The organism is Enterococcus sp. E5-37 (assembly GCF_035726925.1).
Classification (GTDB): domain Bacteria; phylum Bacillota; class Bacilli; order Lactobacillales; family Enterococcaceae; genus Enterococcus_B; species Enterococcus_B faecium.
The window spans coordinates 1-57,671 of sequence record NZ_JAPMLG010000013.1; the positions used below are offsets into that span (position 1 = coordinate 1).

At 36.2% G+C, this 57,671-nt stretch carries 57 protein-coding genes and 7 pseudogenes; 54 read left to right on the forward strand and 10 right to left on the reverse strand.

Going from position 1 to position 57,671, the window contains the following annotated elements:
* Positions 1-248: 248 nt before the first annotated feature.
* Genes OS138_RS10470 through OS138_RS10485 form a run of 4 tightly spaced genes read left to right on the forward strand, consistent with a single transcriptional unit; the run spans position 249 to position 5,832 of the window.
* A complete protein-coding gene (locus OS138_RS10470; RefSeq protein WP_077850395.1) occupies positions 249-452 on the forward strand; it encodes a helix-turn-helix domain-containing protein in 204 nt (67 codons plus the stop codon).
* Between the two features lie 28 nt (positions 453-480).
* Positions 481-3,657: an HsdR family type I site-specific deoxyribonuclease gene (locus OS138_RS10475; RefSeq protein WP_077850396.1), complete on the forward strand. Its 3,177-nt coding sequence runs from the start codon at positions 481-483 to the stop codon at positions 3,655-3,657.
* 17 nt (positions 3,658-3,674) lie between these two features.
* Positions 3,675-5,297: an HsdM family class I SAM-dependent methyltransferase gene (locus OS138_RS10480; protein WP_077850397.1), complete on the forward strand. Its 1,623-nt coding sequence runs from the start codon at positions 3,675-3,677 to the stop codon at positions 5,295-5,297.
* Positions 5,290-5,832, forward strand: coding sequence for a restriction endonuclease subunit S (locus OS138_RS10485; protein WP_213360105.1), 543 nt, complete (start codon positions 5,290-5,292; stop codon positions 5,830-5,832). Before OS138_RS10480 ends, OS138_RS10485 begins: the two co-directional genes overlap by 8 nt.
* Here OS138_RS10485 and OS138_RS10490 read toward each other — a convergent pair.
* A complete protein-coding gene (locus OS138_RS10490) occupies positions 5,829-6,392 on the reverse strand; it encodes a restriction endonuclease subunit S (protein WP_077850401.1) in 564 nt (187 codons plus the stop codon). The two genes, OS138_RS10485 and OS138_RS10490, sit on opposite strands and share 4 nt — an antisense overlap.
* 104 nt (positions 6,393-6,496) lie before the next feature.
* Here OS138_RS10490 and xerA point away from each other — a divergent pair, with 104 nt between their 5' ends.
* Positions 6,497-7,486 carry a site-specific tyrosine recombinase/integron integrase gene (xerA, locus tag OS138_RS10495; RefSeq protein ID WP_077850399.1) on the forward strand — a complete coding sequence of 330 codons (990 nt, stop codon included), beginning with the start codon at positions 6,497-6,499 and terminating at the stop codon, positions 7,484-7,486.
* 12 nt (positions 7,487-7,498) lie between these two features.
* Positions 7,499-8,683, forward strand: a complete 1,185-nt coding sequence (locus OS138_RS10500; RefSeq protein ID WP_213360101.1) for a restriction endonuclease subunit S — start codon at positions 7,499-7,501, stop codon at positions 8,681-8,683.
* Positions 8,684-9,065: 382 nt separating this feature from the next.
* Here the strand turns inward: OS138_RS10500 and OS138_RS10505 are convergent, their stop codons facing one another.
* The 4 genes and pseudogenes from OS138_RS10505 to OS138_RS10520 form a co-directional block, all read right to left on the reverse strand.
* Positions 9,066-9,350 carry a YjcQ family protein gene (locus OS138_RS10505; protein ID WP_002303603.1) on the reverse strand — a complete coding sequence of 95 codons (285 nt, stop codon included), beginning with the start codon at positions 9,348-9,350 and terminating at the stop codon, positions 9,066-9,068.
* 20 nt (positions 9,351-9,370) lie between these two features.
* Complete coding sequence (locus OS138_RS10510; RefSeq protein WP_325070107.1) at positions 9,371-10,330, reverse strand: DUF4357 domain-containing protein; 960 nt, start codon at positions 10,328-10,330, stop codon at positions 9,371-9,373.
* Between the two features lie 66 nt (positions 10,331-10,396).
* The gene (locus OS138_RS10515; protein ID WP_325070108.1) at positions 10,397-10,741 is read right to left on the reverse strand and encodes a hypothetical protein; all 345 of its coding nucleotides are present in this window, start codon (positions 10,739-10,741) and stop codon (positions 10,397-10,399) included.
* 12 nt (positions 10,742-10,753) lie between these two features.
* A pseudogene (locus OS138_RS10520) lies at positions 10,754-10,849 on the reverse strand (hypothetical protein); the annotation flags it as partial.
* A 110-nt stretch (positions 10,850-10,959) separates the two neighbouring features.
* Here OS138_RS10520 and OS138_RS10525 point away from each other — a divergent pair.
* The gene (locus tag OS138_RS10525) at positions 10,960-11,877 is read left to right on the forward strand and encodes an IS982-like element ISEfm1 family transposase (protein ID WP_235692276.1); all 918 of its coding nucleotides are present in this window, start codon (positions 10,960-10,962) and stop codon (positions 11,875-11,877) included.
* A 623-nt stretch (positions 11,878-12,500) separates the two neighbouring features.
* Here the strand turns inward: OS138_RS10525 and OS138_RS10530 are convergent.
* The 4 genes and pseudogenes from OS138_RS10530 to OS138_RS10545 form a co-directional block, all read right to left on the reverse strand.
* Positions 12,501-12,818, reverse strand: coding sequence for a type II toxin-antitoxin system RelE/ParE family toxin (locus OS138_RS10530; protein ID WP_002290394.1), 318 nt, complete (start codon positions 12,816-12,818; stop codon positions 12,501-12,503).
* Entirely contained in the window at positions 12,819-13,073 is a 255-nt protein-coding gene (locus OS138_RS10535; protein ID WP_002290397.1) for an AbrB/MazE/SpoVT family DNA-binding domain-containing protein, read from the reverse strand. It abuts the gene before it with no gap.
* Between the two features lie 259 nt (positions 13,074-13,332).
* Positions 13,333-13,557: pseudogene (locus OS138_RS10540) on the reverse strand (type II toxin-antitoxin system RelE/ParE family toxin).
* Between the two features lie 553 nt (positions 13,558-14,110).
* A pseudogene (locus OS138_RS10545) lies at positions 14,111-14,197 on the reverse strand (single-stranded DNA-binding protein); the annotation flags it as partial.
* Positions 14,198-15,362: 1,165 nt separating this feature from the next.
* Between OS138_RS10545 and OS138_RS10550 the strand changes: the two are divergent.
* From OS138_RS10550 to OS138_RS10740, 39 genes and pseudogenes are all read left to right on the forward strand, one after another.
* Positions 15,363-16,403, forward strand: coding sequence for a replication initiator protein A (locus OS138_RS10550; RefSeq protein ID WP_002303636.1), 1,041 nt, complete (start codon positions 15,363-15,365; stop codon positions 16,401-16,403).
* 823 nt (positions 16,404-17,226) lie between these two features.
* Positions 17,227-17,559 (forward strand): type IV conjugative transfer system protein TraE, encoded by a 333-nt coding sequence (gene traE, locus OS138_RS10555; protein ID WP_002323647.1) that lies wholly within the window; start codon positions 17,227-17,229, stop codon positions 17,557-17,559.
* 618 nt (positions 17,560-18,177) lie between these two features.
* Positions 18,178-18,519 carry a DUF5406 family protein gene (locus OS138_RS10560; protein WP_002295674.1) on the forward strand — a complete coding sequence of 114 codons (342 nt, stop codon included), beginning with the start codon at positions 18,178-18,180 and terminating at the stop codon, positions 18,517-18,519.
* Positions 18,520-18,632: 113 nt separating this feature from the next.
* Positions 18,633-18,872: a hypothetical protein gene (locus OS138_RS10565; RefSeq protein WP_002295673.1), complete on the forward strand. Its 240-nt coding sequence runs from the start codon at positions 18,633-18,635 to the stop codon at positions 18,870-18,872.
* A 66-nt stretch (positions 18,873-18,938) separates the two neighbouring features.
* Positions 18,939-19,148: a hypothetical protein gene (locus OS138_RS10570; RefSeq protein WP_002295672.1), complete on the forward strand. Its 210-nt coding sequence runs from the start codon at positions 18,939-18,941 to the stop codon at positions 19,146-19,148.
* A gap of 59 nt (positions 19,149-19,207) precedes the next feature.
* Positions 19,208-19,879 carry a class A sortase gene (locus OS138_RS10575; RefSeq protein ID WP_325070109.1) on the forward strand — a complete coding sequence of 224 codons (672 nt, stop codon included), beginning with the start codon at positions 19,208-19,210 and terminating at the stop codon, positions 19,877-19,879.
* A 52-nt stretch (positions 19,880-19,931) separates the two neighbouring features.
* Positions 19,932-21,908 (forward strand): pilin N-terminal domain-containing protein, encoded by a 1,977-nt coding sequence (locus OS138_RS10580; RefSeq protein WP_221685673.1) that lies wholly within the window; start codon positions 19,932-19,934, stop codon positions 21,906-21,908.
* A 14-nt stretch (positions 21,909-21,922) separates the two neighbouring features.
* Positions 21,923-22,675 (forward strand): class C sortase, encoded by a 753-nt coding sequence (locus OS138_RS10585; RefSeq protein ID WP_002293487.1) that lies wholly within the window; start codon positions 21,923-21,925, stop codon positions 22,673-22,675.
* 15 nt (positions 22,676-22,690) lie between these two features.
* A complete protein-coding gene (locus tag OS138_RS10590) occupies positions 22,691-23,452 on the forward strand; it encodes a pilin N-terminal domain-containing protein (RefSeq protein ID WP_002295669.1) in 762 nt (253 codons plus the stop codon).
* Between the two features lie 12 nt (positions 23,453-23,464).
* The gene (locus OS138_RS10595) at positions 23,465-23,725 is read left to right on the forward strand and encodes a hypothetical protein (protein ID WP_002293489.1); all 261 of its coding nucleotides are present in this window, start codon (positions 23,465-23,467) and stop codon (positions 23,723-23,725) included.
* The gene (locus OS138_RS10600) at positions 23,722-25,812 is read left to right on the forward strand and encodes an isopeptide-forming domain-containing fimbrial protein (protein ID WP_002326170.1); all 2,091 of its coding nucleotides are present in this window, start codon (positions 23,722-23,724) and stop codon (positions 25,810-25,812) included. The genes OS138_RS10595 and OS138_RS10600 overlap by 4 nt, the downstream gene beginning before the upstream one ends.
* Before the next feature lie 26 nt (positions 25,813-25,838).
* On the forward strand, positions 25,839-26,303 hold the full coding sequence (locus tag OS138_RS10605; protein ID WP_025477618.1) for a hypothetical protein: 465 nt from the start codon (positions 25,839-25,841) through the stop codon (positions 26,301-26,303).
* On the forward strand, positions 26,300-26,542 hold the full coding sequence (locus OS138_RS10610; protein WP_002305229.1) for a DUF5415 family protein: 243 nt from the start codon (positions 26,300-26,302) through the stop codon (positions 26,540-26,542). Before OS138_RS10605 ends, OS138_RS10610 begins: the two co-directional genes overlap by 4 nt.
* A 17-nt stretch (positions 26,543-26,559) precedes the next feature.
* The gene (locus OS138_RS10615; protein WP_002295662.1) at positions 26,560-26,862 is read left to right on the forward strand and encodes a hypothetical protein; all 303 of its coding nucleotides are present in this window, start codon (positions 26,560-26,562) and stop codon (positions 26,860-26,862) included.
* A 69-nt stretch (positions 26,863-26,931) separates the two neighbouring features.
* Positions 26,932-28,986, forward strand: a complete 2,055-nt coding sequence (locus tag OS138_RS10620) for a hypothetical protein (RefSeq protein ID WP_325070110.1) — start codon at positions 26,932-26,934, stop codon at positions 28,984-28,986.
* Positions 28,986-31,598, forward strand: coding sequence for a VirD4-like conjugal transfer protein, CD1115 family (locus tag OS138_RS10625; RefSeq protein WP_077850353.1), 2,613 nt, complete (start codon positions 28,986-28,988; stop codon positions 31,596-31,598). Before OS138_RS10620 ends, OS138_RS10625 begins: the two co-directional genes overlap by 1 nt.
* Complete coding sequence (locus tag OS138_RS10630) at positions 31,595-33,991, forward strand: pLS20_p028 family conjugation system transmembrane protein (protein WP_325070111.1); 2,397 nt, start codon at positions 31,595-31,597, stop codon at positions 33,989-33,991. The genes OS138_RS10625 and OS138_RS10630 overlap by 4 nt, the downstream gene beginning before the upstream one ends.
* A gap of 51 nt (positions 33,992-34,042) precedes the next feature.
* Complete coding sequence (locus OS138_RS10635) at positions 34,043-34,375, forward strand: hypothetical protein (RefSeq protein WP_002295656.1); 333 nt, start codon at positions 34,043-34,045, stop codon at positions 34,373-34,375.
* Positions 34,376-34,969 (forward strand): hypothetical protein, encoded by a 594-nt coding sequence (locus OS138_RS10640; RefSeq protein ID WP_002293504.1) that lies wholly within the window; start codon positions 34,376-34,378, stop codon positions 34,967-34,969. It begins immediately after the preceding gene.
* Positions 34,970-35,131: 162 nt separating this feature from the next.
* Complete coding sequence (locus tag OS138_RS10645) at positions 35,132-37,156, forward strand: VirB4 family type IV secretion system protein (RefSeq protein ID WP_325070112.1); 2,025 nt, start codon at positions 35,132-35,134, stop codon at positions 37,154-37,156.
* On the forward strand, positions 37,156-38,361 hold the full coding sequence (locus OS138_RS10650; RefSeq protein WP_002293508.1) for a glucosaminidase domain-containing protein: 1,206 nt from the start codon (positions 37,156-37,158) through the stop codon (positions 38,359-38,361). Before OS138_RS10645 ends, OS138_RS10650 begins: the two co-directional genes overlap by 1 nt.
* Positions 38,362-38,376: 15 nt before the next feature.
* Positions 38,377-39,021: a hypothetical protein gene (locus OS138_RS10655; RefSeq protein ID WP_002339834.1), complete on the forward strand. Its 645-nt coding sequence runs from the start codon at positions 38,377-38,379 to the stop codon at positions 39,019-39,021.
* Positions 39,022-39,031: 10 nt separating this feature from the next.
* A complete protein-coding gene (locus tag OS138_RS10660) occupies positions 39,032-39,838 on the forward strand; it encodes a hypothetical protein (protein ID WP_002293510.1) in 807 nt (268 codons plus the stop codon).
* Positions 39,839-39,860: 22 nt separating this feature from the next.
* A complete protein-coding gene (locus OS138_RS10665; RefSeq protein WP_002316063.1) occupies positions 39,861-40,091 on the forward strand; it encodes a hypothetical protein in 231 nt (76 codons plus the stop codon).
* 19 nt (positions 40,092-40,110) lie between these two features.
* Positions 40,111-41,176: pseudogene (locus tag OS138_RS10670) on the forward strand (hypothetical protein).
* Positions 41,177-41,181: 5 nt separating this feature from the next.
* Positions 41,182-41,358, forward strand: a complete 177-nt coding sequence (locus OS138_RS10675) for a hypothetical protein (RefSeq protein ID WP_225851790.1) — start codon at positions 41,182-41,184, stop codon at positions 41,356-41,358.
* Between the two features lie 291 nt (positions 41,359-41,649).
* Complete coding sequence (locus tag OS138_RS10680) at positions 41,650-41,946, forward strand: hypothetical protein (protein WP_002293513.1); 297 nt, start codon at positions 41,650-41,652, stop codon at positions 41,944-41,946.
* A 1-nt stretch (position 41,947) separates the two neighbouring features.
* Positions 41,948-42,370, forward strand: coding sequence for a hypothetical protein (locus tag OS138_RS10685; RefSeq protein ID WP_010726517.1), 423 nt, complete (start codon positions 41,948-41,950; stop codon positions 42,368-42,370).
* 18 nt (positions 42,371-42,388) lie between these two features.
* Complete coding sequence (gene mobP2, locus OS138_RS10690) at positions 42,389-43,981, forward strand: MobP2 family relaxase (protein ID WP_033611853.1); 1,593 nt, start codon at positions 42,389-42,391, stop codon at positions 43,979-43,981.
* Between the two features lie 11 nt (positions 43,982-43,992).
* Complete coding sequence (locus OS138_RS10695; protein ID WP_002310991.1) at positions 43,993-44,328, forward strand: hypothetical protein; 336 nt, start codon at positions 43,993-43,995, stop codon at positions 44,326-44,328.
* 140 nt (positions 44,329-44,468) lie between these two features.
* Complete coding sequence (locus OS138_RS10700; protein ID WP_010726515.1) at positions 44,469-44,663, forward strand: hypothetical protein; 195 nt, start codon at positions 44,469-44,471, stop codon at positions 44,661-44,663.
* Positions 44,664-44,675: 12 nt separating this feature from the next.
* Positions 44,676-47,047 (forward strand): annotated as a pseudogene (locus OS138_RS10705) (ArdC-like ssDNA-binding domain-containing protein).
* 60 nt (positions 47,048-47,107) lie between these two features.
* Positions 47,108-48,577 carry a toprim domain-containing protein gene (locus OS138_RS10710; protein ID WP_010726513.1) on the forward strand — a complete coding sequence of 490 codons (1,470 nt, stop codon included), beginning with the start codon at positions 47,108-47,110 and terminating at the stop codon, positions 48,575-48,577.
* A gap of 10 nt (positions 48,578-48,587) precedes the next feature.
* Positions 48,588-50,792 (forward strand): type IA DNA topoisomerase, encoded by a 2,205-nt coding sequence (gene topB / locus OS138_RS10715; RefSeq protein WP_010726512.1) that lies wholly within the window; start codon positions 48,588-48,590, stop codon positions 50,790-50,792.
* Positions 50,793-50,807: 15 nt separating this feature from the next.
* Complete coding sequence (locus OS138_RS10720) at positions 50,808-50,957, forward strand: hypothetical protein (protein ID WP_002359413.1); 150 nt, start codon at positions 50,808-50,810, stop codon at positions 50,955-50,957.
* Positions 50,958-51,036: 79 nt separating this feature from the next.
* On the forward strand, positions 51,037-51,633 hold the full coding sequence (locus tag OS138_RS10725; protein ID WP_002293530.1) for a type IV toxin-antitoxin system AbiEi family antitoxin domain-containing protein: 597 nt from the start codon (positions 51,037-51,039) through the stop codon (positions 51,631-51,633).
* Between the two features lie 12 nt (positions 51,634-51,645).
* Positions 51,646-52,545, forward strand: coding sequence for a nucleotidyl transferase AbiEii/AbiGii toxin family protein (locus OS138_RS10730; protein ID WP_010726511.1), 900 nt, complete (start codon positions 51,646-51,648; stop codon positions 52,543-52,545).
* Between the two features lie 2 nt (positions 52,546-52,547).
* Entirely contained in the window at positions 52,548-53,033 is a 486-nt protein-coding gene (gene ssb / locus OS138_RS10735; RefSeq protein ID WP_010726510.1) for a single-stranded DNA-binding protein, read from the forward strand.
* 21 nt (positions 53,034-53,054) lie between these two features.
* The gene (locus OS138_RS10740) at positions 53,055-53,312 is read left to right on the forward strand and encodes a hypothetical protein (RefSeq protein WP_010726509.1); all 258 of its coding nucleotides are present in this window, start codon (positions 53,055-53,057) and stop codon (positions 53,310-53,312) included.
* 158 nt (positions 53,313-53,470) lie between these two features.
* Here the strand turns inward: OS138_RS10740 and OS138_RS10745 are convergent, their stop codons facing one another.
* Complete coding sequence (locus OS138_RS10745) at positions 53,471-53,593, reverse strand: putative holin-like toxin (RefSeq protein ID WP_002295624.1); 123 nt, start codon at positions 53,591-53,593, stop codon at positions 53,471-53,473.
* Positions 53,594-53,746: 153 nt separating this feature from the next.
* Here OS138_RS10745 and OS138_RS10750 point away from each other — a divergent pair, with 153 nt between their 5' ends.
* From OS138_RS10750 to OS138_RS10785, 8 genes and pseudogenes are all read left to right on the forward strand, one after another.
* Positions 53,747-54,007, forward strand: coding sequence for a hypothetical protein (locus OS138_RS10750; protein ID WP_010726508.1), 261 nt, complete (start codon positions 53,747-53,749; stop codon positions 54,005-54,007).
* Positions 54,008-54,455: 448 nt separating this feature from the next.
* A complete protein-coding gene (locus tag OS138_RS10755; protein WP_002296239.1) occupies positions 54,456-54,662 on the forward strand; it encodes a hypothetical protein in 207 nt (68 codons plus the stop codon).
* The gene (locus OS138_RS10760) at positions 54,662-54,913 is read left to right on the forward strand and encodes a hypothetical protein (RefSeq protein ID WP_002320549.1); all 252 of its coding nucleotides are present in this window, start codon (positions 54,662-54,664) and stop codon (positions 54,911-54,913) included. The genes OS138_RS10755 and OS138_RS10760 overlap by 1 nt, the downstream gene beginning before the upstream one ends.
* A 15-nt stretch (positions 54,914-54,928) precedes the next feature.
* A complete protein-coding gene (locus OS138_RS10765) occupies positions 54,929-55,366 on the forward strand; it encodes a hypothetical protein (RefSeq protein WP_002320550.1) in 438 nt (145 codons plus the stop codon).
* A pseudogene (locus tag OS138_RS10770) lies at positions 55,359-56,066 on the forward strand (hypothetical protein). The gene OS138_RS10765 and the pseudogene OS138_RS10770 overlap by 8 nt, the downstream one beginning before the upstream one ends.
* Before the next feature lie 164 nt (positions 56,067-56,230).
* The gene (locus OS138_RS10775) at positions 56,231-56,431 is read left to right on the forward strand and encodes a hypothetical protein (protein WP_002352830.1); all 201 of its coding nucleotides are present in this window, start codon (positions 56,231-56,233) and stop codon (positions 56,429-56,431) included.
* 15 nt (positions 56,432-56,446) lie between these two features.
* Positions 56,447-56,626 (forward strand): annotated as a pseudogene (locus OS138_RS10780) (hypothetical protein).
* 58 nt (positions 56,627-56,684) lie between these two features.
* The gene (locus tag OS138_RS10785; RefSeq protein ID WP_005874952.1) at positions 56,685-57,365 is read left to right on the forward strand and encodes a hypothetical protein; all 681 of its coding nucleotides are present in this window, start codon (positions 56,685-56,687) and stop codon (positions 57,363-57,365) included.
* The last annotated feature ends 306 nt before the right edge of the window (positions 57,366-57,671 follow it).

A 57,671-nucleotide genomic window follows, 5' to 3' on the forward strand; every position in this document is an offset into this window, starting at 1 on the left:
TTTAACTGTTAGCTCCTGCCGAAGATCGTCACATCCGAGGAGGCTCATTGTCAAGGACAATCGGAATAGCATACGGAAAGAAGTTCTGCACCTTATAAAATTTGTCAAAAAAACTGTTGCCATTCCAAGGAACGTGGAGCTAAAGTGGTCGAGTTTACACACGATAAATACCAAAGTCGCTTCTCTGAAAGCCGTTATGGCTTCTTGCATGGAGTCTATGAGAGTTAAATTACAGGAGGTAACGCATCATGAAATTTAGCTATAATCCACTTTGGAAGCTATTAATTGATCGAGGAATAAAAAAGTCAGAACTACGAGATATGACAGGAATCAGTTCTGCTTCTATCGCCAAGTTAAATAAAGGCGAAAACATCACTACTGGCATTTTGCTTCGAATCTGCGAGGCATTGAAATGTGATATCACTGACATAATGGAATTAGTTGAAAAATAACTACTAGAAAAGAAAAGGAGGTCTTTCCATGGGGGAAAGAAATACCTTTAACGAAGCAACGCGGGTCCAAATGCCTGCAATGGTGCACTTAACAAGGCTTGGATATAAATACTTCGGTAAAATCTCTGAAGAAACCGCAGGAATCGTTTACGACCCAGATACAAACATTCTGCTGGATGTATTTCAAAAACAGTTCGAAAAACTTAATCCAGAACTTGGAGGAGAATATGAGCAAGTTCTTCGTGATATTCGTCTTGAGTTAGATAATGATGACTTGGGTCGGAGCTTTTACGAACGATTAACTCGTGTTTCGCCAACTAAACTAATTGACTTTGACGATCCAGCTAAGAACGAGTTCCACTTCACAGCTGAATTTACTTGCAAAAGAGACCAAGATGAATTCCGACCAGATATCACCCTATTTGTGAATGGGCTACCATTAACCTTTGTCGAGGTTAAAAAACCAAATAATCGTGGTGGTATGGTTGCTGAGAGTGAACGGATTAATAAGCAACGTTTCCCTAACAGGAAATTCCGTCGCTTCATCAATATCACTCAACTAATGCTCTTCTCAAACAATATGGAGTACGACACCCTTAACGGAGTTGTTCCAGTTCAAGGAGCTTTCTATTGTACTGCCTCAAAAACAAAGGCTCCATTTAACTGTTTTAGAGAAGAAAACCCAACGAATAAGGATATCGCACCTTATAATCAAGAGTTCCCGTATCGCCCTATTGACACAGTTGTTGAAAAGAAAATTCTTAGTGATTTCAATGTTCAAGTTATTCATACAAAGCCGGAATACCAAAAGAACCTTGATTTCAACTCACCAACAAACCGTATTCTGACATCCATGTGTAGTCCAGAACGTTTGCTCTACATCATCAAATACGGCATTGCCTACGTTAAGATGGAGCGTGAAGTTGATGGAACGATTGAAATAACTGACCAAAAGCACATTATGCGTTATCAGCAAATGTTTGCTTCTATGGCTGTTTGCGACAAGCTTGATGACGACATTAAGTCAGGAGTCATCTGGCACACACAAGGTAGTGGCAAAACAGCACTTTCGTTTTACCTAAACAAAGTACTGTCGAATTACTTTGCAAGACAAAATAAGGTAGCAAAATTCTACTTTATTGTTGACCGTCTAGATCTGCTAGAACAGGCATCTCAAGAATTTGAAGCACGTGGCCTACAAGTCAAAACTGCCTCTTCTCGTGCTGAACTGATGGAGCAGTTTAGGACGAATCAAGCACTTGAAGGCAGTAGCGGCAAGCCAGAAATCACAGTTGTAAATATTCAACGATTTGCCGAGGATAAAGAGCGAATTGATATTCCGCGCTATGCAACAAACCTGCAACGGGTATTTATTGTCGATGAAGCTCACCGTGGCTATAATCCAAAAGGTAGTTTCTTAGCAAATTTGTTTGATGCAGATAAAAACTCAATAAAAATTGCCCTTACTGGGACACCATTGCTGAAGAAAGAGCGTGCTTCTTGGAAAGTATTTGGTGAGTATATCCATACTTACTATTACGACAAATCAATTCAAGACGGATACACTCTCAAAATCATGCGGGAAGATATTGAAACTTCATACAAAGAGAAGCTCTCAGATATCTATGACAAACTAGACTCACTGGTGGAAAAGAAGCATATCAAGAAAAGTGATATCATCGAGCATCCTAGCTATGTAAAAGAATTAACACGCTATGTCATCAGCGACTTAAATAAATTCAGAATCCTTCATGGAGACCCAACACTTGGTGGTATGGTCATTTGTGAAACCAGTGAACAAGCTCGACAAATTGCTGCTTGTTTTGATGAGGTACAGGTTGAAATTAACACTACTTCTTCTACTCAGAGCAAATTGAAATATGGCTTGATTCTTCATGACAGCGAGGATAAAGAAACACGGAAAGAAATCGTCAAAAACTTCAAGAAGAATATGACGGTAGATATTCTGATTGTGTTTAATATGCTATTAACCGGGTTCGATGCTCCACGCTTGAAACGCCTGTACTTTGGTCGTAAATTACGAGATCATAACCTCTTGCAAGCTATCACGCGCGTGAACCGTCCTTATAAAGACAACCGATATGGTTATGTGATTGACTTTGCGGATATCAAGAAAAACTTTGCAGAGACCAACGAGGCGTACTTGCAGGAATTGAATCGATTTAATGATCCTGATGAAACTGGTATCGATAATATTCCAGATACTTTTAGTCAGGTTATCGAGGATCAAGAAGCTCTTATCAACCAGATGCGTGAAGTACGGCAAGTTCTCTTCAACTACACAACTGATAATCCTGAAGAGTTTAGTTCTGAAATTTCTACCATTGATGATAAAAAAGAGTTGCTCGAATTGAAAAAAGTTCTTGAATCTGCAAGGGATTGCTTCAATATTGTAAGGACTTTTGGTGATGATGATTTAAAAGAAACGTTCTCTCATCTTCACATTGAAGAACTGCCAGCCATGCTTTCTGAAGTTCAACATCACATTAACTTGATTAATCAAAAGGAAGCCTTTGACCAAGGTGACTCAACAAAGATGATGATCAATGATGCGATGAAAGATATTCAGTTTGACTTCCACGTGGTTGATACTGAAGAAATGAAAATTATCTCTGGAGGTCAAGACTTGCAAGATAAATGGAGTCGAGTCATCAGTGCCTTCACGGAGAATGTGGATCCCGAAGACCCCGAATACATTACACTTCGTGAGGCATTCATGTTAAGATTCAAGGAACACGGCTTTGTGATTGATAGCCTTGCTCAATTTGACGAGCAGTCAAAAGCGCTGGATGGAATTTTGACAAAACTACAAGAGCTTCAGAAGAAAAACACTGTTCTTTTGAAAAAATACAACGGTGATGCCAAATTCGCTAGGGTTCATAAACGTATCCGTGAAGAAAACGAGCAACGTAAAATTGCTCGAAAGAAACCAATCGTCTCCAACTATGATGAGTCAATCATGACAACGCTTCTTTTCATCAAGAAAGACATCGACCAACAAGTCTATGACAGAAACGATATTTTGAAAAAAGATGCCTACTTTGAACGCACAGTGATGACTGAAATCAAAAAGGGACTAGATGCACAAAATCTCGAAAATAATCGAGATGACCGCCTGTTTATCCAAATGCGGTTAACCAAACAATACATGAATCAGTACAGGGAAACCTACCCTGCTTATTAGATTCTTCGGAGGGTCACATGAATATCAAAGAACACACAACTCAGCTTATTGATGAGCTGAAGGCGACATGCCAAACCTATGGTATGGGAAACGATGGGAATGAATACAAAATCATCACCCAAGTTTTCCTATACAAATACCTTAATGATAAATTTGGGTACGAAATCAAAAAAATCAGCCCTGCACTTGCAGAAGCTGAAAAATGGGAAGTAACTTATGGCGAGATGTCAGAAGATGACCGCTTGGATCTCTTTGACGAGCTATCTCCTGATATTCCACGCTTAGAACCACAACACCTTGTGTCGAATTTGTGGAATCAACAACAAAAAGGAGATTTTGACCTAATCTTTGATGCGACAATGATTGATATCGCAGAAAAGAATATCGACATCTTCTCCACTCAGACTACTCAAAACACTAAGATCCCATTGTTTGAGAATCTAACTGTTTATGTAACGGATACAGCTGAACGTGCGCCATTTGCGCGTGCCTTAGTTGATAAACTCGTCAATTTTTCTTTTGAGGGAGTTTTTTCACAAAACTATGACTTCTTCGCAGCAATTTTTGAATACCTGATTAAGGATTACAACACGGCTGGTGGTGGTAAGTATGCCGAGTACTACACTCCACATACCATTGCAACTATCATGGCTCGTCTACTTGTAGGCGACAATCCAGATTTGCACAACATTGAGTGTTATGACCCTTCTGCAGGAACGGGAACACTCTTAATGGCTCTTAGCCACCAAATAGGGGAGCACAAGTCCACAATTTTTGCACAAGATATCTCACAACGATCAAACAAGATGCTGAAATTAAACCTTATCTTAAATGGTTTAGTCGCCTCACTTGATCACGCCATTCAAGGCGACACCCTCGTTGCACCATATCATAAATCGGATGACGGTAAAGAATTACGCCAGTTTGATTTCGTTGTTTCAAATCCTCCATTCAAGATGGACTTTTCTGATACACGAGAAAAGTTGGCAGCCATGCCTGCTCGTTTCTGGGCTGGTGTACCAAAAGTGCCCGCAAAGAAAAAAAACAGTATGGCAATTTACACGTTGTTCATCCAACACGTAATTAACTCACTAAAATCATCTGGTAAGGGTGCTATCGTAGTTCCAACAGGATTCATCACTGCAAAAAGCAGCGTTGAAGGAAAGATTCTTAAGCATATCGTTGATGAGAAAATAATCCATGGTGTCATTAGCATGCCTTCAAATGTATTTGCTAATACGGGTACAAATGTGTCCGTCCTCTTCTTCGACAAGTCACACACTAGTGATAAGGTAATTTTGATTGATGCCTCAAAACTTGGGGAGGAATATCAGGAAGGCAACCTCAAAAAGCGCCGCCTACGTGATGAAGAAATTGACCAAATCGTGACTGCCTTCAGAGATGAGGAAGAGATTGATGACTTCTCTGTAGCAGTAACTTACGATGAAATCAAAGAAAAGAAATATTCTCTTTCAGCCGGACAATACTTTGATGTGAAAATTGAATATGTCGAACTCACTCAAGATGAGTTTAACGCCCAGATGAATGAGTACACTGAAAACCTGAAATCGCTTTTTGCAGAAGGGAATCAATTGCAAACTGACATAATTGAGCAATTGGCAAAGGTGAAGTATGAATAAAGTGAAATTAAAAGATATTGCAGATATACAAGCAGGTCCCTTTGGAACACAACTTCACAAATCAGAGTATGTTGAGAGTGGCATTTTCATGATTAACGCAAAAAATATCGGGAATGGCATCATCATTGAAGAAGCTGCTGATTACGTTCCTGATTCGGTAGTTGATAGGCTTCCAAGATATCTAATTAAAGAGGGCGATATCCTTTTCGGACGAGCTGGATCTATTGAGCGTCACACCTATGTAGAAAAAGAATTCGATGGTACTTTTCAAGGTACAAACTGCATTAGAATTCGTTGCCATGACAGAACTATCGCTAAATATGTTTCATATTATCTATGGTTAAAAAATGTTAAAGCCTCAATCGAAAACAACACTGGTGGCTCTGTTCAAGCTTACATCAGCTCCGATTTGCTAAAAGATATCACTATTGTGCTACCTGATGAGGGCAACATCAAAAAAATCACAAGTATTCTTGATAAACTTGACCAAAAGATAAAAAATAATAATGCAATAAACGATAATTTAGCGGCTTAGATTGAAATGATTGCTTGACCATTCATTAGCATAGGAAGAAGCCAGTCTCTTAAATCTGCTAGATTTTGATTTTCTCTCGTGTTCATGGAAATTTTCACTAGCATTTGGGATACCTGAGAATTGAAAGTTGCGAGCTCATCGGTTGATGGCATGTAGATTTTCCTATCTTTGATAAGTGGTTTCTGTAGATGCTTTAACCCAGTGCCTTGGAAGAATTTTTGATCCAGTTCTGGTTTTATAGAATCAAGTAGCAAGTATAAATAATCGGTAAGATCATTCTTTGCGGAAATGCACCACGTATCTGTTGAGTATGCTGCTTTGCCAACGTAGTACTTAACGTCAGCGTTCCCACCAGTATTTAAATAAATATTCTTCCCTTCAACTAGATATTCAGGCCATTCATAGATTGCTGCTCCACTTGTAAAAAATGGATAATTACCTTGAGAATCTTTTGCTTCGCCAACCTGTATACTAGATTTCTTGTTCTCTAGAAGAACATCAGAGATTTTGGTATTCTCTTTCTTTCCGAAGAAGGAATGTAAATAAATTGCCCTAGACATGGCAAATAAATTATCGTTTATACCTCATTCTCATCAACGGCGGGAATTATTACTATAAGGACTGCCGTTGAAAGTCGTTCTCTAATCGAAAAGGAGATACGACAATGAAAAATAAACTAATCAATGAAGTCTTGAAAATGATGACAGATAGCCTAACTTCTTCTCAACTTAACAAGTTAGAAAACGTATTGAAGCAAGCATTGGCCTCTCTAGACGTTATTGAATATGGGCAACATCAAGAACAACCAGTTTCCAACAAGGATTTCCTGGAACTCTTCCTGTCGGCAAAGAAAATTGAAGGTTGTTCTGACAAATCACTAAAATACTACCGTTCCACAATTGAAGCCATGAGGACCTCTTTCTCAAAATCTGAAGCGGATATCACTACTGATGATTTACGTTACTACCTGACTAGCTATCAAACTACTCATGGTTCAAGCCAAGTCACCATTGATAACATCAGGAGAATATTATCTAGCTTCTTCTCCTGGTTGGAAGATGAAGATTATATCTTAAAAAGCCCTGTAAGACGGATTCACAAAATTAAGTCTAGCTCAACAATTAAAGAAACCTATACCGATGAGTCTTTAGAAATAATGCGTGACAGCGTTGATAATCCACGTGATCTAGCTTTGATTGATATCTTAGCCTCAACTGGTATGCGTGTAGGTGAACTTGTACTTCTCAATATCTCCGACATCAATTTCTCCGAGCGGGAATGTGTCGTCCTTGGGAAAGGAAACAAAGAGCGTATCGTTTACTTCGATGCTAGAACCAAAATTCATCTGCAAAACTACCTTGATAGCCGAGATGATGATAACAGCGCTCTATTTGTCTCTTTACGGAATCCTCACAGCCGATTGAGCATCAATGGTATAGAGATACGGCTTCGAAAGCTAGGCGAGCAGTTGGGTATTTCAAAAGTCCACCCACACAAATTTAGGCGAACTCTTGCAACAATGGCCATCGATAAAGGAATGCCAATTGAGCAATTACAAAACTTACTTGGCCATCAAAGAATAGATACTACCTTGCAATATGCAATGGTTAAACAGAGCAATGTGAAAATTGCGCACAGAAAATATATAGGATAAGGATGTGATCGAATGAATAGTTCAACAGAACTTGGAAACATTATTACTCTACAAAGAGGGTATGACTTGCCCAATAGAGACCGTATCAGTGGACCTTATCCAATAATTAGCTCTTCTGGAATCTCGGGTACTCACAACGAATATAAAGTATCGGGCGAGAATGTGATAACAGGTCGATATGGAACCATCGGAGAAGTCTACTATTACTCGGGAAAATGCTGGCCACTGAATACCTCACTCTTTGTAAAAGATTTTCATGGAAATAATACAAGGTATTCATATTATCTTCTAAAACATGCCTTGAAGATGCTTAAAATTGATGGGAAAGATAAAAGTACGGTGCCCGGTGTTGATCGAAATGTACTTCATCAATTAAAAGTTCCATTTATTCCATCGGTGTCATGTCAAAAAGAAATAGTTCATATCCTTGAACTATTAGATAAAAAAATTGAAAATAATATGCAAATAAACGATAATTTAGCAAAGCAACTCAACGTGCTATATCAATACTGGTTCATGCAATTTCAATTCCCTGATAAGGACGGGAAACCCTACTTGTCAAATCAAGGTGAAATGCAATACAATTCACGTTTGAAAAAGAATATCCCCATTAGATGGAAGGTTCAGTCCATCGCAAAGAACGATTTATCATCAATCATTAAACCAGGCGTTGAACACTTTACTTCAAAGACCTATTACCCAACCTCAGAAGTAAATGGGACAACTATTGGTAATGGTGCAATGATTGATTTTGAAACTCGAGAAAGTCGTGCCAACATGCAACCAACTGAGTATTCAGTATGGTTTGCAAAGATGAAAAACAGTGTTAAACATCTGTTCTTGAATCCCGAGCTAAAGCCAATTATTGATTCATCAATACTCTCAACAGGATTTTCTGGACTCCAATGCGATGAGAAATCCTTTGAATATATCTCGTCAGTAATTTCATCTGAATACTTTGAAACAATCAAGGATACATTGGCACACGGAGCAACCCAAGAAGCTGTAAATAATGATGATTTGGCTAATATATTTTTTGTGATTCCAGACAACACGACACTTGAAAAATATCATGTGGTCGCTGAAAAGTTGTTTTCTCAGATTAGTAATAACATCATTGAGAGCAAGGAGCTTACAAATTTAAGAGACTGGTTATTACCTATGTTGATGAACGGCCAAGTCTCAGTAAATAGTTAAGCCGCTAAATTATCGTTTACTCCACTCCCCCTCTATGTATTGCATAGGGGGGTAAAATCTCAGAGGAGGGGGTAAAATTTTCTACCCCGGGGGTAATTTTTCAAAACCGATTTTTCTAAATTCCGAACAAAATCCTCCACAAAACAAAAAAGCCCAGCCATCGCTAGTCCCACAAATGCCGTTATATCAGGCTTTACACCCATAGTTTCAATGTATCAATCTGGTGGTGCAAATATCTATTTAGACGTTGTCGGTGATACAATGTCATTTTTCCCGTGTACTATGTCATTTATCTCTATACTTTGTCATTTTTCTTTTTGGGCAATCAAAAAAGGCAACAAACCAATTATGATTTGCTACCTTCTCCGTTTAAAAACTTATCTTAGCCCCAAAATGGAATCCAATTTTTAACTTCTTTTGCCAATGCATACGCCTTAGCAAGACCTGAGTTTTCAACTAAATATTTTTCCCCTTCCAGAGAAACACTCCCCCAGATATGAACAGTGTTATCCGCCCAAACCATGGATTCTAGTAAGCCATTGCGCGAAAGAAATTTAGTTTGTTCTAAAATATCTTCTTCTGGAACTTGCCCTTTAAGCTCAATAAAAGGATTCTTTTTTTCATCACGCAATTTAAGAATTGCATATCTTAGTTTGTTCTTATCCAACCTAACACCACCTCTATGCTCTATTTCTTATTTCTTAGCGAATCATTAATACTTATTCCGTTATCATCTTTCCAGTAGTCCCAACCATTCCGGCTACCCCCTAATAGCAGAGCTGCTGCATTCGAAACAGATGAGGCAGTGTAATCTTGAACAAATTGTAGTCCCCCAATTGTTTCTTCAATGATTCCATTATCCAACAGCTCTTGGCGAGTTTCATCTAGCGAATCAGATGCAATATCTTTAATCTTAGAATAAATTTCTGAACCTGAATGTATAATCACGGTCTCGTCTTCGTTCAAATACCCAGTTGCTTTTATTCCTTGCGCCTCTAAGAAAATTTCCCTATTCCCATCGTGTTCATAGTCGCCCGACGATCTCAAATAGGGATACATAGTAATCAGTTCATTGATTAGAGCTTCACTTCTGGCAGAAATATCCGATGATGTCCACTCAGTCAATTCGTACAAATCTTTATTCATACGAATATGAAGGGTATCTTCAAAGATTTTCTTTTTGGTCTCAAAGTCTTTATTTCCCGCGGCCGAATTATCAGGATTTGTAACGAGTGTTAAATTACCAATGGTATTTACTAATCCTGTGTATTCTTCCCCCGATGTACCAGCCTTCTCTTCCCAATATGAAGTACTAGTCTGTGGCATGATGTGTTCAATGGACAAGTTACTCATATCAAGTGTTGCTGAATTTTCTCGATTCTCTATTTTTTCAAGTAACCAACGGGCCAATCTCATCGCATAAGCATTGGCATTCAATAGATTAGATTTCAATGCCCTGTCAGATGGAAGTGCCATATTATTTGATTGATTTCTAGTAACAAGAACATAAATTACAATATCAACGATATTTTCATATCCATTAGCTTTAGCGTACTTCCTAACACTTTTCAAATATGAAGGAAATGCTTTTGACACTCTGCTTGTATCATCCCCATTAAAATATCTCCTAAGCTGATAATCATTCACTACCTTAATCGCATCAATATATTGGTCTTCAGTGATAAATTGGTCATGATAGTACCATTCAGATAATCACAAAACAAAAGGTGCAGGCATCATACTTTCCATACTTTGGAAATCGCTCAATACTTCTGAGTATTTTCCTTCAGGTTTGTTATAGTAAAGTCTCGCAAAATAACCAGCATATCGCACTAATTTTTGGAGCAATTCGGCATCACTTGATACATCGCGCTCTTTATGCCAATAGTCTTTGAATGCTTGATAAAGAATATGCTTTGCTGAATACTCCCCAGTTATTGCAGCAAGGTAGTATCTGAAAAAGTCTTCCATTCCTTTAGAATTATCAAAGACTTCTTCCAACCTACGCCAATATTTAGTATAAAGCGTAGTCTGCTCTTCATTAGATTTATCCATCATGATGAAGTTTCGAATCAAATCCGAGGCAGTCAATCTTTCACCGGTAGAATTGATACTTTCAAAAATTTGCTGTGCATTATCACGGTCATCTAATTTAATATAAACAATACGCGTGGTGCTAGTTAATTTTTTCCTAGAGGAAAATGTCTAAACATGTTGGTAAATCAACAAAAAACGCATATAGTAGTCTCAAAACTCCCAAGAAATGAGGACTACATATGCGTTCATCAAAATATACTGAACATTATACAGATACTTTTATAACATTCAAGGAAATTATGAGAACTGTTTCTAACATATACCACAATTGTGTACCAGATAAGATTAAAAACCGAAGAAATACTGATCAACTGAAGCAACGCGATACAGTGATTATTGCTTGTGTTATATGGGGCATAATTAATGGCTATACTAGCCAAAGAGCCACGTATAGAGCGGTTTGTTCCGTCTTATTTCTTAATGGTGACTTTCCTAGTAGGAGTCGATTCACTCGCTTAAGTTCAAACTTAGCTTACACTATCAAGATTATTCGATACTTTTTCATCAAGAAGCTCACCAAAGGTGAACTAGTCGGAATTATAGATAGTTTTCCTAGTCCATTATGTAAACCAGTTAGAAATAGACAAGCAAAACTATTGAATCAAATAGCCAAAGTTGGCTATAACTCAACAAAAAAATCTTATTTTTATGGTCTTAAAATTCATATGATCGTTACTAAGACTGGCTTTCCGATTACTTACTCAATCACGAATCCAGGTGTCCATGACGTGAAAGTGTTAGAGACTTTATCGGAAGAAGCGAATCTTCCCAATATCCTAGGGGACAAAGGATATATTAGCCATAAAATCCATGAAAAGCTTGCCCTTAAGGGCATTACTATATCCGTTCCGCCACGTAAAAACATGGATAAATCAGAAAAACTAGACCACAGCTTACTTGGAAAACAAAGAAAAACAGTTGAGACTGTTTTTTCTTCCTTAGAAAAATTAGGTTGTCAAAATTTCAACTCACGTTCTGTTAAAGGGCTAGAGAGTAGATTTGAAAGCATATTACTGGCTTACAGTGTTCTATTAAGTCGAGCACAACGACGTTTTGAAGGAACTTTGAGATATTCTTTAGATATTAAAATTAACTAGCACCACGGGTTAATATATTTTTTACCAGCAAACCATACATATCTTTTTTCATTAAGTATGTTCACTATCTCTCCTCCATTAATTATATTTAGCATCAAATAGTTATTGTACCTATATTTTATCCCATTCCTTTTAAAACAAGAATACGTACAAAGTAAAATGTTGTAAATAGTCTAGCAGGGAAGTATATTTTCATGTACCAACATAATATTTAAGAAGTTTCCCATAGATATATTGGACTTCCTCTTTTAAAACACAAAAATAAATACTACCTTATTTAGGTAGTATTTATTAAAAGTTACGTCAATTTTGATTAAAAATATACTACTTGAACCTCTCATGAGTAAAGTCACGAAATTTTTGGGAATAGAGCGTACTTGATATCTTATTTTTTCACTAATAGCAGTGTCTCTTATTCACCAAGCGATCCCCGTAGTTCCTACGGTTCTTAATTTTTCTCTAGACTAATGATTGTATCTTTAGACCTTCGGCCATAACATGGAGCAAAATAAAAAGGTACTAAGTCTTATATATCAATCTTCGAGTAACCGACGGTTAACAACCATATCGAGCGGCATTAATCACCCACCTGTAGAGGATGAGCGACTTTTTCCTAATTATTGTTAAAAGCCTAGTTTCATTTGTTTAGATTGGAAAATACGTCCTACAAGTATCTCTTTTTTTTCATGGTCGATCCGATAAAATAAGGCATAGCTTTTGCCGATCACGATCCGATATGTTGGGATATCCATTCCATAGATTTCGGAAACTTCCTCATGCATAGTTGGAAAATTTTTGGTTAGTTCTAAAGCCTTCTGGATCGCACCTACAAATCTTTTTATGCTGGCTGGAGAAAGAGCAAGCTCATTTTCCCATTCTTCTATTATCGTTTCAAGGCTGGTCTGAAAACTTTTAGAATAAACTAGCGTGTACTCTTTCATCTATTCACTCCAGCCGTATTTTCCGAAAGCTTTTACCATTTCAATTTCTGAAACTGTTAAACCTTTCTCAAAGTCTTGGAAACTTTCTTCAATCAATTTGCGATCGTGTTCTTTTGCTATTTGAGTAGTATCTAATATGAATAAGTTGCCTTCTTGTTTGGCTTGGATAGTGTCTCCGCTTTTTAATCCAAGAGAGCTTGGAAGGATCACTCCCACGCTATTGCCGATCTTTCTAACCTTTAGTTCTTTTCCCATGTTATCACACTCCTTTTAGTTTTTGATGAATAAATTATAACATGTTATAACAACAATTGCCAACGGTGTTTCTTAAGGGATTCCACTCCATATTATTATTGGACAAAATAAGCCACTTAGAACGCTGAAAACATATACAAACGATATCAAAATACGAGTGAACTACTCACCATACACTTCCGTTAACATCCATTTAAGTAGGTATTTTTATTATATATAGATTTAACATATGTCGGTCGGTTGATTGATATAGCTAAAGTTATAACTCAACCGAAGCCGATTCATCTACACGAATAAAGTTGCGAGTGTTCTCGGCTAATTCATAAAAATTGTTATGTGTTCCATATAGCAATACTGGAATAACTTTATTTTCTTGAATCTCATAAGCAACTCTATACACGGTGACCGCATACTTAAATCCATTAGACCAATTACCTGATAAACCTCCAGTTTTTTGCTCTTACTTAAATGGATCAATGGCAATTTCATCACAAACCTATAGAGGATGAGTGACTTCTGCCTAATTACGTTAAAAAATATTGAAAGTAACTCTATGTAGCAAAAAATATCTAGAATTTCATTTCCTCAAAACTGATCGATATTGTATCTAAAAATATATACTACCTAAAATAGGTAGTATATATTAAAATATGTGCTTTTGTTAGAAAAATCAATACATAAATTATCATATCTGTATATGTCATTTAGGTATTTCAGTTATGTTATAATAGTTTTGCTGTCTGCTACCCCGGCCTAATCTGGCAAGGGGAGGAGGAGATATAATGAAATACCTTTTTGATTTTGTTTTTGCAATCAAGCCACTTGCAGATGTAGTGTGCAGTTACCTCTGCAAATGGCTTGATTGCAAAATTGCCAAAAAAGACAGTAAGCCTACCCGTTAATTCTATAATATAGAAACGTAAAAAAAACCCCATCAGCCTGCACGCTGATGGGGTTTGGTGATATAATGAAATACCTCTTTGTTACTCATAATTATACCATAATTAGTCACGAATGCAACCAATAGAAAAAACTACTTAGAACGGTAGATCATCGCTAATAACAATGCATTGTCCACCAAATGGATTTTGTGAAGCATTAAATACATTGTTATTAATTGTCGCTGCTTTTAACTAGGCCTCTCCCCTTCTATTATAAAAGAAGATATATATCATTTCTTAATTACCTACTACCTTAAACCAAAATTTAAGTACTACCTAATTTAAGTAGTACTTAAACAATCTAAAAAATAGTTATCCCAATTGTTATGCTTTTATAATACGATTATTTGTAACAAAATGAATATTATATAATTAAACACTACCATATTTAGGTAGTGTTTAATTATTAGCAAAACAAAAAATATTTATTCTATTCTCTTAACTTCAACTAAGTTATGCTGCACACCTTTATATAAATCATATGCAACTCATTAGCTAGACAAACTACAAGCATGTAGTTTTATCTGTTAATTATGTACTACCTAAATAAAGTAGTTTATAATTAGCAAGTATATATATTTAAAAATTTAAGATTAATTTTTTTATGACTTGTACAAATTTATCTGATATTCTCTTATTAAGAACTACCTAATTTGGGTAGTTCTTATTTTTTACATTTTAAGTAGTATTTAATTGCAATTTGGTAGTATTTTTTTATTATCTTATTCTTAGAACGGTAGTACTTAATATAAATATAGGTAGTATCTAATTTAAGTATTAATGGTAGTATCTAAATTAACAGGTAGTATGTAACTACTTTAAAGTAATTTTTTTCAGATTAACACAGTAGTATCTTATTAAATAAGTTAATTTTAATGGTAGTACATAATTGTTATATATATCTGACATTGGTAGTACTTATTGTATTTTTTAGTAGTATATAATCTATTGTTTTCTAGCCTAAAGCCTTGTCTTATAAGAATAATATAATATATACTACTGAAATAAGGTAGTATATATTACTAGTAATGGTAGTATGTTTTATATGCATAAGGTAGTTCTTAATTTATTTTTTGTTTTGACACTGGTAGTACTTAATTATCTTTAATTTTAAAACTAAATTTTATTCATACGTTTTTCTGGTAGTATTTAATTATAAATAATATTTATTTAAAGTAGTTCTTAATGACTTTAAAGGTAGTACATAATTCATTTTATTTCTGATTTTAGGTAGTATTTAATTAAAAAACAGTTTTAATGCGTTTGCATTTTTTATTTATCTTTGCTATTTTCGAAAAGAGTAGGTAATTTTACATAAATAAAACAACGTGAAAGTAGAGGATCTACAATGACTGATTTTAAATTTTTTAAGGCTGATAGAGTTTACAACGAATTATTTTATCAATTTCCAAAAGTCTTTATTGTTTCTGACGAATACAAAAAAATGAAAGATTCAACTAAGATTGCCTATATGCTTTTAAAAGCAAGATTAGAGATCGCAATCAGCAAACGGCAAATCGATGAAGAAGGTAATGTTTATTTTACTTATACGACAAATGAACTATGTAGAGTATTAAACTGCCAAAAACAAAAAGCGATAGCAATCAAAAAAGAGTTGGAATCCTTTGGTTTATTATTACAAAAGCAGATGGGATTTAACAAACAGTTAGGGAAAAATAATCCTAATAGACTATATCTAGCAGAATTAAAAGTCTCAGAAAATGATATCTACTTACTCGAAAAATTTGATAGAGAGAATAGGGAAAACGTTGATAAATCAGAGGGTATGAAAATCATACCCACCCTCGACGAAAAATCAGACGCTGAATCCCTTGGGGCTCAAGAGGGTATGAAAATCATACCGTGCCAAAACGTTGATAAATCAGAGGGTATGAAAATCATACCAGAACTTAATAATAATATATTAGACACTAATAGACACAATATAGACACTGAAAAAGACCGCCTACAAGATCAATTGTTGTTAGACAATTTTGAGACAATTATGACAAACGACAGCATTGCTACGTTTGTCCCTGAACGAGTATTAAATTTGATAAAAACATTTTCTTCAAGTTACAGTGAAGCTCAAAAAACCGTCCAGACTATTCATAATGCAAAGAAAAAAGCTGAAATAGAAAGTGGTATTTCGATAGTTTTTGAAGAACTCGATAGTTATTATGTCAATGCAGAACAAGAATTATACACGACACTGTTAAAAGCCTATCAAAAATTAAAAACCGAAAAAGTCGAAAATATCCAGAACCTGATTTTTGTCTATGTAAAAAATTGGTTTATCGAAAAACCAATAGCTGCTAAAGTATCAAGTGAAAAACGTTTGAATTATGAAAGCTCCCCAAGCACTATTACGAAAGACTGGTTAGAGTGAAACTTTACTGACAAAGTGATTGTTGCTTCATGGAGTAACATTAAAATTAAAAATTTTTTATTATTCTAATTATATTACGAATATTACAAAATAATAGCTATTTTAATAGAATTTATAAGTTAAAATATTATGATAAAAATCACAAACGTAGCCTTTTACGTCATAAGTGTTAAAAGAAATAATTAATTTCAAATATAGAAAAGGGAACGTATGTTTGCATACTCCTTTTTTTTGAGTTATAATAATACGCGAAGAGAGATAATTTCATTATTTAAACAAGCTAAAAATCTTGATATTACTTCTTTTCAGGCAATACGAATATTATTCGCTTACATTTTTTGTATAAATTTAATTGTCTGCTATGCTTGTGATGAATTGATTTTCGTTCTGCACTTTTGGATGATAAATTTGGACAATTGAAAATACAAAAAAAAGAAAGGCGGTATGAACTCGGAAGGCTGGTAACCTTCGTCAGCGTTCATACACGGCATTAAGATTTGGCCCTTAATGCGTTAACCTTTCAGTGTTACGGTATTACCCGCAATGGATTTAGTATAACAGATATTCAAAAGTGATACCACTTTTTTTGGCTGTGTTAAGGTTAAAAATACGTGATATTACGATGAATCTATGCCTAAGCATAATGTTATAAAAATGTCCGTGTGGCTCTTTGCCGTATGACGAACGCTGAAATTAGAGGGAACGCATGTTTGGATGCGTTCCCTCTTTTTTGTTTGTCATGAACGAAAATCAATTCTCTATTTTTGAAAAATAACAAGAAAAACTTGTTAAAAATATTTAAAGAAATTGGGTGGTTTATTTTATGTCATATACAGGAATTTTGAGTCTCAAAGATATTTGTCACTACGGTAAACGGTGTACCGCTACAGAGAAAATCACGAAGAAACTATCAACTGGCCAAAGTAAAACCGTTGTGCAGTGTAAGAAATATATAATCCAGAAAGACAAAGTCTCAGAGGAAATGATTTATTACATTGGGAAACAAAAGCAAATAATTTTAAAAGATCCTATCCCCTTAAAAGAGCTATATCCAACAATCAAACATGTTTATGACCAAAACGGTGTACTGATTGGTCGAAGAAAAAATGGAGTCTTGCGTTGTACCGCAAAAGGGATGGGGCGTTTGATCGGCTGAATTGATCATTCTCATAACTTGTATTTTATCGTTTTTCGCTTGCTTGAAAATATTGTCGAGACTTCTAAAGGAACTTAGAGTCACTAGAAAAATAAGGAGTAGACTTGATCTATCAACAATTCCCTTCGGGGAGTGACGGGGTAGGTTTTAACGATTGGTAACGTAAAAAATTGGTCAATCGAGTAAATGCGCTTGTTTGGATAGTGGTGAAATGAATTTGTGTAAATAATAAGCGCAGAGTAAACAAGAGGGAATTTAGAAGTTAGACAAGTTAGAATAGCGTCTAGATTAATCATGAGCAGCTACTAAGGGATCTAGACTTTGACGCAAACTCATGGAATAAGGAGTAGGTCTTCTCGTAATGGGGAGGACGCACAAGAAATTGTGTCGTGTGCTGCAGTACATGTAGATACTTGCGAGGACGTTGATTATTGGATCAATCGAGCATTTACCGCTGTCTACTAGGGTTTCTCGTTTCGGACGCCATAAACGAGTCGAAATTTTTTATGTATTTTTAAGTAAACGAAAAACGATAAAATATGAACAAGTCCTGAATAAAGTGAAAAAATTGATATAAAACATAGAGAAAATGAAATTTACGTAATGGAGGAATGACAAATGAAAAATTATGATCCGAATATACGATTGGGCACACATACTATTAAGGTTTCTTTCCAACGTTGGGATTACAAAGGATTTGTGACGTTTAGAAGGGGCGGAAATTGTAAAGGATTAGATGTTTTAGCATTAGACGAGGATGATTTATACGATCAAACATTGACTGATAATCCAATTGGATTCGGCTTGCTACCTGAAGATGATGAAGGTAATGAATGGTTTAAAATGACGCTTATGAATGATAATGGAGACGAATTATCTGTTGAAGATACTTGGTCATATTTGAGTGATTATATTGTCAGCTTTGAAATCATTGAATTTGTAGCGGATAAAGAAGAATAAAAACTGGAGGAATAAATTTTACAGATAAAGGCTTAGAAGGAGTCACGACGATTAATAAAAAGGTAGTATTACCTTAGGCATTGAGTAAGGAATTTATTTAGGAGGAATAGTAGATGGCGCGACCAGTTTTAGAGGCGATGGATATGGATACTTTGACAAAAGGAAGGTATGTACAGCTGTTAGCTCGTGGTTATTCACCTAAAGAAGTATTCAAAGCCTTATCTAAAGGAACAGATATGGAAAAAGAAAGATTGCGAAAAGAATTCGATTATTGGAGAACCCATAATGGAATCAAGGATTTGAAACCAGCACGGCCAGTAATTAAACGAAAGAAAAAGATAACCCAAGACTGAAGTGTAGAGCGTATGTGATCATAGGCTTTTTTATTTTTGCAAAAAACAAGGAAGGTAGGAAAACTCATGAATTATGAAGAAATCGAAAACAGAAAAAAAGTGTCGAAAGAAATGGAAGAAAAGTTACTAAAAACGATGAAGCAAAAACACCTTAAAAGATTATCTGTCGCGCAATATATCAATGATATGCAGTTAACAGGAAAAGAGAAAGCTTGTTTGTTAGGTTCAATGAAAAACTTTGAACAGTTGAGACGAACTTATAGAATTCATTTTTAAAACTTTTTCTATGGAAATGAGAAAAAGTTTTTTTGTTTTGTCTGAAAGGAGGCAGATGGATGAAAAAATGGTTATTTGTTTTTTTAGGAGTCACTTTAATCGTCTTTTGCAGTGTGTTTGGCTATGTTAGCTACCAAAAACATGAAGGAGAGGTGTTTAAGCAAAATATAGAAAAAAAGATGCCCGTAGATCAAATCAATGCACATGCAAAGAGTTATAAGGAGGATGCAACGAACGTCAATAATGATATGTCTTTGGGGCAAATGTTGTCCATACAAAAAGAAGCAATCGAAATGGGCGTCAATAAACAAGTATTTGCACAAATTCAGATTCCTGCACTTGGTTTAGCATTGCCAATTTTTAAAGGGGCAAATCAATACACTTTGAGTCTTGGAGCGGCTACTTATTTTTATGAAGATGCCGAAATGGGCAAAGGAAACTATGTCCTAGCAGGTCATAACATGGAAATGCCAGGTGTTTTATTTTCTGATATTCAGAAGTTGTCATTAGGGGAGGTGATGGACTTAGTTAGTAACGATGGCGTCTATCGTTACAAGGTAACGCGTAAATTTATCGTACCTGAGTACTTTAAATTAATCGATGGCGTTCCTGAAGAGAACTCTTTCTTGTCTTTGCCAAAGAAAGGAGAGAAACCCTTATTAACGTTGTTTACTTGTGTCTATACGTCACAAGGAAAAGAAAGATACGTGGTACAGGGAGAGCTACAATAACAAGGTTTTAATCAACGCGAGTCGTTGAAATATGAAATGAGGAGAGTAAAAAATGGCAATAAATCGGTATGTAAAAAAAGCTGGAATGCTTATTGGAATGTTAGGAATCATTGCAGGCTGCTTTCAGGGATATCGAGCATATGCAGAAGATATCACGCAAAAAACGCCACCAGAGAAGGTCAATATCACGGTTCATAAATTAATGTACGATCAAGGAACGCAATTGAATGTTGATATTGACGGGATCAAAAACGATGGTTATACGCACGATCAATATCCTACAGGTGTAACGAAATACAACAAGGCAGATTATGGTGATGTTGAGTTTACGTTAGGAAATATTACGGATCAAGTATTACCGACTGAAGATTCTGATCTAACCAACGCGAAAGTGGACGAAATCGTTAAAGATGTAGAAGACAAGGGATCTAACAGTGAGTACGTCAAGAATGCAACAAACAAAATTACTTCAGCTGTAGATGAAAATGGTGAGATTACTTTTGCTGATCAACCAGCCTATGTCAATTCCAAAGGGAATGTATATGTGGTTTATGAAAGTAAATCCGCTGCTGGATTAGTCACACAAAAAGCAAAACCAATGGTTGTGATTGCGCCAATGACTGATAATACAGGTTCAGGTTTTTTAAAAGACATTCACTTATATCCTAAAAATATTGTTTCTAAGTTGAGTTTTGAATTAACGAAATTTGGTGACGATGGCACAGCTCAAAGCAAACAAACACCTTTAAAAGGGGCAAAATTTGAGTTATACAAGGGCGAACCTGGAAAAGGAACAAAATTAGGAGATCTTGTATCGGATGATCAAGGAAAGCTGACTGCTACTGATTTGACGTTAGGAAAATACTATTTTGTGGAAGTTCCTTCAGAAGTTGTAGTGGGATCAGATAAAGAACCAACAGCAGATCAATATTTATTAGGCGCAGACGCTCGCAACGATGCGCACAATAAATTAACCTTTAAAATTACGAATGATGGCGTGACAAGTGACTTAAAAGCTTCATACGTAAACTATAAAGCACCAGTGATCGATAAAACAGTAACAAATGGAACAGGACAAGAACATTCTTTCCAAATTGGTGACGCAGTAAATTATCAAGGAACGATTCATATCCCAACAGACATTGCAGGCGGAGCAGACGGTATCACAGTAAACGGAGTGAAAAGCGAAACTTCTCCTTACAGTGTATTTAAATGGGGGGATACAGCAGGACAAGGACTTTCTTATGTCGCTGCTAAAGCAAATATCAAAGTAACAAATAAAGATGGATCTGTGGTATTAAAAGAAAATACAGATTATAAAATCCAAAATTCAGAAAATGGCTTTGTGATCGATTTTATCGTGAATAATGGCCAAGTAAGTGATACTGTAGCAAGTTTACACGGACAAGATCTTCAAATGACTTATAACATGTATGTAAATGACAGCGCAGCTGTTGCCAATCCATTAACAAATAGCGTGGATTTCGTTTATAACAACAATCCATTTAATCAGGAAGAACACCACGAAAAAACGAAAGCTGACGTTGTGACTTATGGTGCAAAATTCTTAAAAGTCGATAGCGGACTATTTGGAACAGGAATCAAAGCAACACCGCTTGAAGGCGCAGAATTTGCTGCTAAAAACGCAGAAGGAAAATATTATGGTGGATTAGTTGATACGGATAAAGACGGTGTCAAAGAAGCAGTATGGGTAGACGATGTAGCAAATGCAGCGATCCTAAAATCAGATAAAGAAGGTCACTTTGAAATCACTGGTTTAACTGAAGGTGAATATTCACTGGAAGAAACAAAAGCGCCTGAAAACTATCAAAAATTAACGAAAGAGATCTCTTTCAAAGTAGACAAAGATTCATACAAAGAAGAAAACCGAATCACGATCAAAAACAATCAAAAAGCTTCCGTACCAATGACCGGTAGCAACGGTTTTCAAACGTATGCATTAATCTCTTGCTTGTTGCTAGGAGCAGGGGCACTTTCTGCAGTTGTTTACTTTAAGAAGAAAGCCTAGAAGGATCAAAACCAATGATTATCAGGAAGCCTAAGAAAAAGCGAATCATGGGTAAATGGATCATTGCTTTCTGGTTACTTTCAGCTGTAGGTGTCTTACTTTTGATGCCTGCTGAAGCGAGCGTGGCGAAATACCAACAAAATCAGCAGATTGCCGCAATCGATCGAACAGGAACGGCAGCAGAAACGGATTCTTCTTTGGATGTTGCTAAGATTGAGTTAGGCGATCCTGTTGGTATTCTTACAATTCCAAGTATTTCTTTAAAACTACCAATTTATGACGGAACGTCCGACAAAATTTTAGAAAATGGTGTAGGTATTACGGAAGGAACTGGTGATATTACAGGAGGAAACGGTAAAAATCCTTTAATCGCAGGTCATAGTGGACTTTATAAAGATAATCTTTTTGATGATTTACCTTCAGTAAAAAAGGGAGAAAAGTTTTATATCAAAGTTGATGGTGAGCAGCACGCTTATCAAATCGATCGGATTGAGGAAGTGCAAAAAGACGAACTACAAAGAAACTTTGTCACTTACTTAGAACCAAATCCCAATGAAGATCGAGTAACGCTAATGACATGTACGCCTAAGGGGATCAACACACACCGTTTTCTAGTGTATGGGAAGCGAGTAACCTTTACAAAATCAGAATTAAAAGATGAAGAAAATAAGAAACAAAAATTATCTTGGAAATGGCTTTTAGGAAGTACTGTTTTTCTTTCAGTCATGATCATTGGTTCGCTATTTGTTTATAAAAAGAAAAAATAAAGGAGGGTGACCAACATGAGAAATAGAAAATGGCTATTTGTTTGTGCAGCCGCTCTTTTTTCTTTCACTGCCTACACACAGTTGACGTTTGCAGACAGACAAGAAAGCACGGATAGCACAGAACAAACAATCCAAACGTCAGATAGCAGCACGATTCAAAGCAGCGATGAAACCGTCGATTCGTCAACAGTTGATTCTTCAGAAGAACCGAAAATTGCTGAAGACGATCAAATAGTCAAACAGACCATTCACGTTCAAAAAATTATTTCTTCCGAACAATTAGACAACCAGGGGCAAAAACTTGAAAAACAAGAAGGAGTAAATGGCGCGAAGTTTTCTGTTTATGATGTATCGGACATTTTACAAAAGATGGATGTTAAGGATCTCACTACTGACCAAATTGAATCCCAATTAAAAGATCGAGTGAAAAAACTATTCAGTGATCAATTGAAGCTAGTTTCTAATGGAGAAACAAAGACAATTGATCAACAAACAGGTGTCTTTGAATTCTCGATAGAAGTACAGGCAAATCAGAAACAAGCTTATTATATTGTCAATGAATCAAGTCCTGAAAACATTTCTAATAGCGAGGATATTTTGCTATTAACACCTGTTTCTGATAAAAACGGTGAATTCTTAAAGGATGTGTGGATTTATCCTAAATCAGAAGCTTCGCAACCTAAAGAAGAAGTAAAAAAAATCGTTTCTACTGGTGTAAAGAAAAACTTCTTTGAGAATTGTTGGGATTTTGTTACTCACTTGTTTTCTAGAGATTAAGGAAGAAATAAGATGAAACTGATCAAATTATTATTATTCAATCTTTCTTGTTTAACCGCAGTCTTTTTGTACTGCGGTTTATTATTTTCTCAATTATCTATTTTGCCAAGCTACCAACTATACCTAATGAGGATTTTAAACATACCAGCTGCTTCCATGCCGCTAGATATTATGGAAAAGCTCATTAGGAATCCATTATTTACTACGATCAATTTGATCGTTATTGTCGGAATTTCACTAGTCATTTATAAAAAAGAGGGGATGAAGGGATGAATTTTAAACACTCGTGGACAAGACGGTTAAAATATGTTTTTCCCATAATGATGATGTTAGGTACATTGTTTGGGTTAAAAACAGCCAATGTCTTTGCTGAAAAAGTTATTGTCGATCCGTCAAATCCAATCCAGAACGTAAAGAATAATTTTATTATTCCAAAAGATGTTCCTAATGCAAAAACAAATATTACTGTAAACGGAGCGTCAAAAGTTTACAAATATCATGTTGATGCCAACAAAGGTGGTTTTACAGACGACTACGTAGGATTAGTGGAGGGAAACAAAAATATACGCTATCCTTCTTTCCAAAAGGAATACGGTGAAACAAACCTTGTTTTAGAAGGCGTAACAACCAACACCAAAGTCAATATTGACTATGGAAAAATCGGTACGTATAACGGGGAAAAAGTCAATATCAAGCTAGTTCTATCTAATATTCACTTATACTCGGATACGTTGCCGTGGAATCTACTAGATAACAACTATACAAAAACTCATTTTCGAGACGATGGCTATAAAAATACGAATGGTGCAATGAGTAAATCTAAAAAAAGAACAGTACTTTGGATCTCAGACAATCTTTTCTCAGGAATTGTTTACCATTCAACACAAATGAATGTGCAGCTAGTAGCCACATATGAGGACGGTAGCCCCGTTCAATTTTCAGGAGATACATTTATCAGTTTTAACTCTTTGAACCCTGCAGGAGGAAAAAGCACGGATCTTAAAGGAGAATATGCCCACTATGACAAAATGAATACGACAGATTGGTATGTCAGAAAAGATACGGTTCTTTCAGAATTTAAATCTTTCTACAACAATCTGAACGTGGTAGGTGGCCACCCAGGAGGAAGCTCTAAGCTGACACAAGCGGATAATGATTTCAATAATTTGCATGATAAATTAGGAGATCCGAAGTTTGGTCAAGGTACTGTGTCCTTTAAAATATCTGAAGCAAATCCGACGTTTGTGATTGGTTCTTCTAATGTTCAAACCTGGTTTACTTTATCTTCTGCGACAATCTTTAGTGTTGTTCCTGATCAACCTGAAAAAACAGGGGTTGATAAAAATGGAAATAACGTGAACGATAAAATGTTGCAAGTAGGAGACACGATTCAATATCGAATCAAACAGAAGGTGAATCGATTAGGAGTGGATTTACTAGCGGTTTACGATCGATTTGAGTTAATCGATAATTTACCAAAAGAAGTAAATTACGTCGATGCACACGTTGAAAGTGGTACAAATAAAAAATTCGATGTATCTGGTGAAGTGACCTATGACAAAACAAAACACCAGGTAAAATATGCAGCGAAAGCTGATACATTAAAAAATCGAATGAAGTATAACGGCGAAACTTACGAATTAGTGATCAATGTAAAAGTCAATGAATTGGCCAATCAAAATAGTGTAGCCAAAAATCAGGGAACGTCGATCATTAATAAAGTAGAAAAGGATACAAATATCATTACCGTTTATTTCCCTAAAATTCCAGTGAAAGAAGTACAACAAAATGGAAAAGATGTAAACGGACGAAATGACGGTAAGAAGGGTACGCCGACAGCTCCTTTAAACGCAGGATCTGAAGTACAATATCTAGTCACACAAAAATGGCACACAAAAGGCGTAGACGCTGTGTCAGATCACTACAAACAATTTAGTATTCAAGATCCAATTGAAGCTCGTTTGACATATAAAGAAGGTTCTGCGCAAGTAATAGATAAGAGTACAGGAAAAGATATTACTTCTGAAGGCACACTAACCTATGATAGCAATTCAAGAACGCTGAAGTGGGAAGCTTCCGCTGACTTCTTAAGTAACAATCTTTTAGATGGACGAGAAATTCAGCTGATATTTACAGCTAAAACTCCATTACAATCAGAAAAAAATATTGATAACCAAGCCGTAGTAGCAGTAGATAATGTTTCTAATAAAACAAATGTTGTGACAATTGGGGTTGATCCTAACTTGCCACAGGTCATTGTTCCTAAAACAGGTTCTACACATTTAGTAACGATTTCAGCGGTCAGCTTACTATTACTTGTGTTAGCAACTTTTAGTTATGCGGTTCTGAGATACATTTAAAATAAAAAAACGAAAGAATGAATAAAATGAAAAAGTTAATAATAGTAGTTACTTCCTTGATTGCCATGATTGTTATTTTAGTCGGATGTAGTAATGAAAAAAATAAACAAACTAATCAAGATAATGGCGTATTGAAATCAGGAACTATGTGGAAAGAAGAAGTAGGTGGTCTTGTTTATAATTTGAAAATTATAGACGAGACTACCTGGGAATACTCTGAGAGTGTATGGCATCCAGATCCTGTACAAATAACAGTCAAGAGGCAAAAAGACTATAAAGGTTTAGAAAGATACAAAATAGTAGATTCAGCTGGTGTTAGGGAATTTATAAACAAATCTGATTCTTTATTTATTGTTGTTCCCTATGAGAAGAATGGCGTAAAAAAAATAATTTTTCTTGAATCTAGCAAGGATGAAAAGCGAACGAAAGAGAAATTGATTCACGATGGATCACAATCCAATAAATATAAGTTACAAAAGACTAGCGAGTGATTGCTAGTCTTTTTATTTGTCCTGAAGGAGGAATCACAGTGGCAAAAGCTAAAACGCCATTTGAAAAAGCCGCGTCTAAAATCTTAGAACGCCGCGGTGTATCTGAAACACAGTGGAAACAAGAAGTCCTTGAAAAAGCACAATTTGACCTATTACGGGGAAAAGACAAGGACTTAGAAGGATATATCTATCAACGTGAACGTGAAAAGCTTGTTTTCGATGAAATTATTAAACACTAAAAGGAGCGAACAATTTTATGTTTGAATCAATTACAATGAATTTTTTAACACAACCGAAAGTAGTAGCTGCGGTTGATATTTTTAGAGCATTACAAACTGCCGCAACTAGTTTAAAAAACAATCTGATGATTTTTGCTGCTGCTGCGGCCGTTGCTTCCATTGTTATTGGGGGTCTTTTCTTCCTATTTGGACGAAGAGGAGCTGAAAATGGGAAGATGCACGTAGGCTATGTATTGATGGGGGTAGGAGTTATTTTAGCAGCAGCTTCTATTGTGGTTTCGTTATTTGGATTGTTTGGACAAACACCTCAAGGATTATAAGAAAGTAAAAAAGTAGGAGTAAGAAGTAGTCGATACTTTTTACTCCTTTTTTATGAAAGGAGAATACTCATGTACTTTACGATTGCAGGCAATACCAAAACAGATAAAGAGTTAATAAAAAAAGCAACGAAGGAAGTAGGAAAGCGTACTTCTTTTTTACCGAAAACAATTAAATATTCTGTCATTGAAACGGAAGAACAGCTACATGTGTTAGGGAAAGTACTGGAACACGAAAGTCGATCTTCTGTTAAGTTGACTCTCACGTTACATGACACAGAAGGAAAAATAGAGAAAACTGGTACAGAATACGTTTTTGGCCCACTGGATTATCAAATTTCAGAAGGTTTCTATCCTACATTGATGGATTTAATCCGCCTTGATGTGTTTAAAGAAACGGATGAAACTATGAGTGTGGAAGAGTCTTATCGAAACGAAAAACTTTTACAAGTTTTAGAAGAAGAGTTAGAGAGCGACCAAAGAAAAGTGAATCAAGGGAGTGAAGTCGAAGTAAATGAAGAAGTACCATGGGAACGACCAATATTTCCAAAGAAGGAGTCAAAAGAAAAAGAGACAGTCTATGTTGACGAACAAGCTGATATTCCGACTCAGAAATCGATATTTGAGGAAGAGAACGATGTGATGGGTCAATTGGAGGTAGATCCCTTTGAAGAAACAATGGAGGATGAAGAGACGGCCGAAGTAGAAGTTGATCCAGTTGAAGCTAATGAAGAGTCAACATGGACTGAAGGGGATTCTCAGGAATATATTGAACCACTTATCAGTGAAGAAGTAGAAAAAAACGAAATAGAGATACAAAAGGCAACTGTATTTGATTATATTTTGGATCAATATCCGCCAGAGCATGAATGGACGAAAGAAAAAAACAAATTATTTTTAAATGAGCTTTATTCGAAATATCAATTACCCCAAACCTATCAAGCATTTTTAGAGAGTAAAGAAGAATTAATCTCACAGGGTAAAGGCACACTTTTAGAACAGTTAGAGTCTGTCCAATCAACAAATTGGCATGAGCTTGCACAAGAAGATTTATTAGCCACCTTTGAAGAACGTCAACAAGAAACAGATCAAGAAATTAATGAGTATGCGACGGAACAGTCGTCTAATTGGGAGAAAGCAAAAGAGGAACTAAATAAAGAAGAACAGCGAGTGATTGAAGAAGAAGTACAAAAAATTAAAGAGCGATACGAAAAGAAACGCGACAATGCGTATTCCTTGTGTGTAGAAAAGATCAATAATTTTACTCAGACGAATCAAGAAGCGTTATCGAAAGAAAAAGAAAACTTGTTAAAAGAACGTATTAAAGAACGAAAAGAAGAATTTTACCTAGGTTTGCGTACAGATAAGCTAAAGATTAGCAAAGAATTAAATGAACAACTGAATAAGCTATATCAAACAACGACTAAAGTTCTTATGGAAAAACACGAACAGATCCAGCAAGAATTACAAGTACAAATTCCAAAATGGAAAAAAGAGTATGAAATTCAACAACAAGAATTGAAAGAACAAGAAGAAAAACAACGGCAAAAAGAAAAAGAGCATGAACAATTAGAAATAAGAAAACGGGAACAGGATCTTGCGGAACAAAAAATGGCGATAGAAAAACAACGGTTAGAGCAAGAAAAGGAAAAAGAAGCAGCTGCTCGTAAGGAACGTCAAGAACAAATGGATACATTGCGTCAAGCACAGTTGAATTATCTAGCACAACCTCAACCAGTAGCTGCTGTTCAAACGCCAGTGAACAACCAAGCAAATTTAACTCCTTCACCACAGCGTTCCTTTGACGGATGGATGGTGGGATGTATTGCAAGTTTAAGCTTGCTTCTAGGTGGAGGGACAGTATTTGCTTTTAATCATATCAATCAATCTTCACAGGCTGATTCTGTAGCCACAACGGCGTCAATCAAGGAAGAAGCCCAGGAACAAGCAAGAAAAGAGTATGAACAACAATTAGAAGAATTGTTGAATCGTACCAATCAGTCAACAACAGAGTCAAATATGGAAAACAGTAAAGAGAGTGATTCTAGTAAGACCAAAGAAGGATCAATCGATTCAACTGTACAATCAAACACTTCCGAAAGTTCAGAATCAAATGAGGTGAAATAATGCGGATTCGAGAAACAACGAAACGAAAAGACAAGCCTTTTAATTTAGAAAAAAAGAAATATCTATCACATTTTTATAGCTATGCACCAGCAGGTGAAAGATTACCAGGTAAGCATGATAAGCGAGTCAAACAAAAACTAATGTATAGCGGTTTAGTCTATCTCCCTTTAGATTATTTAGTGACAAGAATACCTGAAGCTTTCAGTCGATTTGAAATCATTCAGGGAAGCTTACAAGGAGTGAATCTGTTTCAATTACAGGAAATGCCACAGGTCTTTCATTTTGATTCAGCTGGTTTTTGGAATCCTTTGACCCCAGCAACGAGTTTAGGTACACGCTTAGTTGTTTCTACGATTTGTGTTGTTCCAGCTGTACTTATGGGTTTGAAAATGGACATGTGGTTTCGTCCGCTAGCGGATGGACAAAAAGGGGATAATCGGTTAATGACACTAAAAGAGATTCAACAAATCTATCCTCAAATACCAGACGCGAAAGGTTCTTTCCCTGGATATGGTGGAATTCCTATCACTCACTATAAAAAATATTGGTATATCCAAACAGATACCGTTAATACTTGTATTGTTGGTACTTCTCGATCAGGGAAAGGACAGATTGAAGTATTAGCAACTATTGATAATTTGTCTCGTGCAGAAAAACAAAGTTCAATGGTTGTCAATGATTCTAAAAATGAGTTGTATGTAGCCAGCAAAGACGAATTAGAAGCCAGAGGCTATGATGTTTATGCTTATAATCTAACTGAACCGTTACAGTCAATGAGTGATAATCCTTTGGCTTTAATTGTGAAATATTGGCAACGAGGAGACGTGGATACCGCTACGCAACTAGCAAATACATTTACAAATACGATTTATTATGATGCCAATGCTTCAGATAACAAATACTTTAACGAAAACGCGCAGAAAGCTGTCAATGCGCTTATTTTTGCGTTGTTAGAACAAGCCGATCAAACAGGGGATTACTCCAAATTAACACCCAATAATCTTGTTGAGCTTCTTTCTGAAATTGGCGGTTTTAATTATCAAGATCCTACTAATGAATTTAAGCAACTCAATGCTTTAGATGAATTTATGAATCAGTTACCACCTGGAAATCTAGCGAAAAAACAATATGGGGCAACAAAAATTGGTTCTGATAAAGCAAAAGGCAATATTCTATCAACAGCGATCACAGGATTGAATCCATTTACCCTAACAAAAATTGCGAAAATGACTTCTCAATCAACCATTGATTATAAATCGGTTGGTTTTCCCAAATATTTGGATTTGAAATTACATGAAAGTCTTTTAAATCAACGAATCGTAGTGGAATTTTATCATCAAGGAAAGAAATTTCATGAAGAACGAGTAAAAGTTGGTTATAGAGGTTTTTGTGAAATCAACTTTGACTGTCATTTAGAGCAAGGGGATCAAGTTCGTTTAAAGTATGATCACCAAAGAAAAGAATATGTTGCTTGGTATGAATTTTCTCAAAGAGAATTGAGGGACGAAGAGGGTAATATCGTTTATCGAAAAAAAAGGGGAGAAACCCATTTGCCAGAATGGGAAAAAGAAGCGGTTCTCACACTAGATGAAAGTAAAAGTAACTTACTAGTAGAGTCTATTCGGATGCACTATACCGACAAGCCAATGGCTATTTTTATGCTTACACCTGATTATGATCCATCTAACCACATCGTAGTTAGTATCTTTCTGAGCCAGTTATATAAAGAGTTATCCACGCAATGTGTTAAGACCAAAGGTGATAAATGTCACCGAAGAATTCATTTCATTTTAGATGAATTTGGGAATATGCCAGCGATGGATAACATGGAAGGAATCATGACAGTTACGGCAGGTCGTAATATGTTATGGGATCTATTTATTCAATCATATAAACAACTACGTGCGAAGTATGGGGAAGATAATGCAGATATTATCAAAGAAAACTGTCAAACACATGTATATATTATGTCTACAGACGATAACACCATTGAAGAATTCTCTAAAAAAGTAGGAAATAAAACGGTTGAACAAGAAAATAGTACTGTCAATTCTTTAGGTATGAATACACATATCAATCGTAATGTTGATTCAGATCGTATCTTAACTCCTGAAAGAATTTCTACTTTTTTAGAAGGAGAAACGATTGTACTTGCGCCATTGAAACGGCGAGATCTAAAAGGGAATAAGATAAGGCCGTATCCAATTTTTAATTCTGAAAAATCCAATAGTCCTTATGCTTATCAATATCTTGAAGATTTCGATACCTTAGGTCGAACCATTCATGATATTGATATTTATTGTACTCACGCAGATCTCGATTTGAAGGCTTTACAGATTGATTATGATTATTTCTTACCAGATGAAGATGCTAGAGATCTCTATCATGGACTGCATGAACAATTGGGAGAAAAAATCGAAGAAAATCTGTTTTATAAAATTGTTCAATCTCTTGAAAATGAGACGGTCAAAAAATTGTTAATTCAATTTTACGAAGAACAAGCAACGGATCGTCTTCAAGAATATGTTGAAAAGTTGATCAAGAATCAAGAAATTTCAGAAATGATTGGAAAACGGTTGTTATTGGAAGCTGAAAAGGCGGTGAAAGAATGATCATTGGAGGAATTTTTTCCGGCATAGCCGACTGGTGGTCAGGCTTATTTGGAGAAGGCAATGCCGATCCCAAAACTGTAACAAAAATCTTACAAGATTATGGGAATTATCTGCAATATCAAGATGTGTTCAGTTGGATTTGTAATACTTTTTTATGGGGATTGGTCAAAGGGTTATATAACCTCAATACTTTACTAGAAAAAACCATTTATCAAAGCTTTGATTTAAAAGACTTATTGAACGTCGCTGGGGTAAATGAACTGTTTCAAAGTTTGATTAGTAAGGTATTGGCTCTTTTTTGTGTCGTCACATTAATTTATTTAGGCTTGAAATTTTTTATGAGTAAACACCCACCAAAAGTCAAAAATATCTTGGTTAATTTATTTATGGCCATAATCTTGATTTTTGGTGGGAGTTCTTTAATCGATGAAGGGTTAAATATCAGTAAAAGCTTTTACGGAGACGTGACTGCAGCAAACAAAGCAGATAAAACGGGATCACCTGCTTTTCAAATTATTCAAAATAATGTGATCGATGTCAGTACGTTACTAGCAACTGACCCGAATAAAGTAGAATCCCTACCAACAGATAAAAGAAATGCTCTCACGGCGAAGAATTTTAAAACGGCGAATATCAATGGGATTATTACTCCTGATCAAGCCGCTGAGATGGCGGATAACGATAAAAGTGGATTGTCAGATTTACAAAAGGATCGGTTAAGAGCGTTACAATACCGACTGGAACTGGATGATAATGGAAAAGAAATCCCTGTTCAAATCAGTGATGAAGGCTTAGCAAAGTATGTATACACTTCAGGTTATCGCCGATACATTAGTAGTCCAGGTATTATTTTAGCTGGTGAATCTTCTTTATCGGTAGCCTATTTATTTATCCTATTTACGATCGTTACTTGCATTATTGAGCTGGTATTTAAAAAATTCTATTTAGTGATTGCCGCGTCAACGGACTTTGAGACAGGCCAACGGATGAAAAGTGCGATAGAAGATATTTCTCAATCCTTCTTGTTATTGGCGTTTACGATTTTAGAATTACGAATCTATACATTAATGCTTTCAGGTATCGGTGATTTGCATGCGGCAGGAAAGATCAATGGATTCTTGTATGTTGTTGCTTTAATTGTGCTAACCATTGCGCTATTCAAAGGCTCTCAATCGGTTACGAAGATTTTCGGTGTTGATACGAGTCTGAAAAACGGCAGCAATTCTCTTCTTAGCATGTTTGCCTTAGGAAATATTGCGAAAAATGTGGGTAGCGGAGCTAAAAACCTTGCAAGTGCTGGTAAGAGTGGTTTAAGCAATTTAAATGATATTCGTAAAAATGGATTTGGCAATCGAAAAGATGTTACCCCTGATAACGGGGAAGAACAATCAGACGATAAAGCTACAACTGTACCTAATAGTAAGAAAACAGTTTCCGAAATGTTCGGGAAAGCGAAAAATGGTGTTTCTAAAGCCGCAGAAGGTCTTGGTTACGTCAATGAACGTGGGTTAAAAGGAACAGCTGAAGATCTTACAGAAAAAGCCAAAGACACCTTAGAAGAGAAATTAGACGGCACGAGAGCTAAAGAATTGGCTGAAGCTGTGAAGAATCCATCCGAAGCACTAGAAAAACAAAAAGAAAAAGCTTCAGAAGTCAAAGAAGGACTAAAAGATGCGTATGGTGAAGGACAAGTCAATGCAGCAGTGAAGGCAAATACAACAAGTGAAAAAGAAAATCAAGAAGGTGCAGCGATTCCTTCAGCCAAAGATCACCAAGATGAGTTACATTCTAACGAAAATTCGATCGGAGAAAAAGATTCAGAAGAAGGACAACATGGACAGTTACCAAAAACCGATCCAGAACAATATCGTTATAAATCTAACATTAATTCTGAAAATGAAAAGCGCATTTCAGATTTACCAAAACGAAATCAAGAAGTACAAACGGATGAGGATTCCATCGATTTGCCAAATGATAATGGAATCGAAGTTGGAACTGAAAAATCAATGAAAATTGGTTTGCCTAAGACACAAAATTTACCAATGAAAGATAGTCGTTTGAATCAATTCAAGGAGAATGATCAAAGCTTTGTTCACCAATCAACTGCAGGTACTGTTCAAATGAAACCAAGTCGTTTGCCTGAAAATGGAAATCTGACAACTGTTTCTTACAATTTATCTGAAAGTGGTGAGACAGGGAATGTGTCCGTTCAAAATGTTGTGACAAGAGAAGCTGCACCAGAACCTATTCAAAAAGTTCACACAGGTTACAAACCAGCAAATGTGGCATTTACTGCACCAACAAAAATAAATGTAACAAGAGAAACTAAAAACAGGAACAATGAATTGAAAGAACAACTATTGCGGGATATCAAACAGGATATCAAACCATAAAAGGCCTACAAGTTAGGCCTTTTTTCTATGTATGAAAAGGAGAAATCATTTATGGATAAATATATTAACATGAAAAATCCTCCAAGATTTAGTGGGGAATGGAAGTTTTTCGCCTTTTTCTTTTTAGATCTATTAACGCTTGGTGGTTGCTTTTTTTGGGCGAAAATAGTCAATAATCTTGTCCACTTACCGCTCTTTTTTGCACTCTTGAATTATGGCTTATGGATTGCGATAGCTCTAGTGATTGTTTGGCGACCCTATAATAACCCAGGTCAACGCCAGATTTTTGCGATTATCGAATCTATTTTTTTTACGGACAAGAACCATTACCATGCCCTAGATCCTAACCGAAATTATCATGGTACGTATAAGGAGGATGAATAAATGCGAGTCAAAGGACAAAATTCAGTTGATAAGAAATCCATTTTGCAGTTTGGAAAACAAGAAGAACGATCTATCTTGGATTTATTTCCTTATAAATCCTGTACAGAAGAGGGAGTCTTAGTTACTAAAGAAGATCATTTTCAACGTTATTATCGTGTAGTTTCTACAGATGTGGAAGGATTAAACGAACAAGAGAAACTAGAACGAATGAATCAGTTGACCACCGTCATGCGTACGTATGTGCCAACAATTAAGTTAGTTAGTTTGACCACAGAAACGGATCTAACGGAACAAATCGTACAAAAGCGGCAATTATTAGATAAGAATCGTATGGAACAATCCTTAGGAAGAAATCTACAGCGATTAAGAAAATATGAAAAGAAATTAGTAGAGGAAATCCAGGAATTGAAACGAGCAGAACAAGAACGTCCTGACTTAAGCTTCTTTTTCGTCATTGAAGGAAAGACAAACAAGGATTTACAAACCAGAAACCGTCAGTTAATGCGATCTAGTGGCATTTTAGGGTTAAAACCACTCTACAAAAAAGAATTGATCAAGATTCTTTATCGAATGAACAATATGAATGATGAGTAGGAATGGAGAAGAGAGAATGAAATATCCGTTGATATGGTTAGAAAAAGATGTTCCGAAGGAAGAGACCACTAGAAAATTTCCTCACACTTTAAGCCTGGGTAAGTTGGGAAAAGGGCAATCTTTTAACCAAGTAAAGAATCAAACAAGAAGAGGTGATTGTACATGTTAGAAGCGATTAAAATAGCTTTTTCACCACAAAATGATCAAAAAGTACTTGATCCATTAAAGCAATTAGGAAATCGGGAAATAGAAATTTTAAAATCCAAAGGGTATGATTTAGATTTTTTAAAACAAGTGATGCCACAAGGTGGATTAAATTTCGATGAAGAGTATGTGACCTATGGAAATGGTTATTCACGGTGTGTGACAGTTTATCACTACACAAAAAATCCTACGCTTTTTTGGTTGGCCAATCTCATGAACAATCCTCATACAGTGGCCACACTAGATGTTAGCACAGATGAAAAGCAAAAAGTGATTGATCAAATCAATCGTGCCTTAGATGAATTAAATGATCGATCAGATAACGAACGAAAAGCGACTGACCGAAATAAAAGCGCAGAAGAATACCTGGAACTAGCGGAATATGCCCGAAAATTGACTTCTAATGGGGAAATTTCTAAACAAGTCAAAGTGAGAGTACATGTTTACGGAAACACGATTCAAGAAGTAGATGAACGAGCGCAGGAACTGATTGAAAATCTCAAAGGGATGGATTATCGTGCGGTGACCTATCTGCATAAAACCAAACGAGATTGGCAATCGATGTTTACCATGTTCGATGAACAAGCTGAATGGTTCGGAAATATCAAAGGGCAATCACTACCATCGTTAAACATTGGCGGAGGTTTCCCGTTCCACCACCAAACGCTAAAAGATCCAGGAGGTACACAATATGGGGAAACCATGACAGGCGGCCCATTTGTCTGGAATGCGACGTATAAAAATAGTGTACGGTTGTCTACTAATACCTTGCTTCTAGGAATGATGGGAGCTGGTAAATCGACCGTTCTTAAAATGATCGCGGAAGCCCATTTAGCTGCAGGAGACTTTATTTGGGGCTTTGAAAAGGGGAAAGACTTTATTCCTTTCTTAAAGGAATATAACGGTATTATGGTGCGTTTAGACGGATCTGACGGAATGATCAATCCTTTAGAGATATTTGCCACACGGACGTATGATGAAGCATCCAGTTTATATGACGATGGATCAGTCAAAGATTTGAAGATCAATGAAGCAGCGTCCTATCAAACGCACTTAGACAAAGTGGTCTATCAGGTACAGTTAGTGAGTCCTCAGCTAAAAGGAACGATGAAAGCAGAATTTAAGACCTACTTAAATCGTTTTTATGAAGAGTATGGAACAGTACCACGCGGCTTTACTTCCTCAAATTCGCGTTCAAATACTGATACGCAAGTCACAGGTAAAGATCCAGAAGCTTATCCGACGTTCAAAGAATTTTTAGACTTTTTAGGACAACTGGAATTACCAGGTGCTTCCCAAGAGAAAAAGAATCGAAAAGAAGAAATGGAATCCATCGTAGAATCCTTATGTGAGACGTATGGCATGATTTTTGATGGGCATAGTACGATTCGACACCTTGACCAACAACAGTTGGTCTTTTTTGACATTGACTCTATTACAGGCTTAGATCGAGGGGTACAGCAATGTCAAATGTACATGGCGATGACGTTGATTTGGAATCAGGCATTGATTCAAGGACGAAGACAACGACGCTTAATTAAAGAAAAACAAATGGAAGAACAAGACTTCAAACGCTTTTTGGCGATGATCGATGAGTGCCATAATGCGATTAATCCAGATTTTATTGAAACGGTAAATTATGTCACAAACTTTCAACGAGAAATGCGTAAAGTAGAAGCAATGACTGTTTTAGCTACACAATCCCCACAAGAAATGGTGCCAGAAAATATGTCTTCTGAGAACTTCTCGAAACTGAAGAAAGTCTTTGAATTTTCTTCTACGAAGATCTTTATGCGTATGGATGAATCTATTTTACGTCATATAGAAGGATTAGTTGGTAAATCAATGACAAACTCAGAATTAGAATCCATTCCTCAACAAAATCAAGGAGACGCTGTGATCAATTTTGGCTCAAAAGAAACCATTCGTGTTCATTTTAGTCCGAACAAACGTCAATTAAAATTGTTTGATGGAGGAAAATAATGGAAAATCAAGATGAAAGTTTAATCAAGCAGTATGTTAAGCGTCGCGCAAAGCGGCGCTTATTTTTGTGGTTGTTTGGTACTTCTGCAGGTTTGATTACCATTTTGATCACTGTATTCGTGACCCTATTTTTAATACTTGCGGCTGGTTCGATTGATAATTCGGATTCAGATTCAAGCAGTGGTGGCGAAACTTTTACAGGAGAGTATTCGGAAGGATTGCCCATTTATAAAGAAATCAAAGGAAGAGGCCCTTTTTCTGATGAGATTGCGCAATATGCCGTAGGTGCAGCAGTGAAATATAAATTATTACCAAGTGTAATCCTTTCTCAATACGGTTACGAATCAGCGTTTGGTACGTCGGCGTCCGCAAGAAATGATCTCAACTATTTTGGAATTACGTGGTTTGATGGGTGTCTGTTTCCTAAAGGAACTGCGCGAGGAATCGGTGGTATTGAAGGTGGCTGGTATATGAAGTTTCCCAACTCAAAAGCAGCCTTCTCCTATTACGGCTTTATGGTAGCCACACAATCCAATTTTAATGCTTGTGTCGGAAATAAAAGCCCTGGCGCAAGCTTATTGATCTTAGGACGAGGCGGTTATGCCGCTGCAGGAATTACTGAAGATAGTCCGTATTATACAGGTTGTATGTCAATTATCACTTCTAATAAATTAACCGAATATGATGAATTCGCCATCAAACATTGGGGTGAAGGTGGCAATAACAACGGCACGATTACTGGTGAATGGACGAATCCATTCCCTGGCAGCAGTTTAGATAAAAGTTCCTTTAGCGGTGGGCAATTATTTGGAACGAATCCAGGGGGAGAGTTCCGACCAAATGGTTTCCATGACGGATTAGATTTTGGTTCAGTTGATCATCCAGGAAGTGAGATTCATGCGGTTCATGTCGGAAAAGTCGTGTACGTTGGCAATCCTGGTATTTCAGGTTTGGGCGCGTGTGTGATCGTGATTAATTACGATGGCTTGAATATGGTGTATCAAGAATTTGCGAATAGTACAGGAAATTCTTGTGTGAAAGTAGGCGATCAAGTGAAAGTTGGTCAAGTAATCGGGATACGAGATACAGCACACTTGCATTTAGGCTTCACTCGCATGGATTGGCGTCAAGCACAAGGACACGCATTCACAGGTGATGGTACATGGATCGATCCATTACCATTTTTGAATAGCAGCAAAAAATAGATCAGGAGAAAAAATATGGAAAATAAAACTTTAAAAATCGTCTTAACAGCTGCAATTAGCGTTAGTTTAATCGGCAATATCGCGTTATTTTGGCAGCTGAAAGAGGAACAAGCGACAAATACCTATAAAATTGAAGAAGTGGCTAAAAACGCGTCTGAGAAGCTCAAAAAAAATTCCTCTGAGGCACAGGCGAAGATCGACAAGTTAAATCAAACCATCAATGAGAAAAACCAAGAAATCCATCAGCTGAAGCAACAAGATGGCACAAAAGCAAAAGAGGAAGTAAATGAAGCACAAAGAAAGACGGCAGAAGAGTTCGGTCAATTGGCCATTGATAAATCATTAAGCAGAAATGAATTAACGGAAAAACTAAAAGATGTCGCAACCCAAGAAGTGATCGACAAATTAAGTCCTGCAGACGATAATCACCAACATGATGATTACGGAAGTTACTCTTTTACATTAGGTGACGTGCAAACTTACGCTCAAACAAGCAGTGTAAAAGAGGAACAAAATTTTGTTGTATTTGTTGATTATACAATCGGCAATCCTCAATTCAAAGATGTCAAACCGCAAAAAATAAAAGGTGGATTAACTGTCACTGAAAAACAAGTAGATGGTCAATGGAAAGTCACAGACTTTAGTTATTTTACTCGTTAGGAGGAAGAAAATGAGTAAGAAAAAAGGAGCAAGAGAACGTTTCAAAAAACGAAAAAGTTATCTTAGATGGCTGGGAATCTTTATGATTCTCGGCTTTTTAATTCTTGCTAGTCCGATTTATACGCATAAGAAGGTAGACATACCAGATGAGGTAAGCACGAACGCATTTTTAAACACGAAGGAACTGACGATGGTTTCAAAAGAAAAAGGAGCGAACCAGCAATTAGTTTTTGAATTTGCGATCGACGATGAAGATCAAAGCTTATTAAAAGAACTGGCTAATCTTAATTATCGCGTAGAAGTAAAGACAGCTAAAGGGGATTATCAAGCAATAAAAGCCAAAGTGATTAAGGTGTCTGATGATTATTTTGCAGTGAAGCTATCGCATGTACCAGAAGAATATATTGCTATGCGATTAACCATTATTCCTGAAAAAATTGATCCAAAGGTGGATATGCAAGAACCGCAAGATCTGATTTTTTACATTCACGAAGATAAGGTCAAAGATCACGTGAAAGACGAAGATTATGAACAACATGCGATCAATTACAAAGTGAAAGGATACAAGAAAGAACAAAAAGCAGCACAAAAACAAATTGAATCTTTCCAAGCAACCATAGATTTGAATGAAGAATTAGTGAAGAAACTAAAAGATCAGTTGCCTTATCAAGTCGCAGATGATCAGGAAAATACTGAAAATAAGATTAATGGTTACCAGCAAGAAATTGAAACATCGAAAACGCAAATGAAAGATCAAGAAGAGATCATTCAGAAACTTCAAGAAAAAATTGATCGTATTACAAAAGAAAATATTTAGAAGAACAGGTGGAGTGTAAGAAATGAAGCGAGCGAATTTGGTCGGCAAAGATACTTTCGCTGAGCAGAAAGTATTGATTAAAGCCTATCTTAAAGTTGTAAAAGCCAAAGAAATAAGTCAAGAAGTGAAGCTATCTAACACGACAATATCTGAGTTGAAGAATGGTAGAAAGAATTTAGATACCTTAAAATTCAGATCATTTGAAGCTTTGTATTTAGCTGCTAAAAAATACTTTACAGCTGATAGCAAATAAAAACACAGGAGGATTTTATGTGAAAAAAGTATATCAAAAATGTTTATGGATCAGCTATATCACCTTAGGTATAGCTGCTTTTTTATTTAGTTTAGCTGTTATCGTCGGTACAATTTTTCTTTGGTTTACCAATGAAGATTTATCATTTAATTGGTTCATGAGTCTACTATCGTTTATTATGTTGATCTTTTTATGTTTAGAAATACGCGAATTCATGCCTTCTCATTGGCAAGATAAGAGGAAAGAGTTTAGGGAAGAAATCGAAATGAAATCGGACGACTGGATTGAACACACCTGGTTTCCTCTGAAAAGAAACAGCAAACGAAAGGAATTTTGGGTGCTGCAATTATGGCCAATAGGAAAACTTTTTAGTTACATGGCTTCACTTATGGTTACTTTAATCGGTTATTTGGTGGTGGCCTATTACTTGTTAAGTGAGCCAAAACAGATTGCGGCGTCAATTATATTCACGGTAGTAATAACATTAATGTGTGTCATGTGCTTTTCTATTTTTAGTTACTTACTCGTTCAATTTGTCAGGAAAAATTTAACAATGAGTAATCTTTTCAAAAGTTTATTGGACTTACTTATCTTAGGCAGTATGTTAACGACTCTAGCAGATTGGTCCGAGCAATCTGGAAGAACGGTAGAGGGGATAAAGAACTTCTTAACGACGATCGATCAATTTATAAATCGATATATGTATTTGTTTGAAGTAGGATTTATTCTCGCTTTGTTTGGTTATGTATTCATGAAACTTATTAAAAGATCAATCGAAAAAGAAATGGTTATTGATCTAATTCCGAAGCTGAGTGGCTATGAGTATTACGTTGATTTTGGAAAGTATGAGGAGCTGATCCATACGGATGTTGTTCATACGAGTATTCAAGAAGCGACCGTTAAGGGCATCAGATCTATTTTAAAAGATGGCCAGGAAATGAAAGCAATAGACCGAAGAAAAGAGGTCTACAATTTTTATGAAGTCGAAGCAAGCCTACGATATGGCATTGGGAAATTATGGTTAGATGGGAGTAAAAATTCAACAAAATAAACCATATGTTTTCAGGAAAAGTGGTGATTTATAGCTGGCATGGAGTTAAAAATCTTAAAGAAGGAGCAGTTATTCAAAGTGAAAGAACGTCATAATCAGTTACTATGTAGTAAAACGGGTACGATGAACATTGAATACCGAACAGAATATTTAGAATTAACGAATCAAACTGATTTTTTGTTGATTCGAAAGCAACAAGAGCAAGAAAAAAATTAATGGCTACTTATAGCCAATTGATTGATGAATGGGAACAATTCAAGGAATCTAAAATTCCAGAACGTCTCTAAAAGCCTTTATTTGTAAAGAGCATAAGGAAACGTGGGAACACTTTTTAAAAAAAGTGTTCCAATAGGCTGTGCCTATTACGTTTCTCAAAAATAAATGTGGGAACAAAATATTTAAAAATAGGATAGTGAAAGGATAGTGAAGGATAGTAAAGGGAGGGTAGTAGGATAGCAAAAAGGATAGGCTCCTTTTCGCTATCCTTTTTAAATTGGAGGAATTAATATGGAAGTAAGAATAAGAAATGTGGATGAGAAAATCGTAAGAGAAATTGATCGAAGATGTGACGAACTAAGTAACCGTACGGGTAATAAATGGAGTCGTAACGATTATTTAAAATTACTAATAGAAAATGATTTTGATCGTCCTTTGATGGAATATAAAAAAGAAAAGTTTGATCAGTTATTAGAAAAGTTTTCAGAAATTCAAAGCTATAACACAAAGATATTAGAAGAATATGTTAGTCAAAACAATCGTATTTTAGAAATCTTGATCGAGCAAAATAGAGGAAGTGAACTTTGATATGGCAAAGGTTATAGACAAACACATTTACTTTCACCAAACACATATCGATGTGTTGGATGAGATTATTTCTACTCATGCAGAAGTTAAAAACTATAGTGAAGCCGTTCGGTTTCTATGTATGAATTATGATCCAGAAATGGAGAAAAAAGTAAATTCCAATCAAGCAAAGTTGAATGGAATGAGTAAAGAAATTTCTATTTTAACCGAAATGGTTTCAGAGTTTGCAGATCTTCATTTGAAAGATACAGGAATACTAATTGGTACAAATTCAACGGTTTACCAAGAAGCAAAAGAACGTGTGGAAGGAAAAATTAAATCCAATCAAACCAAAAAATATTCCCCTCAGTTGAAGAAACCTGTGAATGAATCTGTTCATGCTAGAGCAGATCCATTTGATCCAACGAAGATTCTAAAAAGATAAAAGTAGAAGGGGAACATGATGAATAAATCGCCTGCAGTCATTCTCACTTGTCAATTTACCTTGCCCAATAAAAAATCTTTTTCAACATACATTGATTATATGACAAGAGAAAAAGCGCTGGAAGAAATGGAACGACGTACGCCTGAAGAAGAACAGGAACTGCAACGAATCAAGAACGCTTTAGAGGATTTTTATATTCCTGAAGGAGAAACTTTTTCGGAGAGTAAGACGGATAAAGAATTCAGCGAAACGTCGAATGAAGCTCAATCTTTGATGGGAAATGGAATCAACTTTGACAAGTTAGAGGAACAAGATTTTACCAAATATCTTTCTTATATGACCCGTCACTATGCGTTAGAACAAAAGAAAGAACTGACGCAAAGTGAACAAAAAGAATACCAACGCTTGAACCAAGCAATAAAAAAATATCAAACAGAGCCACACAAAAAAGCTTCAGGAAACCTTCCTGGAGTTTTTTCTATGGCTTCAGACGAAGTGAAAGGAAGTGATCTGAAGGAGATCAAGCAAATCTTCCAAAGAGGACAACAAAAAGGCTCAATCATTTATCAAGATGTTGTCTCTCATGATAATTCGTATCTTGAAAAAATAGGATTGTACGATCCCAAAACAGATACTTTAGATGAAGAAGGATTAAAAGCAGCTGGAAGAAAAATGATGGAGACATTATTCGAGAAAGAGCAACTGAAAGAAACAGGCTACTGGATGGCAACGATTCACCGTAATACTAAACATATCCATATTCATTTTGCAGTTGTTGAAAAAGAAAATACGCGTAAACCTTACACGAAGGTTGAAAATGGTGTGAGTTATATCGTACCGAAAGGTAAGAGAAGACAAGCAACATTAGACGCAATGAAGACCAATTATGTACATGAGTTAGAACGTTTTTCTTATGAAAAGGATCGAATGATTGGTATGGAGAAACGAAATTTATTGACGCGGAAAAGTGATTTGCGTAACACCTTAACAAAAGTGGTAAAAGAGCCAGCGCGTTACGATCGACACGCAATGAACTTATTAAATGAAGTATATAAAACCCTACCTGACAAACGTTCGGAATGGAATTACGGGGATGAAAAACGAACCAAACTTTCACCATACACAAGAGAGAAACTCGATGAGTTAACCAAATATGTTTTAACAAAAGAACCTGAATATCAAGAATATATACAGATTTCAAAAGCATTGAAAGAAGAAGCAAAAATTCTTTATGGGGAAAGTAAAGGAGAATCAAAGGATGCAGAAAAAAACGCCCTCTTTGATTTAAAAAAGCGCACAGGAAATGCCATCCTAACAGAACTGAAGAGACAAGATAGTCAAATAAAACCATTAATAGAAGGTGTCGATCAGATGCAATCTATTTACAATGAACGATCCTTTCGAACACTTAAACAGTTGCCAACGAATGAATACAAGTATAGTTACGAAGAATTCATGAAGCGAATGAAACAATTCCAACAAAGAGTTGTCACGCAACGGAGTTTGCGTCAATTAAATCGAACGATTAATGCCCATGAAGAAAAATACCACGCAAGTAAAGCATACGAAGAGCAACAACGAAGAATTCAAATGGAACAAGAAAGACAGTAGGAGGAATAGCAATGAAACAATATTTAGATCAATGGAAAGTCATAGAAGGATCATTAAGAGAAGAACGAATCGAACAACTTCCCGATTGTTTAGAAAAAGAGCATTTGTTTCAGATAAGAGAAATGTTGAGAAACGAACAGTTTGATCCAAATCAATTTTTAGTCGTTGAGTACCCAGCTACTGGTGTGTACTGTTGTAATCATGTGAAGGGTGAAAAATATTTTATCATTCAAGAATATGAGGGCAAGTTAGCGCCTTATTATACTACTTGGGAAATGAATGAAGAGGGGATCAATAACTTCCCGTGTAAAAGCATTGAAGAGTCTATTTCACTCACAGAATGTTAGTTGTTAAGTGAATAAAAGAAGTAAAAGAGTCCTGAACATAATTTGTCCAGGACTCTTTTTTTCAATGAATTGTTTTCCGCCAATTCATTGAATGGTGCGATTTCCGTCTACATTATATCAAAAGAAAGGAGGAAAAAGAAATGGCTCATTCAACGATTGGAGTTGTTGTTGAAAAAAGCAGAGACAATCTCGTTTTTGTGACAGAAATTCAAACAGGTAGATCTTTTGTCGTCACAGACAAAGCGGCAAAAGCTTATCGAAGTGGCGATATTTTAGCGTTAAATCTGATTACAAAAACGTTCGTTGATGCAGTAGAAAATTATCCATTTGTTTAGGAGGAAACGGACATGGCAGAAGAAAAAGAACCACTAGACAATAGTCGTTTGGGAAAATCCAAAAGAAAATTAGCACGATTGCAAAATGAACTAAACGAACAAATCGAAAAGATGTTTGAACACCAAAGAAAGACCAACGGTCAACCAATGAACGATAAGAGAAATGGGCATTCTTGGTTTAGGCAACAAGAACGTTTAGAAAACAAAGTGCATAGTCTGAGAGAAGAGATCAAGCAACAAGAAAAACAGGTAGAAAAACTTGAAAGACAAGAAGAGCTAAAGGAAATGGGCTATAACAAGTACGGCGGACTGGATATGACGATCGATAATATTCCAAGAATCAAAGAAGAAATCGAACGCTTTGAAAAAGGTGAATCGACTTTTTCAGCCGCCACGATCCGAAAATATCAACGGAAGTTGGAAACATTAGAACAGCTGAAAGAAAAATCAGAAAAAGGAAAAGAAAATATCCTCCCTGAAGTACAAGCGATCATTGACAGCGGACGAGTGACGCAATGGAAAAAAATCCAACCATTTATTTTTTGAAAGGCTATCGAAAAGTTGCTTTAGAACTGAATGAAAACGGGGGATTTGAGGAATCAAAAAAATACCAAGCCACGTCGGAAGAGGAAAAAGCAGCTGTTCGTGAATTACTTGAAGAGGCTGCACCAACTGATTCTCTGAAGGAGAAAGAAAAAGATCATTTCTATCGAGTAGAATTCAACGAAAATGATCCAGAAAAAGGATTGAAAAGTTATGGTGGGGAGATCGTAACATTAGAATTGATCGATCAACTTAAAACGTTGGATAACCAATACGCTGCAGAATCAGGTTATTATAAATTCTATTTTGAAGAAGTGAAGAACGGAGAAGTAGTCGATCAGATCCGAATGGATCTAGGGGATGGCGTCAACAGTAATCACCCCATCTATTTAGAGTTAGCAAAATTGTGCGAACAAGTACCTGAGAAGGAACAAAAACAATCGGTCAAAAATGAACCTGTTTCGAAAGAACAAATGCAGTCGAAAGAAACAAAAACAAAACAAAAGGGCTATCAAAAACGAACGGCAGAAGAGATCAAACAAGAAGTTAAATCCCTTTCGCAACAGGCACTGGATGCGGTGAAAAAGCATACCCATTCTTCTGAAGACGTCAAAGAACTTTTGAACTTTATGTCTCGTTTTCCAGAACGATCCTTTAGAAATCAATTATTGATTGAGGAACAATTTCCAGGTGCAACGGCTTGTTTAGGTCGTGCCGCGTTGAAAAAAGAAGGAATCTATATCAAAAAAGGGGAACAAGGGAACAAGATCTTTGTCAGAAAAACGGTCAAAGGATTTTATGAGAAAGGACGTGGCTTTGTTCGAGAAACAGAAGCTACACCAGAAGATAAAAAACGAATCGAAAGTGGTCAAATCGAAGTGATCAAAAAACCTTACTACACGATTGAAAAAGTGTTTGATATCACACAAACACAGTTAAAACCTGAAGACTATCCGAAAATCTTTCCGAACCGTGTCTTTGATTTTCAATTGGATAAAAAAGGACAGTCAGAACTTCAAGCTGGGATTCAAGCGGTAGCCAACAATATTGGAATACAAATTCGAGATATGACAGAAAGTGAAGTCTATCAAAGAGAATTAGGACAAGCACGTGGGGCGTATGTTCGTAACGAATTTACTGGCGAAGAAGAAATCGTCATGAATACTCGAAATACTCCTACGCAGCATTTAGCTACAAGTATTCATGAATTAGCCCATGCAAGAATGCACAAATTTTCAGAATTAGATACCGCAACTAAAGAATTGCAGGCAGAAATGACTTCTTATATTGTGTGCAAACATTTTGGAATGGACACGTCGGAGAAAGCTATTCCTTATATTGCAGCATGGACGAAGAATGGTCAGACGTTGGATGATAAGGAAGCTGCGGAACGTGGGAAAATCATGAATGATGTCAGTCGTGTCGCAAATGAATTCATTCAAACCATTTCTAATGAAATCAATCAATACAGAGAAAGAGAACCAGAGATCCAGCCAGCAGAAGTGAAGCAGGAGCATAAAAATACTTTAGAAACGCCAGAGAATAAGAATATTGTGCCCGTTGGTTCACTTTGGATCGACAAGAAAGACGGGAAAGTAATGGAAGAAGATACGGGTCGAACGTTACATTTGAAGGATGCGGCGTTTATTGAAGATCCGCAGCATAATCAAGTAATTTTAAAAGGAAAAAGTTATGGAAAAGAGATCCAAACGGCGTTACCTTCAGAAGAATTTGCGCTAGGAAATCCATTCCGATTTTCACTTGAGACAGTGTCAGAAGTGGCAAAACGAAAAAATGAAATCTATTATGAACAACAATTGTCACAAAAAGAACGTGTATAAAACAAGTAAAAAAGACTATCTGAAAAACGGATAGTCTTTTTTCTTTTGGGAGGTTTGAAAATGACCGAGAAAAAAATGAGTCTTATTGATCGATGTAAACAGATCGATATAGTGGATTTTGCAAGAAATAATGGTTTAGCTGTTGTGAATAAAGGAAATGATTATCGATTAGAGGATCACCTTTCTTTTGTTTTTGAGCGGAAAAAGCAGTATTTTAGCTGGAACAGTCGTAATATTCATGGAGATATTATCGACCTAGCAGATCTATTTTTTGTCGATCCATCAATTACAGATAAAAAAGAACGCTTCAAAGCAGCAACAAACTTTATTCTGAAAAATGAAAATAAACTCGAACGCGTGGAGAATCTTCATTTTGAGACAGAAAAGTACAAAGATCACCCGATTGATTATCAACCACTCACGGAAAAAGGAAGAAGTTATCTGAAGGAAGAACGAAAATTGCCCGATTGGCTGATTAATTATGCAGAAAAAGAAGGATTAATTGCTGAACTAAAGCCAAAACATGAACGGCAAAATTTTTTAGTTGGAGACGACCGTTTAGATCATGCGGTCGCTTTTTTTTGGAAAGATTCACAGACAAAAGAGACAGTAGGGGCAAGTTATCAAGGAACGATCGTCGATTTTGACCGTTTCGGTAAACGGGGAACGTATAAACATATTGACAAGAATCCTACGCCAAATCATGGATTTAATTTAAAAATAGGCGATCCGAAGCATTTAAAATTCTTTGAAAGTAGTATTGATCTATTAAGTTACGCTGCATTGAATCGGGAGAAACTACAAGATGCTTGGTTAGTTTCGATGGACGGGTTAAAACATCATGTAATCAGTCATTACGTTGAAGAGTCGATTTCTGAATTAAGTCGAAAACAAACATTCCCTCAATCGATTGAAGTATGTGTGGACAATGATCGTGCAGGACATATTTTTTATGAAAAAGAACAGCTGAAGGGAATCGTTGATCCTTTTACCAATAAGAAAATCCGTTGTGAGCGAGGAATTCCAAATGATTGGCAAGTACCTAAAGAATACAAAGCTACTTATGAAGCAGTCGCAAAAGAAATGAATGTTGAACCTGAGGCAATTATGGCCATACACAAAACTGAAACTAATTTACAGCTGACAAATCAATTGGTGTCTGCTTATGATGTTCAATCTACGTTTGGAAAGATGTTGGCGAAGGGCGAACCAGTAGAAACAATTGATTTGAAAGAAGCATGTACCACGGTCGCGAAGGAACTGAAAGTATGTGAACGCGCAGATGGAACATACAACTTTGATCGTTTTTATAGTAGAAAAGCCAACATAAAAGACGTTAATGCAGGAATCCTTCTTTCCTATAAAGCAGAACAATACTACAAAGGCTATAAAAAGCATGAACATGAATTTGTACCTGAAGTGAAAAAGGATTGGAATGATCAATTGAAGCATGAGATCCAGCAACAAGAAATCAGAAAGCAAAAACGTGCGATGTTGTTTCAACAAGGCATACAACACGAAAGGGAGTGAAACCGTCACTATGAAAACCGTCATTTTAGCAGAAAAACCGTCACAAGCGAAGGCTTATGCCGATAGCTTTTCTAAAACCTCCCGAAAAGACAGCTATTTTGAGATCCAAGATCGATTGTTTTCGGGAAAAACTGTGATCACGTATGGTTTTGGTCATTTAGTTGAGTTAGATTCGCCAGATATGTACGATGAAAATTGGAAGCAATGGTCATTAGAACATTTGCCTATTTTCCCAACACATTATCGCTATCATGTTCCTAAAGATAAGAAAAAGCAATTCAACGTGGTGAAACAGCAACTTCAATCGGCCGACACCATTATTATTGCGACAGATAGCGATCGTGAAGGGGAGCTGATTGCCTGGTCAATCATTCAACAAGCAGGCGCCGATCATGGAAAGATATTTAAAAGACTTTGGATCAACTCCTTAGAAAAAGAAGCCATTTATCAGGGATTCCAGCAATTACGAGACGCAGAAGAGACCTATCCCAAATTTGAAGAAGCACAAGCACGCCAGATCGCTGATTGGTTGATCGGCATGAACGGCAGCCCACTGTATAGTTTACTCTTGCAGCAAAAAGGCATACCAGGAAGCTTTTCCTTAGGTAGAGTCCAAACTCCAACGCTTTACATGATTTATCAGCTGCAGGAAAAGATTAGAAACTTCCAAAAAGAACCATATTTTGAAGGAAAAGCCCAAGTAACCACTCAAAATGGCACATTTGGTGCGAAGCTTGATCCGAATGAAACACAAGCGACGCAAGAAGCATTTGAAGCCTATTTAAAAGAAAAAGGCGTTCAAGTAGGAAAGCAACCAGGCACGATTCTTGAAGTCGAAACCGAGAAAAAAAGCGCGGCAAGTCCACGTCTTTTTTCTCTATCCAGCCTTCAGTCTAAAATGAATCAGCTTATGAAAGCTAGTGCCAAAGATACTTTGGAAGCTTTGCAAGGCTTATATGAAGGGAAATATCTAAGCTATCCGCGAACAGATACCCCTTATATTACGGAAGGGGAATATGCGTATCTGTTGGATCACTTAGACGAATACAAGCACTTTTTAAAGGCCGAATCAATCCCTACTCCTATTCATACACCAAATAGTCGATATGTGAATAATAAGAAAGTCCAGGAACATTACGCGATCATTCCTACAAAAACGGTCATGACGGCAGCGGCTTTTGAACAATTAAGTCCACTGCAGCAGGCCATTTATGAACAAGTGTTAAAAACAACGGTGGCCATGTTTGCGGAAAAATATACCTATGAAGAAACAACGATCTTGACGCAAGTTCAGCAGCTTCAGTTAAAGGCAATCGGAAAAGTACCGATAGATCTAGGTTGGAAGAAGTTATTTGGCAAAGAGAGCGACGGAAAAGAGAAGGAAGAAGAACCGCTACTTCCTAAAGTGATAAAAGGAGAAACGGTGACGGTAGATCTACAAGTCCTTGAAAAAGAAACCAAGCCACCACAACCTTATACCGAAGGTACGTTGATCACTGCGATGAAAACAGCTGGGAAAACCGTGGATAGTGAAGAAGCGCAATCCATATTGAAAGAAGTAGAAGGAATCGGTACAGAAGCGACACGGGCGAATATTATTGAAACTTTGAAACAAAAGGAATATATCAAGGTAGAGAAAAATAAGCTCGTAGTGACGAATAAAGGGATTTTGCTTTGCCAAGCCGTGGAAAAAGAGCCGCTACTTACGAGCGCCGAAATGACCGCCAAATGGGAAAGCTACTTGTTAAAGATCGGTGAACGAAAAGGAACACAAACCACTTTTCTAGCCAATATCCAAAAATTTGTCTCTCACTTATTGGAAGTCGTACCAGGGCAAATCCAAACCACTAATTTTGGATCGACGTTACAAGAAGTGAAAGCAGCCAGTGAAAAGCAAGAAGCCGCGCGTCATTTAGGAACTTGTCCAAAATGCCAGGAACAAGAAGTCTTACTCTATCAAAAGGTGGCAGCTTGTACGTCTGAAGCCTGTGATTTTAAATTATGGACAACGATTGCCAAAAAGAAACTAACAGCGACACAGCTGAAGGAGATCATTCAAAAAGGCCGAACAAGCCAACCAGTGAAAGGATTAAAAGGTCAAAAGGGTTCGTTTGAAGCAACGATTGTTCTAAAAGAAGACTTCACAACGAGCTTTGAATTTTCTGAAAAGAAAAAAACGAACTATAAGAAAAGAACACGCCGCACTACAAAATAATGGAGGGGTTATCTTATGCGAAATACAACACACAAACAACAAGAAATCGAAAATCAAAAAGCAAAAATTCGTTCAGAACAAGAGAAATTACGTGCCAAGAAAAGAAGACTGCAGCAATTGAAGAACCAGCAGAGGATTCAAAAAGAAATCGAATTAGATCGATAAAATATTCCTGACTGTTGTATACGTATAAACTTATGTTATACTATATTATAAGTTTGTACGTATACAAAGGAGGGAGAAAATGACAAAAGCAATGGTATATAAGCTGCTAGAAGAATTTAATGGAACTTTGGCTTTGAAGGATGCTAAAAAAGCGGGCATTTCTCCTGTTACGATCAAACGTATGGTAGATCGAGGGGAGCTGGATCGAGAGTATCCAGGTTTTTTCACCTTACCTGGTCAATTTCCTGATGAATTGTTTATGGCACAAAAGAAATATGAGCGCGGCATTATTTCGCATATCACCGCATTGGATTTATATGATTTAACGGATATGATCCCTAGACAGATCGATCTAACCGTACCTTACGGTTATCACGTTTCTGAAAAGGGGTTGAAGGAATTCGCAGTTGAGTTACACTATTCAAAAGCGGAATGGTATGAATTAGGTAAGATCGAAATAAAGAGTCGCTATGGGAATCCTGTTATAGCTTATGATCCAGAAAGAACCTTGTGTGACATTTGGAATCCCTGGTATAACGTTGAGGATGAAATCAAAGTAAAAGCAATCAAAAACTACATGGAGTCGGACAGAAAAAATCTTAGAAAATTGAATGAGTATCGACGAATTTTGCCTACAGACAAAACGATGCGCTCTTATATTATGGCTTTAAATTAAAGGAGAAGACACATGACACCTACGCAATTAAAAGCAAAAGTGAAGAATATTTCCAGCGAAAAAGAAGTTGATCCGCAGCTTGTTTTAAGACATTTTATGATGGAAAAATTCTTGGAAAAAATCTCAGAGTCTCCTTATCGTGAAAATTTTGTGTTAAAAGGCGGCTTCTTAATTGGCTCAAAGTATGGCATTGAAAATCGAACAACTAAAGACATTGATACGACTTTACGGGAAATGAAAGTAACCAAAGAAACATTGACAACGGTTCTAAACGATATTTTTTCAACGCCGACGAAAGAAGGCATTCAATTTGAGATTCAAGGAATGAAAGAAACGAGGGAAGCTGATTATTATCCAGGGTTTAGCTTACGTGTACTGGCACATTTGGAAAACATGCGGCCAGATTTTAAGGTAGATGTGACTACAGGTGACTCGATCTATCCTGCAACGATCACTCACAGTCATAAATTGATGTTTGAGGATCGAACGATTCCTTTGGAATCCTATCCTACAGAACAAATTATTGCCGAAAAATTAAGTGCAACCTTTGATTTTTTAACAGATAATTCGAGAGGAAAAGATTTTTATGATCTCTATACTATTCCTAAAATGGAGAAGATCGATGAGAAGACCTTGAAAGATAGTGTGAGAAATACATTTACACGTCGAGGAAAAACTGATCCATTAAAGACTTACTACGAAAAGGATATGGATGTACTGAAAAATAGTCACGAGCTAAAAGATACCTGGAAGAAATATCAAAAAAGCAATCCTTATGCTGCGTCGATCACGTACAAAGAGACAATGGATTCGATTAGTAATTTGATGGAAAAAGTGATTCACGTCGAAGAAAAAGAGCGAAAACTAGCTTATCAAAGACACCAACAGATGAATAGAGAAATGGAGAGATAAAGATGATCAATAATGTAACTTTAGTAGGACGCTTAACCAAAGATCCAGATTTACGTTATACTGCAAGTGGTACTGCAGTAGCGACTTTTACCCTAGCCGTCAACCGCAATTTCACGAATCAAAACGGCAATCGAGAAGCTGATTTTATTAACTGTGTGATTTGGCGCAAACCAGCAGAAACGATGGCGACATTAGCTAAAAAAGGCAGTTTGATCGGCGTTGTCGGACGGATTCAAACACGGACTTATGACAACCAACAAGGACAACGTGTGTATGTGACAGAAGTTGTGACCGATAATTTCCAACTATTAGAAAGCAAAGCAGCGACAGAAAGCCGTGCGCACGCTGATCAATCGTCCACCAGTCCAAGCTCCACCACCTTTGAACAACGGGATACAGCGACGCCTAACAACAATGGATTGAACGCTTCACAGAATCCATTTGGTGGACAATCAATCGATATTAGCGATGATGATCTACCGTTTTAGTTCGAGAAAGAAGGAGTAAGCATGGCAAAAAACATTAGTCTAACGATGGATCTATTGATACCCGTTATTGCATTTATAGACGGGATTTCTTTGGGTATTACTGAAGATTATTTGGTAAATAGAATTGCGAAAGGATCACTATTTCTTGTATTCGTGTATCTTGTCTGTTCTTATCTTTTAAAAAGAGCAGGAAAGGATAATTCCTTTTGGCGATTGACTAAAGTCACAATAGCAGCGACAGCTGTTATACTTACGGCTATTCTACCGCTTTATATGTAGGGTTAACGGGAAATCATTGAACTTCTTGCGAAATATTGCTATAATGAACATGAAAAAGAGGAGTTGCGCGAACAACCCCTCATTAACAGCACCGATTAAAGAACGGTGGCAGAATATTAGTTATTTGGAAATAACCGCTGACCTGCTAAAGTAGACGGTTATTTCTTTTTGTCATTTTTAAGCATATTTACAATCAAACTAATCAAAGCAATGGTAAACATACCAAAACCAAGAATGGTTTGAATTGTCTCATATGCGGACAAAAGGCTTACTCCTTTCATAGATTTTAGCACTTACGTTCATAAGCACCACCACCTTTCAGAAGTCGCCACCGTCTTCAAACTTTACTGTCTTGATTATTATAGCATATCTAAAATCGAATAAAAATTCTCAATTTTAGCTGTTTTTGCTATAATTTTAGCGAGGTGATCGCGATGGAACATTATACTGGTTTACTGGATAAAATTCGGGTAATCAAGACACAGCCATTGCTTGTACGATTTACATTACGTACAAATCATGAACCGATTAATTGTGTGGTGGCCAATATAGAAATAGCGGATAAATTGCTGATTTTGGAAGAAGGCAAGTATACTATTTCAGTGACAGGTCACTTCAATAAACGGAATCAATTAGTCACTGAATCGATGCAAATTAGAAACCCTGATCATTTTACGAGATTAATGGGCATATAAATAAAAGAAGAGCTGCAATCCTAATGTAGGACTGCAGCTCTTTTTGTTTTACATAGAAACAGGAAGAAAGGAAAAGGCCTGTTTAGGAAGGCACAAGCGCCTTCTCAATTGAAAAACCTTTCTCTCACTCCAACCGCCACCGCCGTTCGAGAAGAAAGGAAGTGAACGTTGCACGTTCACTAAGATAAGGGGTCTTGCTTTGCAAGACAAAATAGGAAAAGCTTCCTCTCACCAAAAGGTTCGTTCCTGTTCGCTATCTCTTTATTGATTTGCCAGACCGGCAACAAGTTGCCTTTTATCACCAAAAAGTGACAAGGACAAGGGTAAATGGCACGCTGCGCGCCCTTGTCCTTGTCGCTTTTCGTTGATTCATTCTGGCAAACAAATCAATAAAGAAAGAACTAACGAAAGGAAGTAAAACCTTTCCTAAGAGGAGGCAGAATCAATCATGCGAAAGAAATTTGATTATTGGGGTGTTCCCTTCAGCGAATTATTCCCAAACTATCATGCACCACATACTGTCGAATGCGATTGTGGAGAAAGAGCGAAATGTATCAAAAGCTATCGTTTGTATCAATGTCCAACATGCGGGAAAAAATATACCTTGTCTTATGGCGATTATATTTTGATTGATGAGAAAGGAAAGAAACGCTGATGAAAACACAACACAAATTATTGACTGTAAAAGAAGTCGTTCAAATTTTGGTGGACAAAGAAGTCATTTCTGAAAAAGTAGCAGAAGCTTTACTTATTCCGCGGTACTGGACGATAGAAACCCCTTTAGTAGAGGATGCACCGACTATGCTATTTGAAGACCTAGTGAAGATAGCAGGATATGAACTGCATTATCAAGAAAACTTGGAAACTTATGAAAACGAATATTGGTTAACCAAATTAGAGAACTAAAAAGGAGAAAAAAATATGGCTCAAAATTACTATGACGAATTTGTCAAATTACCTTTGGATAAAATGGCACAAAAAATGGAGGATATGACGTTCCTATACAACGAAACACGTGTTCCAAAAAAACATTATAAAGAAAAATTGTCGGTAGCTATGGAAGAAATGATTGAATCAGGTGTCGAAATGAATCTCATTGCGACGTACTATCGAACACTGGAAGAACTGAAAAAGCAAAATGCAAAATGGTTTTTCCAAGCCTTACTATGCTTGGAAGTAGGTGTCAAACCAAGCACTATTAAACCTTCTGAATATCAAGCTTTAGAACTAACGTATGCGAAATTTGTCGAAACGAAAAAAGCCAAGACTGTTTCAAGTGAATGGTTAGATTATTTTGAAAATATCAATAAATATGGCGCCTATTACACCATGAAAAAGGAGGACAACGAAAATGAATAAGGTGATTTATCAACTAACAACGGAAGATGTGTCACACTTTTTAACAAACAAAGAACATTTGAATGAAGTAATCAGACGGATTCAAAAAGACTTTAGTTGTATGGAAGAAATGAAGTACTTTATTCAAAGAGTGGAAGAACAGTTGTATTTGGAAAGTGAAACGAGTCAAACGAAGGTCACAGTCAGCAATAATTATTTAGACGTGTATAAACGTCGCCCTGACACATTAAAAAAAGGAGCGGAGCTTCTACGACTAGAAACAGAAAAATATATCATGAATGTTTACCTAGAAAGGAGTGAACTGGTCGAAAACTTTGTCAGCTACACGATTTGCAGGAAACACTATTACTCAGAATCAGAATATTATTCAATTTTTGAGAGCATGGAATTAATGGAAGAAGAAATGGAAGAGCTAAACAGCAAAGATGCGACGGTAGACGATTATTACCTTGTATTTACTAGATTTTTGACGTGTGGGACGGAATCTATCGTGTTAATGGGAATGGATTATGAACTCGCTGTACCCGAAGCATTTTTGAGGGAATATGTAGAAGAAGTAGATAACCCAGGCGACGACTGGTACACGACTTTAACTGATTTTTTAGACACCTACACTTACGACGATACATAAGAAATCCAAAATGAACTTGACCGTAAACGAATGCCATATCAACGATTTGAAAGGAAAAAAGGTCAATAACCATTTATACCGAAAAGTGAGAATGTGTGAAATAAGAACAAAAAACCTTGAAATTAAGGGAATGGTTCTTATTTCGCACCAATCGCTCCAACCGCCCCCGCCGCTTAGGTGGTGCGAAATAAGCGAGCAAAGCCCGAAAACCTAAGAGAAAGAAGGAGATTTATATGAACAAAATTATTCCCTTATTATTAGTCCTATTTGTTGGAGAAATACTTATGCGACTTAGTGCAGCTGTACATTTAAACCTCGCAGTATTTTTGGTAATACTAATGTTTTGTTTGATCTTTTGGCGATTTGTGTTAGCCCTTGTGAGTCTAATATTCAAGTTGATTGCAGCTATATTTTTCATAGGGTTATTTCGATGAAAGGAGAGAGTACCAATGCCAATTGCAATAGGAAATAAACGGTTACCCGTGACGTTGGATGAAAAGAGACAAAAAGAATTGCAGTAACCAAAGCAGAAGTACGGCAAAAGTGAATCCAGGATTATGTGTATTGCGTTAGATCTATTGATCGCGCAAGAAAAAGCAGGATTTGATGTACCAGCACTAAAAAAGTGACGTCACTTTTTAACTTGATCCGTATAAGTGATATCACTTTTAGCAAGGAGGGAAATAAATGTTAAAAACTAAAAAGAATTCGTACAAATTAAAGCTTAGTATACTATCTATTATTTGTCTTGTAGATATGATAATTAGTGGTCATTTGTATAGAGTGGCATATACGCAGTTTATTGAGTACAAGGTTCACTATTTAGGATTAGCTGGGAATCGATACGTTGAATATGTCCATTATTCATTAAAATGTTCTTCGTATATTCTTCTTTGGCTTATTTTTTCATTGTTTGAATTGCTAAATTTAATAGCAATATCTTCATATCACTTAGATAAGCTAAACACCAAATCTAGCCGTTATAACGAAGTGTTCAAGGAAAATATGAAGTTAGAAAGTGACTTAAACAAGCTAAAAAAAATAAAAAGAAGAAAACATAAGTTAACTAAAATTATTTTATTAAGAATGATGGAATATAAGGATAAGGCTACCAACATAACGATCATTACTTCTCTGGTAGGCTATGGACTTCTAGCAATCAGTATTTTGTCTATAGATTATGGAGTAACTATACTGCAAGTCTTAGTTTTGGCTATACCTATGTATCTATCATTGTTTATCATGCATGAAATATATAAGCTATTTGTTTTATCAAAAAATGTAGAAATACGGGTAAATATTTTGGTGAATAGTTATCAAAAAGAACTTAAAGAAAGAAGACGGTGGCGGTATTTATTGAAAGGATGAAAAAGTAGGATTTGACATACTGGTATTCAGAAAGTGCCGTCACTTTTAAAACAATGGAAAAGGTGGAGATAAAAATGAAGAAAAAACAAACCAGACTATCGTTAGCATTTAAAAAAACAGAATTACTAGAATAAGAAGTGCGACCAACAGGGTATACCCTGTTGGATTTTTTTAGGGCTATGGTAGAATCATAATTGTCATTTTTATTTTTAAATGACAAAAAATTTAATTTTTAATTGGCACAAACTATAAATCTGTATACAAGAAAAAAATGGTTCTGTTGCAAAGTTTTAAATAAAGAATAAA

Bases quoted from the DNA above. Each gene is read 5' to 3' on its own strand.
- OS138_RS10470 (WP_077850395.1), top strand. From the start codon at position 249: ATGAAATTTAGCTATAATCCACTTTGGAAGCTATTAATTGATCGAGGA.
- OS138_RS10475 (WP_077850396.1), top strand. From the start codon at position 481: ATGGGGGAAAGAAATACCTTTAACGAAGCAACGCGGGTCCAAATGCCT.
- OS138_RS10480 (WP_077850397.1), top strand. From the start codon at position 3,675: ATGAATATCAAAGAACACACAACTCAGCTTATTGATGAGCTGAAGGCG.
- OS138_RS10485 (WP_213360105.1), top strand. From the start codon at position 5,290: ATGAATAAAGTGAAATTAAAAGATATTGCAGATATACAAGCAGGTCCC.
- OS138_RS10490 (WP_077850401.1), bottom strand. From the start codon at position 6,392: ATGTCTAGGGCAATTTATTTACATTCCTTCTTCGGAAAGAAAGAGAAT.
- xerA (WP_077850399.1), top strand. From the start codon at position 6,497: ATGAAAAATAAACTAATCAATGAAGTCTTGAAAATGATGACAGATAGC.
- OS138_RS10500 (WP_213360101.1), top strand. From the start codon at position 7,499: ATGAATAGTTCAACAGAACTTGGAAACATTATTACTCTACAAAGAGGG.
- OS138_RS10515 (WP_325070108.1), bottom strand. From the start codon at position 10,741: ATGATGGATAAATCTAATGAAGAGCAGACTACGCTTTATACTAAATAT.
- OS138_RS10525 (WP_235692276.1), top strand. From the start codon at position 10,960: ATGCGTTCATCAAAATATACTGAACATTATACAGATACTTTTATAACA.
- OS138_RS10530 (WP_002290394.1), bottom strand. From the start codon at position 12,818: ATGAAAGAGTACACGCTAGTTTATTCTAAAAGTTTTCAGACCAGCCTT.
- OS138_RS10535 (WP_002290397.1), bottom strand. From the start codon at position 13,073: ATGGGAAAAGAACTAAAGGTTAGAAAGATCGGCAATAGCGTGGGAGTG.
- OS138_RS10550 (WP_002303636.1), top strand. From the start codon at position 15,363: ATGACTGATTTTAAATTTTTTAAGGCTGATAGAGTTTACAACGAATTA.
- traE (WP_002323647.1), top strand. From the start codon at position 17,227: ATGTCATATACAGGAATTTTGAGTCTCAAAGATATTTGTCACTACGGT.
- OS138_RS10560 (WP_002295674.1), top strand. From the start codon at position 18,178: ATGAAAAATTATGATCCGAATATACGATTGGGCACACATACTATTAAG.
- OS138_RS10565 (WP_002295673.1), top strand. From the start codon at position 18,633: ATGGCGCGACCAGTTTTAGAGGCGATGGATATGGATACTTTGACAAAA.
- OS138_RS10570 (WP_002295672.1), top strand. From the start codon at position 18,939: ATGAATTATGAAGAAATCGAAAACAGAAAAAAAGTGTCGAAAGAAATG.
- OS138_RS10575 (WP_325070109.1), top strand. From the start codon at position 19,208: ATGAAAAAATGGTTATTTGTTTTTTTAGGAGTCACTTTAATCGTCTTT.
- OS138_RS10580 (WP_221685673.1), top strand. From the start codon at position 19,932: ATGGCAATAAATCGGTATGTAAAAAAAGCTGGAATGCTTATTGGAATG.
- OS138_RS10585 (WP_002293487.1), top strand. From the start codon at position 21,923: ATGATTATCAGGAAGCCTAAGAAAAAGCGAATCATGGGTAAATGGATC.
- OS138_RS10590 (WP_002295669.1), top strand. From the start codon at position 22,691: ATGAGAAATAGAAAATGGCTATTTGTTTGTGCAGCCGCTCTTTTTTCT.
- OS138_RS10595 (WP_002293489.1), top strand. From the start codon at position 23,465: ATGAAACTGATCAAATTATTATTATTCAATCTTTCTTGTTTAACCGCA.
- OS138_RS10600 (WP_002326170.1), top strand. From the start codon at position 23,722: ATGAATTTTAAACACTCGTGGACAAGACGGTTAAAATATGTTTTTCCC.
- OS138_RS10605 (WP_025477618.1), top strand. From the start codon at position 25,839: ATGAAAAAGTTAATAATAGTAGTTACTTCCTTGATTGCCATGATTGTT.
- OS138_RS10615 (WP_002295662.1), top strand. From the start codon at position 26,560: ATGTTTGAATCAATTACAATGAATTTTTTAACACAACCGAAAGTAGTA.
- OS138_RS10620 (WP_325070110.1), top strand. From the start codon at position 26,932: ATGTACTTTACGATTGCAGGCAATACCAAAACAGATAAAGAGTTAATA.
- OS138_RS10625 (WP_077850353.1), top strand. From the start codon at position 28,986: ATGCGGATTCGAGAAACAACGAAACGAAAAGACAAGCCTTTTAATTTA.
- OS138_RS10630 (WP_325070111.1), top strand. From the start codon at position 31,595: ATGATCATTGGAGGAATTTTTTCCGGCATAGCCGACTGGTGGTCAGGC.
- OS138_RS10635 (WP_002295656.1), top strand. From the start codon at position 34,043: ATGGATAAATATATTAACATGAAAAATCCTCCAAGATTTAGTGGGGAA.
- OS138_RS10640 (WP_002293504.1), top strand. From the start codon at position 34,376: ATGCGAGTCAAAGGACAAAATTCAGTTGATAAGAAATCCATTTTGCAG.
- OS138_RS10645 (WP_325070112.1), top strand. From the start codon at position 35,132: ATGTTAGAAGCGATTAAAATAGCTTTTTCACCACAAAATGATCAAAAA.
- OS138_RS10650 (WP_002293508.1), top strand. From the start codon at position 37,156: ATGGAAAATCAAGATGAAAGTTTAATCAAGCAGTATGTTAAGCGTCGC.
- OS138_RS10655 (WP_002339834.1), top strand. From the start codon at position 38,377: ATGGAAAATAAAACTTTAAAAATCGTCTTAACAGCTGCAATTAGCGTT.
- OS138_RS10660 (WP_002293510.1), top strand. From the start codon at position 39,032: ATGAGTAAGAAAAAAGGAGCAAGAGAACGTTTCAAAAAACGAAAAAGT.
- OS138_RS10665 (WP_002316063.1), top strand. From the start codon at position 39,861: ATGAAGCGAGCGAATTTGGTCGGCAAAGATACTTTCGCTGAGCAGAAA.
- OS138_RS10675 (WP_225851790.1), top strand. From the start codon at position 41,182: ATGGAGTTAAAAATCTTAAAGAAGGAGCAGTTATTCAAAGTGAAAGAA.
- OS138_RS10680 (WP_002293513.1), top strand. From the start codon at position 41,650: ATGGAAGTAAGAATAAGAAATGTGGATGAGAAAATCGTAAGAGAAATT.
- OS138_RS10685 (WP_010726517.1), top strand. From the start codon at position 41,948: ATGGCAAAGGTTATAGACAAACACATTTACTTTCACCAAACACATATC.
- mobP2 (WP_033611853.1), top strand. From the start codon at position 42,389: ATGAATAAATCGCCTGCAGTCATTCTCACTTGTCAATTTACCTTGCCC.
- OS138_RS10695 (WP_002310991.1), top strand. From the start codon at position 43,993: ATGAAACAATATTTAGATCAATGGAAAGTCATAGAAGGATCATTAAGA.
- OS138_RS10700 (WP_010726515.1), top strand. From the start codon at position 44,469: ATGGCTCATTCAACGATTGGAGTTGTTGTTGAAAAAAGCAGAGACAAT.
- OS138_RS10710 (WP_010726513.1), top strand. From the start codon at position 47,108: ATGACCGAGAAAAAAATGAGTCTTATTGATCGATGTAAACAGATCGAT.
- topB (WP_010726512.1), top strand. From the start codon at position 48,588: ATGAAAACCGTCATTTTAGCAGAAAAACCGTCACAAGCGAAGGCTTAT.
- OS138_RS10720 (WP_002359413.1), top strand. From the start codon at position 50,808: ATGCGAAATACAACACACAAACAACAAGAAATCGAAAATCAAAAAGCA.
- OS138_RS10725 (WP_002293530.1), top strand. From the start codon at position 51,037: ATGACAAAAGCAATGGTATATAAGCTGCTAGAAGAATTTAATGGAACT.
- OS138_RS10730 (WP_010726511.1), top strand. From the start codon at position 51,646: ATGACACCTACGCAATTAAAAGCAAAAGTGAAGAATATTTCCAGCGAA.
- ssb (WP_010726510.1), top strand. From the start codon at position 52,548: ATGATCAATAATGTAACTTTAGTAGGACGCTTAACCAAAGATCCAGAT.
- OS138_RS10740 (WP_010726509.1), top strand. From the start codon at position 53,055: ATGGCAAAAAACATTAGTCTAACGATGGATCTATTGATACCCGTTATT.
- OS138_RS10745 (WP_002295624.1), bottom strand. From the start codon at position 53,593: ATGAAAGGAGTAAGCCTTTTGTCCGCATATGAGACAATTCAAACCATT.
- OS138_RS10750 (WP_010726508.1), top strand. From the start codon at position 53,747: ATGGAACATTATACTGGTTTACTGGATAAAATTCGGGTAATCAAGACA.
- OS138_RS10755 (WP_002296239.1), top strand. From the start codon at position 54,456: ATGCGAAAGAAATTTGATTATTGGGGTGTTCCCTTCAGCGAATTATTC.
- OS138_RS10760 (WP_002320549.1), top strand. From the start codon at position 54,662: ATGAAAACACAACACAAATTATTGACTGTAAAAGAAGTCGTTCAAATT.
- OS138_RS10765 (WP_002320550.1), top strand. From the start codon at position 54,929: ATGGCTCAAAATTACTATGACGAATTTGTCAAATTACCTTTGGATAAA.
- OS138_RS10775 (WP_002352830.1), top strand. From the start codon at position 56,231: ATGAACAAAATTATTCCCTTATTATTAGTCCTATTTGTTGGAGAAATA.
- OS138_RS10785 (WP_005874952.1), top strand. From the start codon at position 56,685: ATGTTAAAAACTAAAAAGAATTCGTACAAATTAAAGCTTAGTATACTA.